Below are 56,203 nucleotides of genomic sequence, written 5' to 3'. Positions count from 1 at the left end.
GGGTTTTACTAAGTTTTTAACACTTAATAAAAAAGTTTAGTCTCTGCAATTTCTTTATTAGAAAACCCTTTTACAATGAACGTTAACACTTCTAGTTCTCTCTCTGTTAATTTTTTAAGCGTATTTGTTTGAAGCTGTCGATCATTCTCCATCACTTGATCCATTAACCTTTGCGTTGCTGATGGATACAAATATGTCTCTCCTTGTGCTACCGTTTCAATAGCTGTTATTAACTCTTCGTGCAAGGCACTTTTTAAAATACAGCCTGAAGCTCCAAATTGAATCGCTCGGAATAAATATTCATCGTCATCATGCATCGTTAGTATTAAGATGTGTGTCTTAGGTAAAACTTTCTTTAATTCAAGTGTAGCCGTTAATCCATCTTTTCCTAATGGCATGCTCACATCCATAATGACTAAATGAGGATTAACGTTTAAAGCAATTGAGATTGCCTCATCCCCTTCACAAGCTTCTCCAACAACAGTCATATTCGCTCTAGAATTCAGCAATAATTTTAATCCAGAACGAACAACTGGATGGTCATCAACAAGTAGTATCTTGATCATAGTTTTAAGCCTCACTTATGAATAAGGATTAGCCCTTTTAAAAAGTGGTTGTTCACTCACATTCTTTGGACCGTGTGTTCTTTCAAGAAATGATCCACTTCTAAGCATGACATCGGTTTCGCAAAATAGTATCCTTGTCCATACGTACAGCCAAGTTGTTTAATAATAGATAGCTCCTCTTTTGTTTCAACCCCTTCTGCAATCACTTCTAATTTTAGTCCTTTCGCCATGCTAATAATAGCTTGAACAATGGCTGCATTTTCTTTTTCTCTCCAAATATCCTTTACAAATGACCGATCAATCTTTAAGGCATTCACTGGAAAACGTTTCAAATAACTTAAAGAAGAATGGCCTGTTCCAAAATCATCAACAGAGACGCTAAACCCTAGCAATCGAATAGCCTCTAACGTTTTGATCGCATAATCAATGCTATGCATACTAATGCTCTCCGTTATTTCTAATGAAATGTAGGTTGGATCTACTTTTGTTTCATGTATAACATCCGTTAGAAACGTGATTAGTGAAGCGTCGACAAACTGTCGTGCAGATAAGTTTATTGAAACCTTCGTGAACGGAAGACCTTTCTCTTTCCAATTCATAACTTGATTGCATACACGTTTGATCACCCATTCACCAATCGGAACAATTAAACCAGTTTCTTCTGCAATAGACATAAATGTAGCTGGTGACGTGATTCCTACCCCTTTTTGATTCCATCTTAAAAGAGCCTCCAACCCCACAACTTCATTTGTTTTCAAATTAAATTGTGGTTGGTAAAATAGGACTAGCTCATCCCTTTCAATCGCTTTTCGAAGACCATTTACCACGGTAAGCTTGCTTTCCCCACTTATGTCAAACCCTCCTTGATGGAACTCAACATATTTTCCTTGTTTTTTAGCGACGTACATGGCTAAATCGGCTTTTCTAATTAAATCATCAACATCTTGCCCATCATCCGGATAGAGACTAACCCCAATGCTTAACCGAATAAAAAATTCCTGATTAATAATATGAAAAGGAGCAGAAAATGCTTTATCAAGTTCGTTAACAATTTGCTTAATTTCGTTTACATTATGAACTTTTGTCAGACAAATCGTAAACTCATCTCCACCAAGCCTAGCTACAAACCCCTTTTTTTCAATACTTATTTCAAGCCGTTTTGATACAGCTTTTAATAACTCATCACCAATTGAGTGACCAAATGCATCATTAATCATCTTGAATCCATTTAAGTCTAAAAATAAAACGGCAGTAAGGTAATCTTGTTTTTGACGCTTATCCAGTTCCTCTTTCAATTTTTCCTGAAAGTAGAATCGATTCGGTAGGCCTGTTAAACTATCATAATGAGCTAAATGCTTTAATTGTTCTTCCGACTTTTTTTTCTTTGTAATATCTGTAAAAATTCCAACATAATGCTTAATCGTCCCATCTGACTCTTGAACAGCATTTATGCTTAATGACTCTAAGTAAATTTCTCCATTTTTCTTTTTATTCCAAATTTCACCTTGCCAACTGCCTTTTTCATGAATTTCCTCCCACATCGAAATATAAAAGTCAACATCATGCAGACCAGAACTTAGAATTCTCGGTGTTTTCCCTAACACATCAGTTTTGGTATACCCTGTTGTCTCAGTAAAAGAAGGGTTTACAGAGATTATTTTGCCCTCTTTATTTGTGAACATGACACCTTCTCTAGCATTCTCAAAAACTTGAGAATACAATTGGAGATTTTGTTCATTGTTTTTCATCTTAGTTATGTCGGTAAAAGTCCCTATGTAATTTGTGATCAATCCCCTTTCGTCTTGAACAACATCAATACTTAATAACTCATGAAAAAGTTCGCCATTTTTCTTCTTATTGATGATTTCTCCATTCCAACTACCAGTATCATGAATACAAGCCCACATATTAATGTAAAATTCATGATTATGATAACCCGAGGCTAGTATTTTAGGAGTTTTACCAATCACTTCGCTTCGGTTGTATCCTGTAACATCACTGAATGATTGATTTACAAAGATAATGACTCCATCTTTATTTGTAATCATAACAGACTCTGCTAGGTGATTGAACAACTCAAACTCGTCAGTTGATCTAGTCTTTTGAGGGAATGATCCATCAAAATAATAAACATTATCACGATGATGGTTCGTTTTTTCAATCTTCATGACTTTAGTAATAATTTTGTTCTCCCGACTTAGAAACTCTACATCCCCTTCCCAAGAAACACTTTTGACTAAAGAGGACAATGGGACAGGAATGTTAATGATTTTTGTTTGTTCGATATGCTCCCCAATAACTTCATTTTCTTTATATCCTAACCGATTTCTGAAATTGGGTTCTAAATAAACAATTTGACCATTCTTATTTAAGGTAATGATCTGTTGCCGCTCTCTCATTTTTACGGGCAGTTGCATTGTTTATCCTCCAATCACGTTAATGAACTATATAACATCCTTTAGTTTTGTTCGCTGAAGCAATTCTATTATATGAGAATTCACTTTATCCATTTTTATTTTTACTCCAAACAAATTGGCTCTTTTTTGTATAACTAACAAGACTCCAATTCCTGAGCTATTTATAATTTCAACATTACTAAAATCAAATGTTATTCTTGATACTTCCCTTTCGATATGAGGGAACAATGATTCTTTAAGTAAAGTTGAAGTATCGATCAAAATTTTTTCAGGTAGTTTTACATAAATCGCACCGTCGGAGTCTTTCGTTATTTTACATTTATCCATTAAACCCTCCCCTTTCCTATTGTAAAATACTCAGCTATACTAATATTGGACTACTATAGAAGGCAGTTACAAATATTTTACAAAAAAACTACTTCTATTGTTATAGGGGAATTCCCTTATTCGGTAACAACTAGAAAAAAAGCCGGGACAATAGACCCAGCTTCTACTCCATCTTATAATGACACAGATTGTCGTTGTCTTTGAACAAAGTAATGCATTTCCTTAAAGCCTATTTCTTTTAACCGTTTTTGAACCTCGCCGAATTCATCAGCAACCCGGTCTGGATCATGGGCATCCGAACCGAATGTAACACCCACATTGTAAAATAACGCTCTTTCTAAAATGTCGTCAGCCGGATACCACCCTCCAGAATCCTTCGTTTTTCCTGATGTATTAATTTCAATTACTTTGTCATTGTCTCCAATAATTTTCAACGTATGTTCCAATTGGTCTGTTTCAATCGAAGAAAATTCAGGATAGAATCCTTTCATCGCATCGATGTGACCTAATATGTCAAATTGATCACTACGTGCAGACTGTTCAATTAATTGATAATAAGCTTCTTTTGTCTTGACTCTCTCACTAGCTGACAAGCCTTCCCACCGATTTTTTTTAAAGATGTCTAATATCGTCAACAAAGTGAACGGAGCCAATGATGTAGTCAAATGGCTGTTTCTCTAAAAATTTCTTGTAAGTGGCATGATGTAAAGGAAAAAAGTCACTTTCAATCCCAAGTAGAACGTTAATTTGAGAAGCATACTTTTCCTTTAAACGGAGCACTTCATCCACATATCTTGGAAGTTCCGACCTTGCCATCGTTATTCGCGGATATGGTTGGTCGTCCTCACTATGAAAGTAAGGGGTATGGTCAGAAATTCCAATAATACTTAGTTCTTTTTCAATTGCTGCCTTAACATAATCTTCAATTGTACCAATTGCATGTCCGCACATTTCATTATGCGTATGTAAGTCAAATTTTACCGGTATCTTTCTTGACATAGAAACCCCTCTCATTGCATGTATTCATTTATAGAATATATTGGCTATTGTATGTAACATTTCCTGCATCCATACAGAAGCACTATATCATTTCCGTTACATATAGAATTCGCAAAAAAGATGTCTCTTTTATTAATAGTGAGACATCTTTCTCGTAAGATATTATTTGGAAATGGTTGTCGTTGATTGTTCTCGTTCGACCCTTTTATCGCGATACTTCTTAAATAGTGGAACAACAATAGATAGTACAATTAGAATAATAAAAAACAATGAGATTGGTCGTTGGAAGAATATTAGCAAGCTCTCGTTTGAGAGTACTAGAGAACGTCTTAGTGACGTTTCAGCAAGTGGTCCGAGAATAATTCCAATTAACATCGGAATAACCGAATAACCAAATTTCGGTAATACATATCCAACAATACCAAAGAATAAAGCGAACCAAACAGAACGCATTGAATTATCATACGCATATGCACCTACTAAACAGCACATAAGGACAATCGGAAATAAAACAGTAGCCGGTACTTGAGAGATTTTGGCAAATTGTTTTATAGCTAGTTTTGCAACAAAGAACATAATAATATTAACAAGGATAAACCCGATCATAATGGTATAAACCAATCCACCATGATTCTGGAATAACTGTGGCCCCGGCTGTAGCCCTTGAATCAATAAAGCGCCCAATAAAACAGCAGTTACAACATCTCCTGGAATTCCTAACGTCATCATTGGAATAAGTGTCGCACCCGTCGTTCCATTGTTACCTGCCTCAGAGGCTGCGACTCCGTCTAGGTTTCCCTTCCCATAACTATCTGGATCTTTAGAAACACGTCTCGCTTCATTTACAGCTAAAAATGAGGAGATTGATCCACCAGTACCTGGAATGGCTCCAATTATAACCCCAATTAAACTAGATTTTAATATTGTTTTTCGAAATGGTATCACGTTTCTCCAAGTAAACCCTTGATCATCAACTTTCCCAGTCACAGAGAGTTTGCCCGTTCCTTGCTGAGTTTGCTTCAATATTTCCGATATAGCAAATAGTCCTAATAATGCCGGGATTAAACTTACACCTGCCATTAGAAACATCGTATCAAACGTCAATCTCGTATTTCCATTAATAGGTCCATTCCAATAGTAGAAACAAGAATTCCAAGGCATGCCATAACTAATCCTTTTGCCAATGATTTACCACTCACTGCAGCAATAATCGTTAAGCCAAATACAGCTAGCGTAAAATACTCCGGAGGGCCAAAACCTAGAGCAAACTTCGCAATTTGTGGGGCAACAAAAAGTAACACAATACCACTTAATAAACCTGCTATAACAGATGCATACAAAGACATCCCGAGTGCCTGACCTGTTTTTCCTTTTTGAGTCAACGCAAATCCATCAGCAGCAGTGGCTGCAGATGCTGCGGTTCCTGGCGTATTCAATAATATGGCCCCAATTGAACCACCGTAGATACCAGAACAATAAACAGCTAGTAGCATTAAAATAGCTAGGGCTGGGTCCATCCCAAACGTAAAAGGTAGAATTAGTGCTACTGCAATCGTTACACTTAGGCCTGGTAAACCACCTACTACGATCCCAACGACGACACCAATTATCATAAATAATATAATTTTTAGATCGAACACATGAGTAAGCGCATATATAATGTTGTCTAGCATGGTGTCCCTCCTTATAAAAAGATTCCTGATGGTAAATTCACTTTCATAAATACTTTAATTCCAAAATATACAACTAACGTAACCGCAATAGGTACTATGATTAACTGTCCTTTTTTTCTATTTCCTAAAAGCAACATCATACTGAGTACAAAAACATAGGACGTAATGACAAGACCTAAATAAGAGATGAGGAGAGCCCACAATATCAGTCCCGTAAAAACTCCAATAACTTTTCCAAAATTTCTCTGATCAACCGTTTTTAATGATTGTTCTTTCTCCTCTTCTGTAACCATTTCTTTTCTCTTGAAAAATTCAGCCAAAATGGAAATCACGCTTAAAAAAATAATGAACCAGCCCATTAAGTAAGGAATAAATTGTGGATTAACGTATGACCTACTTCCACCACTACTAATTTGAGATGGAATGATCAACAAAAGTGCAACCCCGAATAGGAGCATAAACATCGGTGGTATTACAGCTTTTACTTTGGTCGTCATGTCTTAACCTCCTATAGAGGAAACCGCCAAACAGTTTGTTGGCGGTTTCTATTTTTTTGAAATTACTCTTCAGCTAATCCAGACGCTTCGACTACTTCTTTATTTACGTCAAATTTGCTCTGTAGCAACTCGCCTAAACCATCTGCATCACGATAATCTGGAGTAGCCATGATTTTTTCGAATGTCTCTTCTGCAGCTGGATCTTCCATTGCAGCTTTGAAGATATCATGAATGACGTCACGAATATCCGTTGGTAAATCTTTCGGTCCTGTTACAAAGAAACTATTAGTAAAAGCTGGAAAGCCTAAATCTGTTACGCTTGGTACGTCTGGGAAATTTGGATGCTTCTCAAATCCAAAATATAAAATTGGCTTAAGCTCTCCACTTTCTAGATATGGTAATAAATCACTTTCTACACTATGAACCGCATCGACGTGATCACCCATTAATGCAGCTCGAGCAGGTGCATTCCCTTCAAATGGAACTTCGATAAAATCTACACCTAATTCCATTGCGATTGACTGCATTGCTACAGTAGACACTCCTCGCGCTCCTGCTGTACCAAAATCTAATTGGTTTTCTTTTGCAAATTCTACTAAATCATCAAAAGAATCAATATCAGATGATCCATTAACTGCAAGAAAATAACTATCCGTTGTTAAGTTAATAATTGGTGTGAATCCTTCTAAATCTTTATATGGAGTGTCCCCAAAGTGAGGTGTAAGTGTCATCGGACCACTCGGTGAAATAACAATGTTATACCCATCAGGCGTTTGATTCATAATTTCTCCTAATGCCAATACCCCACCTGCACCTGGCTGGTTAACGACTACGATGTTTTGATTATTTGGAATATATGGTTGAGCCAATTCAACCATTGCCCTAGCTAATACATCCGTTCCACCACCAGCAGCAAAACCAACATTTAAATTAATTGGACTTTTAGGAAAATCTACACTCACCTCTTCTTCTTCATCAGCTGTCTCTTCACTAGACGGTGTTTCTTCTGTAGGCTCTTCATTGGAACTTGATGATTCTGATGTTTCTCCACAAGCAGTAACTAGAAATAAGAACATTGCAAATAAAGCTACCAATACAAATTTACCGCTTAATCTACTCATTCTTTTCCCCCCTAAAAATTTTATTGTTTATAATTGACCTTCCTGATCCCACTTCGACACAACTTTTTGTAAGCCTTTTCATTTTTTGTTAAAATGAAGATCTAAAGGAAGGTTAATTACCTAAATAAATAGTACAATAATTCAGACTTTTGTTTCTACCATTATGATGTAGGATTTCTTTTGACGTTTCCCATTCAATTGTAGGAAAAACTATTTTACTTTTCCTTTTTTTGTTATCTTCACAGTATTTAAGATTTTTTCCTTCAGTTTTCCTTTTTGAATTTTCCCACTTGCTGTTACAGGAAACTCCTCAACGAAAATCACTTCGGAAGGGACTTTATACGTTGCAATTAACCCTTTAACATATTCCTTTATTTCATCTGGTGTACAGCTCTCATCTTTTTTTAGTTTAATAACAGCGCAAACCAACTCACCTAACACTTCATTCGGATAGCCAATAACCGCACATTCGAGTATTTTTGGGTGTTTTGATAATACCCCTTCAATTTCCTGTGGGTAAATATTGTATCCACCACGAATAATCATTTCTTTTTGACGTCCTGCGAAACGAAGATAGCCTTTTTCATCTAAAGAGCCTAAGTCACCTGTATAGTACCATCCATCTTCATCAAATACTTTCTTCGTTTGTTCTTCCATTTCATAATAGCCTTTCATCGTCCCGAAGCTTTTACATGCAATCTCTCCGATTGCCCCTATAGGCAGTTCTTCATGATGTTCATTAACAATTTTTAATTCAACACCGTCAATAGCCTTTCCGACTGTTTCCAAATAATTAATCTCATTCTCATCGTAATCTGTAATCGTAACCGTTCCCGTCTCAGAAATTCCAAATGAAATTAATAGATTCAGACCCATTTTCTCCCGTATCGCTTTTATTGTATCAGGCGGACAAGGAGCTGCCCCTACCATACCCGTACGGAGTGACGACAGATTATACTGATCAAAATTAGGTACGTTTAATTCCATCACAAACATGGTCGGAACACCTTGATGAATCGTTACCTTCTCCTCTTCAATTAATTGCAATGTTTGTTGTGGCTGGAACTTTTCTTGTAGGATGAGTTTTGCTTGTGAAGAAACAGCAGCCATCACGTTGCATGCAATCCCAAATATATGGAACAATGGAGCAGGAACGATGAATACATCTTCTGACGTGCAGCGTAGACTAGCAGCTATTGTATTTCCAGACTGAACAATACTCCTATGTGGTAGCATAACGCCTTTTGGCACACCTGTTGTACCAGATGTATAGAGAATACAAAAAATATCATGATCAACATCGATCTCTGGCAAGGATATGTTAGAATCGTTCTCGTTTTGCAAAAGCAAGGAATCAAATGATAGTGTGAGTTTATGCTCAAAACGAACCGATATTATTTTATCTACGTTTGCTATTAACTTCTCCACCCCAACATTTTTTCTATATTTTCGCAAACAAACAGTAGTTTCGGTTTTGAATTCTCGAGGATATACTTGATTTCGTTTTGACGATAGTTTGGATTAAAAGGAACGACAATCCCACCAACTTTGGCAACCGCAAAAAAGATAATGGGCGTTTCATTCCAATTTGGTAAAGATACACCCACTCTATCTCCCTTTCTCACTCCAAGCTCGATCAAATTGACAACAAGTCTCTCAACCTTTCATGTAACTGTTGGTAAGTGATTCTTTCTCGCAAGTCATAGAGAGCTTCTCGATCAGGCTTTAATTCAACGGCTCGAGTTAACAGTTCCGATACGGACCATTTATTTTCTTTTACGATCATTTAGCTATCCTCCCTTTTCACTTTCGTTTAGTCGTTTATTAGCTGTGCCTTTACTTCCAGCTTATTGATTTTCCCACTGGCTGTTTTTGGAAGCTCTTCACTAAACACAAACACATCTGGGATTTTGTACGTTGCTATTTTACCCACCATGTAACTTCTTAGAGAATATTCGTCTTCTATTCGATCGGGCTTTAACTTAATGACGGCACAAACCTTTTCTCCTAAAACGCCATCTTCAATACCGATAACAGCTACCTCTAAGACACTTGGATGTTTGTAGAAAACATCTTCCACTTCCTCCGGGGAAATGCTATATTCCCTACGTAAAATCATCTCTTCTTGTCTACCAACAATGGTAATATAGTTGTGTTCATCCATCTTTGCTAAATCACCGGTATATAACCAACCTTGTTCATCCACTTTTCTGCTATATTCAGGTAATTGATAGTATCCTTTCATAACCCCCAAACTCCTTACAATCAACTCCCCTGTCTCACCCCTTTTCACTTCATTCTCATGACTATCAACTATTTTCACTTCGACACCTGGTAATGGTTTTCCAACTGTAATAGAAGGCACATGGATATCATCATGTAAACTCGTAGCCGTAACACCTGCAGAGGCTTCTGTTAAACCATAAGAAACGAGAATGTTACAACCCATCAAGGTTCGTATTTTTCTAACAATCTCTTCGGGACAAGGAGCTGCAGCTACTATTCCGGTTCGTAACGTAGATAAATCAAATGATTCAAGCATTGGATCATTTAATTCGAGAATGAACATCGTTGGTACACCATGATGTACAGTCGCTCTCTCTTGTTCAACGAGTTTAAGTGCTTCTCTTGCTTGAAACTTTTCTTGCAAAACCATCCTTGCTGAGCACATCATGGCCGTTATCATGCTTGGAATGAAACCGAACACATGAAAAAGTGGAACAGACACAAGGAACACATCTTCACTTGTGCATTCCATTGCCTCTGCTGACACTTTGGCTGTAAAAATGGCATTTTGATGAGTCAACATAACTCCTTTTGGTTTACCAGTCGATCCAGACGTATATAAGATGGCTAACACATCTTTTTCTGGAATTATTTTCACATTAAGAGATTCTTTGAATCCTTTCTCTACTAACTTTTCATACAAATAACCATCACCATTTAGCCCCCGAACGTTAATAATATGTTCTAGAGTGACGTAATTGTATTGTCCCTTAACATATTGTTTTAAAAAATCTGTGTGGCTAAAGCGATCAGAATGAAAAACCATACAAGCTTGACTATTCTCTAGGATATATAGTAGTTCTTCTCGACTTGAACGTGGGTTACATGGAACTAAAATAGCTCCAAGCATTGCTATACTATAATAAATGACAACCGTCTCATTCCAATTTGGTAAGCAGACCATTATTCGGTCGCCTTTTGTCACACCTAATTTTGATAACTTTAAAGCAAGAGTCAGACTTTCCTCATAGAGAGTCTGATAGGACTTTCTAGTAACTCCGTCAAAAAGAACTTCCTTATTTGGATTCTGATTCTTGGCTTGCTCCAATACTTGAGATATAGAAAGACTTTCGTTCATGAATGCCCTCCTTGCCTATACTCTCTCCCAAATGGCTGCAATTCCTTGACCACCACCTATACAAAGAGAAGAAACTCCGTATTTTTTCCCGCGACGCTTTAACTCTCTTAACAAGGCTAATGTAATTCTTGTTCCTGATGCGGCTAAAGGATGACCTAAGGCAACAGCACCGCCATTAACATTTCCTATTTCTGGATCAAACCCTAACTCTTTTTGACAAGCAATGTATTGAGCAGAGAAAGCTTCATTAATCTCGATTAAATCAAGATCTTCAATTTTCATCCCTGCATTTTTCAATGCTTGTTGAATAGCTGGAACCGGCCCAATCCCCATAACTTGAGGCTCCACTCCTACTACTGCATACGAAACGAGACGAGCTAAAGGTTTTAATCCTCTTTTCTCAGCGTACTGACTAGACGTAAGGATCGCGGCCGCCGCCCCGTCGTTAATACCACTTGCATTCCCAGCCGTCACGACACCGTTTTCAACAAATCGTGCTTTTAGCTTTCCTAACTCTTCTAATGTGGTCTCTCTTGGATGTTCATCTGTATCAATCGTTACATTGCCTTTTCTTTTCTTAACAGAAACAGGTACAATTTCCTCTTTAAAATAACCTTTTTCCATTGCGGCTAGTGCACGCTTGTGACTTAATAAGGCATGTTGATCAACTTCTTCACGTGATAACTCATATTGTTTGGCTAAATTCTCAGCAGTGACGGCCATTGTACAATCTCCATACGAATCATAAAATGAATCCCATAACCAATCTTCAGCCCCCGTTTGCCCTAACCCTAAACCCCATCTCGCACCGCGAATAACATGTGTACTTGACTTAAGTTTTCGGCTCCTCCGGCTAACGCAACTTGTGACTCCCCCGTTTGAATTAACCTTGCTGCTTGCACTAAAGACTCCAAACCTGATCCACACAAACGATTGATTGTTAAACATGGAGTGGGAATGGACACCCCAGCCTTTAACCCTACATGACGAGCTAATACATGTGCATCTGTACTAGACTGCATCACATTGCCAAAAAAGACTTGATCGACTTCATCTGCATTAATTTTTGAACGCTTTATCGCTTCTTCTGCTGTTAACGCTCCTAAATCGGTTGCTGTTATATCTCTAAACGAACCACAAAATCTTGTAAAGGCTGTTCTTGCCCCTTCAACTAGTACAACATCGTTTTGGCTCATATCCTCATCTCCTGTTTAAAATTCAATATATGATGCTAAATCCGTCCCAACTTGTACATAAGTAACTCTTCATTACCTTAAAAACACCAATAAACTTTTTCCAATTCCACTAAAAATTGACAGCGTTTACATTCTGTTGAACTAGAACTAGGATTCTTTAAATTAGAAGCTCATGAAAATCTTGTTTACATGAGTTCTTCTAGGATCGGACTCTTTGTTTCTTGTCATTCCGATATACTCATTATAAATTGTCAATTTTCAGAAAAGTACCTTCACGTTGTAGGAATCGACATATCTTTTTCCGACATCTTGTAGGAACAAAAAAACAGGAGAAGTTCTCCTGCTTTTTTCACTCTTGCTTTCATTTTTTTTCTAAATTCGAATAGTACAAATCATATAATTTATAAGCCATCATTAAATCGAATCGATGTTCAGCGAAGGTTAACGTTACATCTAATAAGTTCTCAATTTTCTCTAGTCTGTACAATAAAGAACTTCGGTGTATAAATAATTCCTCAGACGTATCTTTAATGCTTCCATTGTTATTCAAAAAAACGCGTAAAGTATGAAACAAATCCATGCTTTTCCCTTCTGAATATTTAAGTAAAGGTTCTAAATGTTTATTAATAAATAGCGTAGCTACAGATGAATCTTTTAATTGATGAAGAAGAGTGTACGAGCCTAAATCCTCAAACATAGCAAAACCAACATTTGAAAAACGATGATAAACAACATTCAATGCCTGAACAGCTTGTTGATACATCGCGTAGTAATCTTGAATAACTTCTGTTTTGCCTCCTATTCCAATCAAGATCGTGCTCTTTTCTCCCTGTAGCAACAACCACTTTTTAAGTTCCTCATACAACTTTGACCAGAATAGTTTTGGATTTTCCTGCTCTTTTTCAATTGGCACAATTAAGATTAACTCACCATCTTTATTAGCTAACAATATATCTTGATCATGAAAAAGAATTTTTGTTTTTAACTGTTCCCAGAGTAGAGATTTTTTAGCTTGCTGTTCAAGGATATTATCGTTTGAAACTTCATCTCCTAAATTTAGTGACAATACGGCTACTCTATGCTTGTTAAACAGATTCCATTGAAACAAATTTGCGTATTGGATGATACTCTCCTCATCTTCCACCTTCTCTACAAGCAACTTATGAATAAAGCTATCCTTTACTTGTTCTTTTGCGTCCAAAACGATCTTTTGTTTTATAAATTGAATGGATGCAATATTTCTAGCTAGATCAATGCTTAATTTATAGAAATCATCCATATCTTCATCCGTTATGTCAATGGCTAAATATCCTAACAAATCTCCGCCACCATCAACAGGCCAAACGCCCATTTTTCGCTCATCATCTATCGAGAACCAAAGATCACGATTTTTCTTTTGGTACACTTCAAGCGTAGCTAGTTCAGTAAGGGTATGTAAGTGGTCAGTTGTCAAATTAAATAATTCACTAGCGATCGGCCTCATAAATCGGTCAAAAATCATTACCGATTTTGAAAAGAGTTTACTGAGCGTTACCACAATTCCATCAAAATTATCTTTTTCAACCGTTTCCTTTACGAGCGCTTGTTGATAGTCCAATAAATAATGGAGCCTTTGTTTATGATCCTTTTCATTATGGTATAAACGTGCATTTTCTAGCATGGCTGCCACATGATTGGAAAGCAGCTCAAGAATTTCTAAATCTTCTTTCGTAAAAACATTGCTTGCTGTGTGTTCAACATGTAAGACTCCAATGGTTTTTAGGTCAATGACTAGAGGAACAGTAAGTTGGTTACCACCGAGGGTTTCTAAATACGGAAAATATTCTTTCAAAACATAATTCTTTTCGATTTGAATGATATTCGCTCTCGTATGACTACCATACGAAGGAGATTGCAAAACAAACGAATTTTCTTTTTCATTGAATAAATACATGCACGCAAATTTAGCATTTGTAGCTTTTCCTGCTCGCTCAACTAATCTTTCCACCACTTGATCAATTTCGGCATCTAGCGTAAGGTTTTGACTCATCCATTCGATATCACTCATTTTGTTTTTTTGAATTTCTTTCCTCCGAGACAGCGAAATGGCAACAGCCACATCTTTGCCAAATTCAACAAATACTTTATCCATTTCATTTAAGAGTGGAACGTACTTGTTGAATCCAAAAACACAAAAACCATAATTATTTGGTTCATCCTTTAAAGGAACGGTAAACCAAGTAGCTACTTTCTCTTGTAACAGTAGTCTTGTAAAATTACATTCAGTCTCACGATCTACCTTTTCAAAAGTTATACTCTTACTTAACAATGTTGGCAAACAGTGGTTTACTCGTAATGGAAACGCCTCTGAAATGGACATGGAACATCCACTCCATACTTTAGAAGTAAACCACTCCCCTTCCTTAAGTACGATTCCTACAAAATCACATTTTATTTCAGAACGAGAGGAGTCAATTAAATACTGCAACGTTTCTTCTTCTGTATCGAATTTTACTAGCTGACGAGCTGTCATACGCAAATGATTTTCTAGCCGATTTAGTAGTTTTTCACGTTTTGTCAGTATCACTTATTTAGCTCCTTCCTAAACATTTTTAAAGCGCTTACAACATTAAGGAGTTGTCGTTTATATTTATTTAAGATACTATTCTTGATTCATTCCAAATTGTCCTTCTAAAAAAATGTTTAAGAACAAAAATTGTTACTAAACACACAGAAATCCCTAACAAAAGCGTCAGGGACAAAAACTAAAAAAAAAAATATTTTAAAAATATTGTTTACTTTTTTTTACATAATTATTTCAACTGCTGAATCAATTTCGACTTCATCTCAAAACGAGGAAGTGTTCCTTTTGAAACTAGCTGAACATCTGCCGTAAATGTTAGCTTCGAACGCAGCATCGATTCAATTTCTTTCTTAAGTTCTGCTAACTCTGCCACTGTTAAACCATCCTCATATTCTACTTGGATGGGTAGCGGTGGATGAACAAGTGGTGGCTTCTCTTTAAGGAGAATACTCATTTCTCCATTTGTTCTCGGTCTAAAGCTATTTACAACGTCTTTAATCGCCGAAGGAAATACATTCACTCCCCGAATAATGAGCATATCATCAGTTCGCCCTACACACTTTATGCGAAAACTCTTCCTGCCACATGTACAAGGGGTTGTATCTACTTGAACAAGATCTCGAGTTCGAAAACGGAGTAGTGGAGAACACTCGCGATCAATCGCTGTGTATACTAACTCCCCTTCCATTCGATCAGCGTGTGGAACAACTTCTCCTGTTTCTGGATCAATGATTTCACAAATGACATAATCAGAAGCAACAAAATGCATCCCCGCTCGTTCTTGACACTCACTAAACAATACGGGAGCCATATCAGCATTTCCCATCGCCTCTAATACCTTGGCTCCCCAGTCTTGTTGGATTTTATTTCGTACCTCAGGTAACCCTCCACCTGGCTCTCCTCCAACAGAGATAATTTTGAGTCCAAGATCACTAGGTTCAAAATCATAGTTTTGACGAACATATTCAGCTAAATAGCTTGCATAGGAAGGTGTGCAAAATAGCACATCTGCTTTGAAATCTTGAATGCTTTGTATGACTCGATCGGACGCACCTGTTCCAATCGGAATAAACGTTGCACCTAACCGCTCAATTCCATCTTTCATGGAACTGCCAACAAAAAAAGACAATCCCATTGCAAAAACAACTCTACTTTCCTTACGAATACCGTGGGCATGTAATACCCTTGCTAAAATTTCTGTCCACACATCATAATCATGTCTAGTTATCCCGACATATGTTGGACGCCCTGTTGTTCCCGAAGATGAATGGACCCGAACAACTTCTTCTAACGGCACAGCTGCATGTAAACCTAACGGACTTGCAACTTTCTGACTTTCACGAATTTCATTTTTGTACGTAAAAGGGAGCTTCTGTAAATCGTTCAAACAAGTAATATCTGTTGGTTTAATAGTTTGCTCCTTCATCTTTTTCTGGTAAAAAGGAGAATGTTCGTATACATACCTAATTTGTTTTCGTAGCTTTCTTTCTTGTAAATCAATTAAACTCTCATACGGTTCATAAAAGCGATCTGTCATGTAAACTCCTCCTCTCCTAACTTTTATAAAATCAAACTTTTAACAATTCCTTAGCGATCACAACGCGCTGAATTTGATTCGTTCCTTCATAGATTTGCATGATCTTAGCATCTCGGAAATACTTTTCTACAGGGTATTCCCGGATGTAACCATATCCTCCAAAGATCTGGACTGCATCTGTGACGACTTTCATTGCTGTATCAGAGGCAAAGCATTTGGCAAAAGACGCAGCTGTAATTGAAGGGGTATCCTTTTGTAATAGATAGACGGCTTTATGAACAAGTAGCCTTGAAGCCTCAATCGACATAGCCATATCTGCTAACATAAACTGAATCCCTTGAAAATCAGCAATTGCTTTCCCAAATTGCTTTCTCTCTTTTGAATAAGCAAGCGCAGCTTCATAAGCCCCTTGTGCAACACCTAATGCTTGTGCACCAGCCATTGGCCTAGCCTGTGAGAGCGCCTTCATGAAAATTTTGAAGCCATCGCCGATTTGTCCGATAATATTCTGAGAGGGAACTCTGACTTCCTCAAACGTTACGGATGCAGTATCAGACGAACGAAGACCAAGCTTCTTCTCTTTTGGTCCTACGTTCACACCTTCTGAATCGCGCTCTACAATAATAGCGTTAAATGTCTTTGACACTTGCTCCCCTTTTAATTTCGCTAGCACGACAAAAAAGTTAGCATGAGTGGCATTCGTAATAAAACATTTCTCCCCATTTAGTACGAACTCATCTCCCACCCTTTCAATTGTTGTTGTCATCCCCATTACATCACTACCAGCTTGCGGTTCGGTTAAAGCAAAGGCAGCATACTTCCCCTCATGAGTTAAACGTCCTAAGTACTTCTTTTTTAGCTCTTCACTGCCGCCAACAAGAATCGGATACGCAGACAATGAGTTCGCGTCTGCTGATGTCGCAATTCCAGCACACCCTCTGGCCATTTCCTCTATGATCAAAGCATGAGAAAGCTTATCAATTCCAGGTCCACCGTATTCCTCAGGAATTCCTAAGTTGAAGAGTCCATATTCACGTAATGAACTCATAACTTCTTCTGGAAAAGCTTCTTCCTCATCATATTTCCTTGCAACTGGCATGATTTCATTGTTGACAAAGTCTCTTGCCATTGCTTTTATCGCCTGCTGTTCTTCGTTTAATGTAAAGTCCATCTTTATCCCCCTACATTTTACTTTCTTATATAAATCCAATGACCATTAACAAACTCCTTTTGACATTCCTCCTGATTCACCAAGTATTCAAGATGCGAAAGAACTTCTCCAAGTGCAAACCTCAATTGATTCGTTGCAAAGTACTTAGGAAAGATTTGCTGGCAAACCGTAGCAGCCGACATAGAGTGTTTGATCACTTCATGAATTTCATCTAGTCTTTTCATATGATGAAGCTCTAATTCTTCTATTCTTTTTTTTACGTTCGTAAAAGGTGCCCCGTGAGAAGGAATCGCCCATTCAACCTCTAATTTCTTAATTTTAGAAAGAGACTCTAAAAAACTACCTAACGGATTTTGATCTCCTGACTGTCTAAAAGAAATATTAGGGCTAATACCTTGTAAAATATGATCCGTTGAGAAAAGAACGCCTCTTTCTTCATTGAACAAACATATCAACCCATCCGAATGCCCTGGTGTCTCAATTACCCGATACATGTACTTTCCAAATTGAATCCGGTCTCCTTCTCGTAAAAAATGATCGGCTTGTGGGCCATTTGCAATAGGTGGCTTAACGCTACATAAATTTTCAACAGCTTCTTCGTCTAAGCCACTTTCCCTATAAAAAGGTTGCAAAGGAATTTTACTGTCTCCCCATAGCTTTTGACATGCATCATTCTCTTTCTTCGTCATCCAGATTTTGGCCCCTGTTTTTTCTTGCACAGAAACGGCACCACCTATGTGATCTGGATGACTATGTGTAAGAATAATCCGGTTTATTGGCTTGTTTGCAGTATGTTTTATTATTTCTGTGGAGTGTAGCCCTGTATCTATTAAGGTCAACCCTTCCTCATTCTCTGCAAGAAAACAATGAACATGATCCAATAGAAAAGGTAAGTCAAATGTAATCTTTTCTACTTCCAACAGTTTCATCATTGATTATCATCCTCTTTCGTTTTGAAAAAAAGAGTACGTACTTCCCAGGTGGAGGTGAAATCGGTTTGACTCTTCTAGGAAGTCCGTTATCCCAATGCTTTCTCACGAAGTTTCTCGGGTACTGGAATCGCTTTTGGTGTTCCTTCAAAACTCGTCCAAGCACGTACTTCCTTTCCTGTAGCTACAACCGTCTCTTCTCTTTTAAACACATGTTCCATCATAATAACTTTATTACGCACTTCAGAAATCGTTGAATACACGGTAACAATATCCTCAAATAACAGAGGAGTTTTAAATTGACAAGTCGCCTCTAATAAGGGCATTCCGACTTTTTCTTCTTCAAAAAGCTTAGACGGTTTATATCCTATTTCAGCAAAATAATGATGCGAAGCTTCATTCATCCATTTATAAAAATTAGGATAAAACACGATAGCTGCTGCGTCTGTATCTCCCCACTTCACTTCAAACGTATACTCAATTGTTCTCATAACATTCCCTCCCATTATTACAACCAGCATAAGAAAGCGCATTCATTTTTAATTAATTTATTAAAATTTCTGTATTTTCATTATAAAATCTCGCTCTTTCTATTTGCACCATCATATTGTAGGAAACCTTCATTACTTTTTAGTCGTAAAAGAGTATAAAAAGACGAGAACCTAACCATTATGTTAGGTCCTCGCCTTATTAAAAATATAACATTAATCCTGGACTGAAAGCTGCTTGGTGTTCACTTTTCTAATTATGGAGATAATAAAACGGCACATTAGAAATTTGACTAAAAGACTTATGAAAGAATGAGTTCCACTCCAGCCGTTTTTCCAAGAAATTAAATTTGTTTTTTTCTCAGCAATTGTTTCAATGATAACTTGAGGAATAACTAAAATGAAAAGCTTTCCCAAAAGCCCCGCTGGCTTACTATGAAGAGTCCATTGATTAAAATAAAGGAGCAACAATGGGTATATCAAGAAATCAAATGGCAAGTGAATGGGAACCTTTTTGGAGAATGGCTTTACTTTATATTCTAAATATCCTTTAGACACAAGAAATCGGTCTGCATAGGAATTGCCAATGCAACTAACAAGATATACGATAATCCAATCTTTTAATGGTTTTTTTATAATCGCAAAAGGTAACAAAACTGCTGCTACAACCGAAGTGACATACAAAAACAAACGCTCTTCTACACGATTCACGAATTCACCTCCTGTAACATTTCATTTCTTTTACTTTCTCTCCGTTTCTAAAAAACATTCATTTAACCTTTTGAAATATGTATGCCCATCAATCAAAAAGATCACGTAAAGAAATCAGCAAAAAGAGCTGACTCAAAAAAACCTAACTGAGTCAGCTCCCTTTCTAACTTCCTTTTTCATTTAACAAATACCGTAATTTTCTCATGCTAATTTGTAGCCGTTCTGCCGCTATTTTTCGGTCCCCAACTGTTTCTTTTAGCGTTTTCTGTACAAACTCCTTTCCGATCATCGTTTCTAGCTCTTTTACTCTCTTTAACACCGTTTCTAATTCTATATCCTCATCTGCTTTCCACAACTTTAATAGTTGTGAAGTCCATTGGGTAACATAACTCTCAAAATCCTCTTGATTTTCACTTTTCTTTGATTCCGGATGTTCATGTACGTTAACTGCTAACAATTTATCAGGAAGATATGATCTAGTTATTATAGCTACTTCCCCTTCTGCAAGTGCAACTGCACGTTTGGTAATATTGTTAAGTTCACGAATATTTCCAGGCCAGCTGTACTCTTTAAAAAGTTCGATGACATCCGCTGAAAAATTCAAATTTGAATTTTGTTTTATTAATAAGTGTGAGACTAGTAGAGGTAAATCTCCAATTCTCTCCCGCAACGGTGGAATGGTTAATTTGACGACATCCAATCGATACAATAAATCTTCTCGAAACTTTTTCTCTTCAACAGCCTTTACAAGGTTAACATGAGATGCTGCTATAATTCTTGTATTTGTTTTTCTAATCGTTTCATCTCCCACTCTCATAAATTCACCCGTCTCTAACACACGTAAAAGCTTCACTTGTGTAGAAGGGGAAGCTTCTCCAATTTCATCGAGAAACAACGTCCCATTGCTGGCAATCTCAAAAATTCCCTTTTTCTCCTTTACTGCACCCGAAAACGCTCCCTTTTCATGTCCAAACAGTTCACTTTCTAAAAGCGCTTCTGAAATGGCACCGCAATTAATTGCAATAAACGGTTGATTTCTTCGTTTGCTCGCCTGGTGTATGTATTTTGCAAGAACTTCCTTCCCTGTCCCTGTTTCTCCATCGATTAAAACATTTACGTTTTTGGTTGAAATTTTATACGCCGTTGTAAGGAGTTGATGCATGCTACCGCTTTGTCCAAACACAAATCCTACCTGCTCCGCTAGCTCTAACATGTGTGTCTGTTCTGAAGTAGCCGTATTATGAAGCAATTGGTCTATCAATTCCTCGAGCTGATCAATATCATCAAAAGGTTTTTCAATATAATCATTAGCTCCTAACTTAATCGCATCAACTGCAGTTTTTACCGTGCTATATCCTGTCATGATAACGGTCTTACAACGCGAATGATGTGCTTTCATGTTTGCGAGTAACGACAGCCCACTCGTGTCAGGAAGTTTGACATCAAGTAACGCCAAATCGTATGCCTTTTTTGCTACTAATTCATGGTACTCTGCTCCACTATGCCCTACATCAACTTCATAACCTTTTAAAGTTAATAAATGTTTCAAAAAATTTCCGACTTCAATTTCATCATCAATAATAATGATTTTTCGTAAGTTGCTTTTCATTTTTAACCCCTTTCCTCTTTTTTAGGGAGAATCAATGTAAACCTACTCCCTTTTCCATAGAGGCTTTCTACTTCAATCGAACCCCCATGAGATTTGGCAATCCCGAGGCTGACCGAAAGTCCAAGACCGGAGCCTTTTACTGCTTTTTTTGTCGTAAAAAATGGATTAAATATATTTTGAATCATGTCTGCTTCGATTCCTGTTCCATTATCCGTTATCATCAAGCAAACAGATTCATTATTCTCATACGTTTCAATCTGAATGAGCTTCTTCTCACAATCCATTTCTTCTAACGCTTGCTTTGCATTAATCAATAGATTAATAGCAATTTGTTCTAATTGTTGTAAGCTGCCGTTAATCTTCGGTAATGAATCACTTAAGGCAAGTTTGATTTCGATGTTTTGGTGTTCAATTTGATATCGAATCAAATGCAATACTTGTTCAACAACTTTATTCATCGAACACTCTTGAAACTCATATTCATCCTGCCTTGAAAACGTCAGTAAACTTCGGATAATATGTTTGCATCGAATCCCACATTGATGGATATCTTCTAATAGTTTAAATTCACTTGTTTCCTTTTTCGTTGTTCGTAATAATAATTGAGCATTCCCCAATACAGCTGTAAGAGGATTATTTAACTCATGCGCAACACCAGCTGCCATCTCTCCTATTGCTGCAAGCTTTCCTGAGTGAAGCAATTGTCCTTCAATTTGGCGCTTTTCCGTTACATCGTTCATGTAAATAATCACTTCTGTTACTTCGTTACTGTTATTTAGTGATGGATAACATTCCACTTCACATATTCGATTTTGAACGGTGATTTGTTTTGAAACATTTTGTTTCATTTGTAACGTTTCAGCTAATGGGGTTTCAGATGCATTCATTTGCAACAATTCATAAAATGTCCGTTGAGAAATAGCGGTGTCATCTAATTGGAAAAATTGCTTAACAGCATAATTGCATAACGTAATTTTTTCATTCCTGTCAACGACAAAAATCATACTTGGAACAGATTTGAACGTTTCTTCCCATTCTTTTTTACTTTTTAAGACCGTTCTATATAGGCGAACATTCTCCAGACAGGCGGCGATTTGATCAGATAATTGTTGCAAAAAGACAAAATCTGCTTCCTCATATGGAATTTCAGATTTGCTTTCAAAACTGAATACTCCTACCACGTTTCCCTTGCTTTCTAAAGGATAAAGAAACATCGACTGTGTTCCTAATTTATCAAGCGAATCTTTTTCAAAAAATGGTGGTTCTTGGTCTTGAAACTCATTCTTTATAATAGGCTGCTTTGTTTCAAGAACGGATTGAAATAAAGAATTCTTTAGAGGGAAACAGGTATTAGGCTGAATGGTTAATGAACAACTAGGATAGACATTTTTCAAAATTAATTCATTCCCTTCAATGACAGAAAGATATAGCCGGTGAATAGGGAAAATTTGATTTAGTCTCTCTAGTATATTAGCGAGCATTTCATCCATCGGTTTATCAACGTTAAAGCTTTTTGTTACCTCATTGATAATCTCTAATTGCATATTTTTCTTTTGGAGCTCAATAACCGTCTTTTTTAATTCTGTGTAATAACTCCTTTTCGAAGATTTCACTCCTGTTAAAAGATCAATCATTTCCATTCTACTATTCATGGATCCTCCTACAGTGCCTGATGAAATAATCGTTCAACATCAACAATAGATATTTCTCGAGGATTTGTTATCATACAAGCATCCTCAAGTGCTGTTATACTCATTTCTTTTATATGATCAGAATGTAACCCCATGTCTTTGAGACTCTTTGGAGCTCCTATATCTTTTGACAATCTTCTAACATTCTCAATTCCACTCAAGGCAAGTTGAATTGTTGATTTCCCAAAACGATCTTCCCCTAACATTTCTGCAATTGTTGCAAATTTATCTGGACAAGCAAGTAAGTTAAACTCCATCACATGCGGAAGTAAAATTGCGTTAACATCTCCATGTTGAAAGGGAAAACGTCCACCCACAGCGTGTGACATGGCATGAACAGCACCAAGAATTGCATTAGAGAAAGCCAACCCTGCCTGCAAACTTGCCATCGCCATCTTCGTTTTTGCTTCTTTATTGGATCTTGATGCCACGGAAGGTCGTAAATATTGACCAACGAGCTTAATGGCATTTGTAGCTTGTACATCTGTTAAAGGTGTTGCAGCCACACTAACGTATGCTTCAATAGCATGTGTTAACACGTCTAAACCTGTCGCAGCCGTTAATTGCGGGCTTTTTGACGAAAGGGTTTGAGGATCAATGATGGCGATGTCTGGAATCAATGATTTTGAGACGATCGTCATCTTTTTCTTTCTCTTTGAATCAATAATAATGGAAAACTGTGAAACTTCTGAACCTGACCCGGCCGTTGTTGGTATCATAATTTGAGGGGGCAATGGCGCATGAATACGATCAATCCCTTCATAATCATGAATCGTTCCTTTATTGGTTGACAGGAGAGCAATGGCTTTTGCTACATCAATGGCACTTCCCCCACCCAAACCTATCACTGAATCACATCCATGTTCCAGATACAGTGCTTTCCCCTTCTCGACTTCAAAGTCTTTTGGGTTAACCGTTAAATCATCAAATATGACATAATCCATGCCAGCCTCTTTGCAGCTCATAAGGATGATTTCCAAGCATTCTTCATGAATAATCCCTGGATCACAGACGATCAACACCTTTTTTGCTCCTAAACGTAAGCTACATTCTCCAACCTGACTAATGGAACCGCTTCCAAAAATCACTTCAGGCATGACGAATTTAGTAATCATGCTACCACCCTTTGTCCTAGTTTCTTTTTGATATCATTCGACAAATTTAAAACAATTCCTTCAACACCATACAAAAAAACCCAAGAGGTTTCCCCCCTGGGTGTACGAGTCATTAGTAATACAGAACTTCAATTTTCTCGCAATGCAAACACTTCCTATATAACGTTTCCCCTTCAAACGTATGTTGACAATTTTGTTGAAGGTCTTTTAAGTAATTCTCCCAAAAAAGGAGGTCCTGCTTGAGTTCGTCAATTTTTCTTTGAATCTCAGGTACATGCATCTTGAAACCTCCTATAGGTTTTTACTGATAAAGCTTCCCACCAGATTGTTTGAATTGTTCAGCTTTTTCTTGTAACCCTTTTTCAATTGCTTCTGTCGTTTCTAATTTATGTTCCTTTGCATATTGTCTGATATCATGAGAAATTCTCATGCTACAAAACTTTGGTCCACACATTGAGCAAAAATGAGCGGTTTTCGCCCCTTCGGCTGGCAGCGTTTCATCATGGTATTCAATCGCTCGTTCTGGATCGAGTGCCAAATGAAACTGATCTCTCCAACGAAATTCAAAACGAGCCTTAGACAATGCATCATCTCGAACTCTTGCTCCAGGATGACCTTTTGCTAAATCAGCTGCATGAGCAGCTATTTTGTACGTAATAACTCCTTCTCGAACATCGTCACGATTAGGAAGGCCTAGATGCTCTTTCGGAGTCACATAGCACAACATTGCTGTACCAAACCACCCAATCATAGCTGCTCCAATTGCTGATGTAATATGGTCATAACCAGGTGCAATGTCCGTCGTTAAAGGGCCTAACGTATAAAATGGAGCTTCATGACACATTTCAAGCTGCTTATCCATATTTTCTTTAATTAAGTGCATCGGAACATGCCCCGGTCCTTCGACCATGACTTGAACATCATGCTCCCATGCTAATTTCGTTAATTCTCCTAACGTTTCTAATTCAGCGAACTGTGCTTCATCATTCGCATCGGCAATGGATCCTGGACGTAAGCCATCTCCTAACGAAAAGGCAATGTCATATGTTTTCATAATTTCACAGATTTCTTCAAAATGTGTATAAAGGAAATTTTCTTGATGGTGATACAAACACCACTGTGCCATAATGGATCCTCCGCGAGAAACAATCCCTGTCAAACGTTTTGCCGTTAACGGGACATACCGAAGCAAAACACCGGCATGAATAGTGAAATAGTCAACTCCTTGTTCAGCTTGCTCGATAAGCGTATCTCGATACACGTCCCATGTTAAATTCTCAGCAATTCCATTTACTTTTTCGAGCGCTTGATATAAAGGAACGGTACCTACAGGAACAGCCGAATTACGGATAATCCATTCACGTGTCGTATGAATATTCTTTCCCGTTGATAAATCCATCATCGTATCCGCACCCCAGCGCGTTGCCCATGTCATTTTCTCAACCTCTTCTTCAATCGAAGAAGTTACCGCGGAATTCCCAATATTCGCATTAATTTTGACATGAAAATTCCTTCCGATAATCATAGGCTCTGTTTCTGGATGGTTTATATTTGCAGGGATAATGGCTCTACCTTTTGCCACTTCCTCTCTAACAAACTCAGGATCAAGATTCTCTCTTATTGCAATAAACTCCATTTCAGGCGTAATGATTCCTTTTTTGGCGTAATGGAGTTGAGTCACATTCTTTCCTTGTTTCGCTCGTAATGGCTTCCGTTCGAGCCCAGGAAAAATATGTGCATTTGCACGTGGATCATCCGCTTTTATATAGCCGTTATCTTCTGGTTTCACTTGTCGCCCTGCATACTCTTCCACATCGTTTCGTTCAAAAATCCACTGACTTCGTAAAGCGGGCAAGCCTTTTGTAATGTCGATCTCGTAGTGTTGGTCAGTGTAAGGACCACTTGTGTCATATACACGGACTGGTGGGTTTTCTTCTTCTCCAACCGTTCCTGTAGTCGGACTTAATTCAATTTCTCTCATCGGTACCTGGATGTCAGCTCTTGAACCTTGAACATATACTTTTTTGCTCCCTGAAAAACTAGACATAATTGAAATGTTCTTGTCGTTTAAAGAGGGTGTTGTGGACATTTGAATCTCTCCTTTTTTTGAAATAGAAAAGGACAAGATCTTACAGAGCTAGGGAAGGGAAGAAAAACAAAATAAGCCGGAACCAAACAAATGGTTTGGACCCGGCTAATTGATAGAAGTAAATAAACATAACTCACTCTTAAACTTCCCCACGCTGGTATGAGCCAGATCAGGTCCAAAGGGTCAACAATCTTCTAAGTTCTTGTTTCTCAGCCCAACTCATTGGACTCCCCTAGTTAATCTATTAAATTTGCTTACATTGCCATTATATAGCAATTAGATAATTAGTCAACCCTCCTCCTTTAAACTTTCTCCCATTTAATCTTGGTCATTTTTGTGGTAAAGTTTTTTTAACTATGCGGTAGAGAGGAGATTGTATGAAGAAGAACATTATCGTTTACATGAGAGTCGATCATCGAATCATTGAAGAACTATAAAAAAGGATTATCATGTAACAAGCTTTCAAAACCATGAATACATAGGTGATCCAGCATTTGACCGGGCACTAGAAGACGCAGATGGCATTATCGGATTAGCATTAAACGTTTCAAAAGAGTTGATAGACCGATCCCCTAACCTTAAAATAGTTTCAAACGTTTCGGTTGGCTATGATAATTTGGATGTTGCCGAATTAACAAAACGAAACATTATGGCGACAAATACACCTGGAATCCTAGATGATACAACGGCTGATGCCATTTTTGGGTTAATGTTATCAACAGCAAGAAGAATTCCCGAATTAAACCAATTTGTGAAAGACGGAAAATGGAATATTTCCCTCCAACCCGATCAATACGGGGTAGACGTTCATCACAAGACACTTGGTATCATTGGCATGGGGAATATTGGCAGTGCGATTGCTAAAAGAGCTAACCTTGGCTTTGGAATGAACATTCTCTATCATAATCGTTCAAGGAACAAACAGGCTGAAGAGGCATACCAAGCTATTTATTGTGACCTAGATGAACTTCTTGAACAGTCAGATTTCGTTTGTTTAATGGTACCTGCAACAAAAGAAACAGAGAAGTTGATGGGAGAACGTCAATTTAAAAAAATGAAAAATACAGCTATTTTTATTAATGGTTCACGAGGAAAAAATGTAGATGAGGATGCTCTTTATGATGCATTACAAAATAAGGACATTTTAGCTGCAGGCATCGATGTTTTCACTGAGGAACCAACAAACCCTAAGAACCCATTACTTTCACTAAAAAATATAGTTACATTACCACATATCGGTTCATCAACGACCGAATGTGAGTATAACATGTCAAAACTCGCTGCCGATAATCTTAAAAGTGGATTAAAGGGGGAAAAGCCTCCTTCTATAATCAACCCTGAAATATTCGGAAACTAAAAGTATAGAGACAAAATAACGGTTTGTCTTAAAAGATGTAATTTCAAGACAAACCGTTGTTCTTACCTATTATTTAAATACGTTTCAAGAATTTGTTTCACATGTTCAGACTCTTCAGAACTGATACTATAATGATCACCGCTTAATTTGCCTGATATATTTTGTACTCCTTGCTTTTTAAGAAAATCAACAACATCGTCAACATGTTCGTTTTGCGTCAACAAAACTTTTTTCCCTATAAATTCTTCATTAACGTAAATATCATAAGAATCATGTGCTTCTTTAATGTTTGTTGTGTCATCATTAGTATCAAAAAAGCCTAATAAAGGAAACTGTTGAGCGCCTGAACTACCGCCCGTATTGGCTGAATTTATAAACATACTCTTCACCCCTTTACTACTATGTTTCCACATAGGGTGAGTTGTATGTATTGTAAAACCAACCATGAACCTTTTACGTTTTAGAAGCACAAAAAAGAACGAACATCAAACTCATGTCGTTCTTTCTTATTGAACCAGATTATTGCTTTTTAAGTTCAACGACTAAATCAGCAAATGAACGTTCTAATCGCTCTTTAGCTTCTTGTTCAATCGTTGTACTCCCATCATCATTACGCACGACACATGTATCGAGGGTGTATACACCTTTAATCATATTTTGCGCTCCTAATGAGGCAAGAACTGGTTTTAAACTGTAGTCAATTGCCAATAAATGAGCAATTGTTCCGCCTAGCATTAAGGGAAGAACAATTTTGTTTTCTAAGCCTTTTTGCGGAAGAAGATCCAAATACGTTTTTAAGATCCCTGTAAAAGATGCCTTATATACCTGACTTGCGACAATTACAGCGTCTGCTTCTTCTACTTTTTTATTCGCAGCAACTACCGCATCACTGTTAAATTTCGCTAAAATTAAATCTTCAGCTGGAATATCAATGACATGCAACTCTTCAACATCTATTCCTTTTGCGCTTAAATAGTTGCTTGCATAATCAACAATTCCTTTTAATCTTGTCGTTTTCGAAGGACCACCTGAGATAATAACGATTTTAGACATTGTATGACACTCCTCTTTTTTCATGCTCTTCTACCCAAAATAATTATCCCTTTCAACTTTATGTCATTCCCATTTCAAATGTCAAATCATATGGCTTCTAGCAATTTCTAATTATTTCTGTTTAACCTCACGTTTCCTTTTGTTATTAGCATTTCGATCAATGAGCTAAATATTCAACATCGTTAGCGCGAATTAAGAATAGGTAATATACAAATAAGAACCCCCAGAAATACAGTAAAGGGTTTACTTGTGAAGTGCAAAACGGCAAAACACAGACAAATTCACACGTTAAATCACACGAATTTTCACAACCTAATTCACAATATAATTTGCCTATTAAAAAGGCACGAAGACTGATTCTTCGTGCCTTTGTTTTCATATTATCTTATCGAACGCATGCGTTTGTTCAATGAACCACTCCTTATTCATGTATAAGACCCCATCCCTCCATATAAGAGTGGACCAATGTGAGAATCTGCAACATGGGTTGATATAATAAGGGGAGAAACTTCCCTTAATTAAGAAATGGCACCGAAAATAGTGGAATTAGACGGAATAATTCCCGCTAATTCCTTTATAAACATGATAATTTGATTTCTGTGTATGCTTAAAGGGAAAACTTCCCCTTATTTATCCCTAATCAAGCTATATTTTGCAGTTTAAAGGGAAGACTTCCCCTTATTTTGACTATCTTTGGAGAAAACTTCGTATACTACAAAATCAATTTTTACAATTCTCCTCTTTTACATTAGAATTCACATAGCAAATCACATCAAATTCATAAGAAGGAAATATTTCTTTCCACCTAAGTGAATAGGTGTGCGAACTTCTGTGTGGTTTTACATCTATACAGTAATAAACATTGATATAACAACAAAAAAACACATGTGATTTCTTGTGAAATCGCATGTGTTTTCTGTGAATGGCTTGTTTGCACCTCTAAAGTAAACCCCCCAGAAATACAGGAGTTCACTTTTATACAATTAACTTAATTTTAATAAGTTAACGTCCAATCCTCTTTAACACCTCATCAAGTGGCTCCGGCTTTAAAAATTCTACTGGCGAAACCCCCTTCTCAAACGTAAATGCATCCCCTTCAATGACAATCACATATTTCCCGTTTACTTTCGCAATATGAAGGGATTCACCAAAGTCAGATAACATCGCCTTCACATCGATATGATCAAGCTTAAGCTTTAGTGGAATTTCTGGTTGATGTTCAATAATGGGTGCAGAAGCTTCTACCACTTGTTCTGGTGTCCACTTCTCCTGTATTTCCCTTACCGGAGTATTCGACCATGCTTCCATATATTCTTCTTCTTGTATCCGTTCTGGACTTTCTTCTTGATACGTTTCAGCAATATGCTGGTGAGCAATTTGCATCACTTGTGTTTTGACGATTTCTGGCATCGATTGGTGATACTCAACAAATTTTAAGAAGTCTTCAAAATAGCGAGCATGTGAAGATTGGTGAATTTTCAACTCCCACTCTTCTACCATTCCCTCTTCAGGCATAAAAGGATATTGAATGGACTTCATATTTTTCGTTGTAATCGCTCGTTCTACTTGTTGGATCATCGTTTTTTCGTCTGTTATCGTTGCCACCTTTTGTTCAAAATCACATTTTAAAACAAATACAAAAGGGGCATCAAAATATTTCGTTAGTTTCGCACGAAGGACAAGCAAAGCCCCTCCTCTTATCGCGCTAGTATCCATGTACATTTGCACCAACTCTTCAGCGCTATCTTTGAAATCTTCAGTTGCTTGAGCTGTTCGAATTCGCTGAAATAAATTATAATTCGGATTTGAATCTAAATCATAGCCTGGTTCAACTATAAAACGCCCAATCTTTGTTGGAACTGAATCAGACTTAGGATTTCTCTCTACTTTTCTCTTTGCGACCTTCATTAATTCCCCATCAAGAAACTCTTTTAAAGCACTTTCTCCATACATCGATTCATTTAATGTTTGATAATGTTTATAGCGTTTGTCTGCTTGTTCTCCTTGTCCCTCCACTTGGACAACAAAAAAGGATAAATAAGTAATCGTAAAATCCATGTAACCACCCTTGTTCTCTAATTCCATTTCCAAATTGACGTTCGTATTATATCATTGTTTTTCCATTTTGTATCTTTGTTCTATTTTTGTGTAACCTTTTTCACATATTATTGGGCTCCTGCATAAGATGGCATCGTTTCTTCTAACATCCGAAAAAAGGAGATTAGAGCTATGGAACTTACAATTGCACATTGGTTATATTTAATAGGAACATGTTTGATTATCGTAACGATGCTGTTTCGACAAAATGTTGTCGTGCCAGCTATCTTGTTTAGTTTCTTAATTGGTTGGATCTATAATGGATCTTTCTTAATGGGGCTTCAAGCGATTTTTAATGCCAGTTTAACAGCTGCTGGTGAGTTGTTTCATATCTTTTTAATTATTGCGATCATGACCGCATTGCTTCAATCATTAAAATCGATTGGTGCAGATGAACAAATGGTCATTCCGTTTCAAAAAGTGATGAAAAATGGTCACCTTTCCTTTTGGATTTTGGTCATTGTGACGTATTCACTCTCACTCTTTTTCTGGCCAGCACCTGCTGTGCCGCTTATTGGTGCTTTGCTAATTCCTGTTGCCATTAAAGCAGGACTTCCACCAATTGGCGCGGCTGTTGCCATTTCATTAGCAGGACACGGAATGGCCTTATCATCAGACTTTGTTCTTCAAGTTGCTCCAGCATTAACGGCTTCCACTTCTGGAATAGAGGCTGCTGCTGTGGCTGACCGAGCGTTTATTTTATCGCTTATTTCTGGCTTGATTGCTTTATCGATCGCCTATTTCATGATCCGTAAATCAATCAAACGTCCTTCTAAACAAAATGTCGTTGAGTGGGAAAACACAAGCGACAATGACATCAACTTAAATACAGATGATACAAAGATCATTACTGGAAAACATAGCAAGCTCTTTGCCATTCTTGTTCCAACTAGTTTTTTAGTTATTGTTTTCTGTGTTGTCTTTGCAACATTTTCGGACCTTCTCCCTGCGATTGAAGACGGAGCCGGTGCCGCTTTAATCGGTGGTGTTGCAGTTCTTTTACTCATTGCGATTTCATTATTCCGGGATTATCGGAACACGTTAAAAGAGGTTAGTAATCATATCGTCAAAGGATTCGTCTTTGCCTTTAAAGTGATGGGTCTTGTCATCCCGATTGCTGGGTTCTTCTTTATGGGTAGTGGGGATTTCTCTGGTAGCATTTTAGGGATAAACGATCCAGACAAAGCCCCTGCCTTTTTATTTGACTTAGTTGAGGCAAGTCAACATGCGATTCCGGATAACGTGTTTATTACTGGATTTGGTATTCTTCTCCTAGGAATGATTTCTGGTCTTGATGGCTCAGGTTTCTCTGCCCTTCCACTAATCGGATCTTTATCTGACTCGTTTGCAGTTGCCGCTGGAATTGACCCAGCAACGTTAGCCGCTATTGGTCAGATGGGTGCGATTTGGGTAGGTGGCGGTACACTTGTCGCATGGTCTCCAATTATTGCAATTGCAGGCTTTGCGAAAATCAACGTACTAGACCTTGTTCGAAAGAGTTTTATTCCAGTTATAATCGCGCTAACCGTTACGACAATCATTGGGTTGCTTTTGTTGTAAGATGATATTTATAGTCAGATCTACTTTGAAATATGCTTTAACTCAAATATGCGAAATACACTCTAAGAAGAGAAAGCGCTTGGATTCTTTTACTGACCCAAGCGCTTTTTGAAACTTTAAGGTGTTGATATTTTTTCATAAGCTTCTTTGCTACAAATGACATACAATTCTGCATCAACTGGAATGGGTGCTTCTAATTTCTTTAACAACGTAAAATCATTTCGATCAGAAATTAAAGTAGCTCCAATGGACTTTAAGTCCTCAAATGCGTCATTATACGTTGTCCAAAAAGGTTGTTTTTTGATTTTCCTAATATCAACACCACTTTTCCGACTAAGAAGCTTCATAATTAACTTACTTGAACCTTTGTCAACAGCTGACTTTGCCATTAAATCCGATAAAGCTTCATCTGCAATAACAAATTCATCTACATTAGCATGCTTGAAATTCGCAATATGCTTTTCTTTTAAAATCTCTACAATCGTATAAATATCTTTTTCCATTTCAACTGCATAGCCCTCAATGGCAGAAACGGTTAATAAGGACTGACCATCTGCAGCTGTTGGATTGAATTCATTGTCTCGAGTAAAAATCAAGACTGCTTTTGCATGAAGTATATTGGCTTTTTCTAGGGTTTCCTTATCTGTCGGGTCTCCTTGAATATAAGATAATTTTTCATGTTCAAAAGGGGTTTTTTCCTTTGAGTCTATGACCAGTATTCTTGCATGTTCATCTATTTCGAGTATTTCATTCATCGTATGCTTGGCTTTACCTGACCACCCAACGATGACATAATGGCCTTTCCCTTTATAACGCAATCTCCCTTCCTCCTTAAACTTTCGGTATACTCCAAATCCCTCAACTATCTTTCCGATCACAATCCCGATTAAACCTATACCAACAAAATATAAAAACAAACCAAAAACACGACCTAATGTCGTCTCTGGAACAAAATCTCCATATCCCGTTGTGGTTACAGTTGTCATCACATACCAAAATCCGATAAAAGGATCAGGGAACATAGCGGGTTCCAACCAATGAATAAAAAATGCACTACTAATTAAAAACACTACTGTAAATAAAAGCAAAGTAAGCTTTTTTATCCGTACTGTCATCTTCATAATTTCAAATATAAATAACATCTAAAGCAATCTCCCTTTTTTGAGGAACTGACTTTATTCTTCCATATATTTTTTGAAAATATGAAGAGAGGTGCCAAAAAAATCTTAGGCAGCACCCCCCATTCTCTTTCATCTATGTTTTACATTCCTTCATCTTCAAAGCGTTTCAAATCATTTTTATGTCCTATTACCACTAACATATCGTTCTCATAAATGACCTCATTCGGGAGAGGCGATACATTAATCTCTTCTCCTCGTTTAATCGCTAACACCGTACAACCATATTTTGCTCGGATGTTGATCTCAACTAGTGATTTATGATGAATTTTCTTTGTGGCTAACAATTCCACTATACTGTACTCATCTGATAATTCGATATAATCAACAATCTTCTCTGAATGTAAATGCTGAGCGATACGGATGCCCATATCGTGCTCTGGATGTATGATTCGGTCAGCACCTATTTTCTCAAGAACTTTGTGGTGATAAGCATTTTGTGCTTTTACCCATACATTCGGAATTTCCATTTCCTTTAACAACAAAGTCGTTAGGATACTTGTTTGAATGTTATCACCAATAGCAACGATCACGTATTCAAAGTTTCTAATTCCTAATGCTTTTAACGCCTTTTCATCTGTTGAATTAGCAATAACGGCATGTGTGGCGAATGTAGCAAATTCATTTACTTTGTGGTCACGATTATCAATTGCTAATACTTGATGACCCATTTTATAAAGTTCTTTACAAATACTTCCACCAAACCGTCCTAATCCAATAACAGCAAACTGCTTTTTATTACTCGCCATTTTCCCACTCCCTTGCTTTCCGCCACATACTATAATGAAAATAACTTCTCCCCTTCATAAATAACGAATCTTGGCTTGTCATGATAAGATATTCAACCTTACGCGTTTCTGACTCACTTTCAGCTAATTTACCGAGGAGAGTTATTCATTTAGACTTCTTCCTCTTGAACACACGCTCGAATGTATTGTAGCACCTCACTTGACGAACCATTTGAATCTCCTCCACCTTGGACAAATCTTTCAGTCCCTCCGCCTTTTCCGTTCATAAACGTTAGTGCTTTTAATATTGGTTTTTTGCAAGGAGTTCTTGAGTTCTCACCTTTTGCCCCTATCACTTGAAGTCTTGATTCGTTTCTCGATACAAAAAAGACTGTACAATTTGGATTTTGTTCAACAATGATTTGAGCAAGCTGCTGTAATTCTTTAAAGGAACGTTCCTCAAACATACGCTCAATGATGAGTTCACCATCAGCAATCATTTCTTTGGCTTCAAAATAAAGAAGTTTCTCTTTCAAGTGCGTAATCTCGATTTGAGCTTCTTTTTCTTTCAATAAACGTTTTTCCACAACATGAAGAAGTTCATGTTCAGGTGAATGTAACGCTTTTGTTAAATTAAGTAACGTATTGTGTTTGCGATCAAACTGCTCAAGTACTCGTTCTCCACAAATAAAGGAGACTCTCGTCTGTTTCTTATGGCGTTCCCATTGTAGTACTTTGAGTGCTCCCACTTCTCCAGTTGACTTCGGATGCGTGCCTCCACAAGCATTTTGATCGAAATCTGGAATGATAACGAGACGAATATTCCCCTTAACACTTGGTTTTTTTCTCAGATGATATTGACTTATCTCTTCTTCACGTACCCATTTCGTTTCAATGGCTCTATTTTCCAGAATTAGCTTATTGACTATTTTAACAGCCTCTTTCACTTCTTCTTCACCTAATTTTTCTGTAGCAAGATCAATCGTACAAACTTCTTTTCCTAAATGAAAGCTAACGGTTTCAAATTGGAATACGTTAGCAAAGGCTGCTGATAACATATGTTGACCGCAATGTTGTTGCATATGATCAAACCTTCTTTCCCAATCAATCACTCCGTGCACATGGTCATGATTAGGAAGAATACTTTTTAATTTATGCCTAATTTCTCCATCTATTTCCTCGACACCAATAACAGGTATTCCTTGAATGTGACCTGTGTCACATGGTTGTCCACCACCTGTTGGATAAAAAGCCGTTTCGGATAAAGTAACATACCAATTTCCCTCAACACCTTGTTCTTGTTTCAACACTCTAGCGCTAAATTGTTTTTGCTCGGAATCAGTATAATACAATTTTTTTGTCATCTTATGCTCTCCTAAATTGGTTTTTCATATGCTCATCATACCATTTGACTCTATACGTATAAAACTTCTTTCTTAAGAGATACTCTTCATGAAAGGAGTGTTCAATATGGCACAAAACATTAATGAAATTATGTCTAAAGATGTTATTACGATTGAAGCTAATCAATCGATTCAAGAAGCAGCATCCATGATGAAATCTCATGATATTGGTTCAATACCGGTTACAAAAAACGGTGAATTAGTGGGGATTATCACAGATCGTGATATTACTATTCGTGCTACAGCAAGTGGCGATGGTACGAATGTTTCTTGTGAGGAGTGTATGTCAACAAACTTAACGGTAGCCTCTCCATCAACAGACCCTCATGAAGCAGCGAACATGATGGCCGCGCATCAAATTCGTCGTTTACCTGTTGTGGAAAATGGCAAAGTTGTAGGTATGGTTGCCATTGGTGACTTAGCAACCGTTAACATTTACGAAAATGAAGCTGGCGAAGCCCTTTCAGAAATTTCAGAGGAACATCATGACTTAACCTAATGATCAAGGAGGCCATTTTTAGATGGTCTCCTTTTTTTGCACGAAAAAGCAGCTTAAACATTTTGTTTAAGCTGCAAGCCATTTTTTATTATTTTTGAATTCCACCAAACTGTTGTTCAGCTTGTTGTACAAGTCGCTTAGTGATTTCGCCACCAACAGACCCGTTTGAACGAGACGTTTCATCAGAACCGAGTTTCACACCAAACTCTTGTGCAATCTCGTATTTCATTTGGTCTAAAGCTTGTTCTACTCCTGGAACTAAAAGCTTATTGCTGCTACTGTTGTTTGCCATCTCTATCACCTCGCTTTCTTCTTACTACCTATCGTGTGTAATAACATGTAACTTATGTACAACTTGAACTGGTAATCATTTCATTACGAAGAAAAAGACCCTAAAAGGGTCTTTCTAAAGCTATGTGTAAAAACATTCTTGATATGTTATTTGTTGTTTTTACGATTCTTACGGTTATTGCGGTTATTTAAATCTTGGGCATCATTCTCTTCTGCAAACTCAACATTAGTGTTTTCTACTTCTGCATTGTTATTGTTGTTGTTATTATTGTTGTTGTTTTTGTTACGTTTAGCCATTTCTATCACCTCCTTAGCAAATATATTATTACCGAACAAATGTAAAACCATTCCATCGTTCTCAAAAAAATCATTCAATTCCTAGAGTCTTGCAATTCTGCAGTCAAAAAAGAAATACGTTATAATATAAATTAAGTAAGGAAGTAAGGAGGGTTTATTGTGGGAATTCCGAAACCACTTGTACAAACAAATCAGCTATTTATCGTAATGACTGTTCTTTTAAGTATGTTCTTATCATTTTGGATCTTGCTTATTCCATTTTTCATTGGTGTCATCACTCTTTTAACGAAAAAAAATCCAATTATGCTTATAGGAAAAAAATTCTTAAAAAAACCAAGCAAGAAATATATTCTTGAAGATCCTGCACAACAATTGTTCAATCAATGGATTGCTACTATCTGTTTAGGATTATCATTTCTTTTTTTCTTTCTAGAATCTGTCGTTTTAGGTTATGTGTTTAGCATAATGGTATTGCTTGCTGCAGGAATAGCTTTATTAGGCTTTTGTATAGGTTGTACCATTCGATATCGTTATCTAATGTGGAAACACAAAAGATTTAATGTGTGAGCACTACGGTTACACTATCACTTTTTAGTATACTTATTTTGTTTTGTGCCTTTTGATCGTGGATGTCACTAATTAACTCATAAAAAAATAACAGCTTGAACTCATCAAAGATGGTTCAAGCTGTTTACATCCATTACTTATTAAAATTGTCCGCCGAATTGTTGTTCAGCTTGTTGAACTAAACGCTTAGTGATTTCTCCGCCAACAGAACCGTTAGCACGAGCAGTTGCGTCTGCACCTAATTGAACACCAAACTCTTGTGCAATTTCGTACTTCATTTGATCCAATGCTTGTTCTACTCCTGGTACTAGAAGTTGATTATTGCTGTTTGCCATTCTTACTCACCTCGCTTTGTTCATTTTCATTAGTTAGATTGCATCAATTACATGAAAATATGTAAAATAAAACGAGGAATTTTTTTCATATGTTTGAAGAAGCTTCAAATCTAATGTTTCAGTAGTTGCTCTAAGTTTTTTAACTCTAACTCTGCAAATTTCTTTTTCATTTTTTCTTGATTAATATGGAATGTAGCCTCATCTAATGAACATTCAATCTCCATTTCGCAGTGGATCGTAGCTAGCTTTCTACATAGGTGAAGCATCTCAAGCTCCTCCTCAATCTTTTTTCTTTGTCCTTTTGTTAAAGATTCCATGTTTTCTAAAATACCTTCAATTGAGCCATGTGATTGAAGCAACTTTAGCGCAGTCTTTTCCCATCCTTTTACTCCTGGATAATTATCACTGCTATCCCCCATCAAAGCTTTTAAATCAATCATTTGGGCTGCATGAATTCCTTTTTCCTCATGAAATCGTTCTTTCGTGAAAACATCATAGTTTCCATACCCTTTTTTAAATAAAATGACTGTTATATTGCTATCTAATAATTGAAGAATATCCTGGTCTCCGGTTAAAATAGCAACATCCATTTGTTGACTAAGCTGTTTCGCTAGTGTTCCAATGCAATCATCGGCTTCAAAACCTTCTAACCCAATGTTCGGAATATCTAGTTCTTCCACTACTTCTTTCACTAAGTCAAATTGCGGAATTAATTCTACTAGTGGTTCTCCTCGGTTAGCTTTGTACGCAGGGTATAGTTCTGTTCGATATGTCTTACTGCCCATATCCCAGCAGCAAATAACGTGTGTTGGTTTATGTTCATTAACCGCTGTAAATAAATGTTTTACAAATCCATGAATGGCATTAGTTGGAATCCCTTTGCTATTCACCATAAAATACCCACTCATAGCTGTTGCGTAAAACGCACGGAACAATAACGCCATTCCATCAACTAATAACACTTTTTCCTTATTCATCCTTTTTCTCCTCTTCTATTAAATAAAAGAGGGTATCCCAGTTTGGGACACCCCCGAATCAATGAGCAAGGCTACAACTTTTCACAGAAAATAGTACCTTATTAGAACATAAGCAATGCCCTTGCTTCATTTTTAACCCTTAGAATTTAAATTTACCCTCTAGATGTAATGGGCCACCAATGAAATCCATCATCTGCAAGTAATTTATCAGCTTGCTTTGGTCCCATCGAACCAGCTTCGTACGTTGCAACCTCTACTTCCCTGCTCTCCCAAGCTTTCGAGATTGTATCTATAAAGGTCCATGATAAGTCAACCTCATCCCAATGGGCAAAGTTCGTCGCATCACCCAAAATACAATCATGAATAAGACGTTCATAAGCTTCTGGCGTATTAGCTGTATCAACACAATCGTGGCAATAATCAAGTTTTACAGGTGTTGTCTCTCCAGACGTCCCTACTTTTTTACCGTTAAGGTGTAGAGTAATCCCTTCATCCGGTTGGATTGAGATTTCCAATAAATTAGAATACATATTTGCGTTTTCGCTGTAATACAAGTTCATTGGACGATCTTTAAACTGAATGACAATCTTTGTAGACTTTTGTGTCATACGTTTTCCTGTACGAATGTAAAACGGCACACCTGCCCAACGATGGTTATCGATTAGAATTTTACCAGCCACATACGTCTCCGTAATGGATTCCGGGTCAACATTCTTTTCTTCGCGATAGCCCTTTACTTCTTCCCCGTCTATCATACCCGTTTCATACTGACCTCTAACAAAATAGTTCGGTGTTTCTTCTACTGTGAAATTTCTAAATGCACGTAGAACCTTAATCTTTTCACTTCTTATTTCATCTGTCGTTAAACGGATTGGAGGGTCCATGGCAAGGAGCGACACCATTTGCAACATATGATTTTGGACCATATCTCGAAGAGCTCCGGATTTCTCGTAATATCCACCTCGGTCTTCTACACCTAACGTTTCGCTAGATGTAATCTGAATGTTAGATATGTACTGATTATTCCAAAGTGGCTCAAAGATGGCATTTGCAAATCGAATGACTTCAATATTTTGGACCATATCTTTTCCTAGATAATGATCAATTCGATAGATTTCTTCCTCTGAGAACGCTTGACGAATTTCATTGTTCAACTTCTCTGCTGATGGAAGATCTCGTCCGAAAGGTTTCTCAATAATCAGTCTTGTCCATCCAGATGTTTCTGTTACATTTTCAGATTTTAAATTGGAAGCAATCGTTCCAAAGTATTCTGGTGACATCGCCATGTAAAACACTCGATTTCCTGGAATTTCATATTTTTCATCCAAGTTTTCAAGCATCGTATCCAATTCCCGATAGGATTCTTTGTTCGTTACGTCAAAAGGTAGATAGTAAAAATGTTCACAAAACTCTTCTACTAGACTAGGGTCTTCTCCTTCAGGCAAAGACTTTGTAATATTCTCCCGTAACGTTTCGTTTGTCCAGTCTCGTCTTGCCACCCCGACAACGGCGAAGTTTTTAGATAATTTCTCCGCTTTATAAAGTTTATAAATTGATGGAAATAATTTTCTTTTTGCTAAGTCTCCTGTTACTCCAAAAATAACAAAAGCTGTTTTTGGTTTCTCTCTTTTTTCCATTCCTTCCAGCCTCTCTTTACGTTAGTTACTCTCTTCTCCTACTAAAAAAGTAACGCAAACTTGCTTATTTAGTCAACATATCTGCCTAACTATCTTCATTTTTGCCATTCATACCATAAAATAACCGAATCTTTTCGGGAAAAAGAATTCATATGTTTATTTTACAAAAGCAGGGATTGTAATGAAAAATGTAGTCCCTATCCCAACTTCACTTTTCACTTCTACTATCCCTTTATGATTTTTAATAATATTATACGAAACCATCAATCCAAGTCCAGTTCCTTTTTCTTTCGTCGTAAAAAAAGAAGTTCCCATTTTTTCTATTTCTTCTTTTTGAATACCATATCCTTGATCTTTGATCTTAATAAGTACATTCCCATTATGAGTGTCCACGGAAATAAAAATTTTCTTATTTTCTTGAGAAGCATCTAGAGCATTTTTTAAAAGGTTAAGTAAAACTTGCTTTAATTGTGATTCACTTCCATTTACAAACACAGAAGGAAGCTCATGAGTAAACTCAACTTGTACTTGCTTTTTAAATAACTCAGTCTCCAATAAGAAAATAACATCATCAATGACGGAGACTAGATTTACTTCACTATAGATCTCGTCTTGAGGTTTTGAATATTTTAATAGATCATTTGCAATAGTCTGAACTCGTTCAAGTTCATCTTCCATAATCTTTATATATTTTGGATTCCTATTGTCATCAAGTTTCATTAACTGAATAAAACCTTTCAATGATGTGAGAGGATTGCGAATTTCATGAACAATACCTGCTGAGATTTCTCCAAGCATTGAGAGCTTCTCTGATTGAATTAATAGCTTCTCTGCTTCTTTTCTTTCTTTAATATCATGAATATGAATTAGTGCATAAATGTTGTCGTTTAAAAAGTACGGAGAAGCCATTATTTCAACATCAAATACCTCTCCATCTGCTCGAATCATCTTTTGCTCCATCATTTCAGCAACCTTACCATGATGTATCACCTGATACAGTCTATTTTTACATATAGCATGGTAATCTTCATGCAAAAACTTATGAAAACTTTCTTGCAGAAAATCCTCTTTATTAACTTTCAACATCCTCAAGGCAGCTTTGTTGGCATAATGGTTTTGTTTGTCATCTACGATCATAATAGCCCCTAAGGAATTTTCCACCATTTGTTTGAAGTCAAAGATATCTTCAGTCACATGATTATTCAAGTTCGCCACCAATTTCCCTTACTCATTTAAGTTCCTTCTCCCGAAAACTATATCACTAAAATGAATTGTAGCATAATGCCAGCCTTTTATGCAGATCAACTACATATTTCTACAATTATATCGTTTTATAAACAAAGATTAAACAAAAATTTTGAATAATCGAACCTTTTCTCTTTATTTTTTACACTTTAAAACGATGCTCTCTATATTTTTTCCTAATTCTTTTTGGATTTTTACATGTGTATCTAATACATGTAATAATTCAGGATCTATATTTGGAGTAAGTTGAATATCGATTGGTTGAGCTGGTAATGGCGATGAGTTATGAAATGGCTTTATCGTTTTAAACCCTGCTCTTTCTATTTTTTTTACTAACTGAGTTTCATCATGTAGTTCCTTAACGCCATAAAACTCTTTAAACGTCTCCCTATCACCTATCGTCATATCCTTTACGATCATTTCATTTATGATTAAAGTTCCATTGTCTTTTAATACACGATAGCATTCATTTAATGCTTGATTTATGTCAACAAAAGCTAACAACGACTCACATAGTACAAAGTCAAACATTTTGGAATCAAATGGCAAGTTCTCAACAGTTCCTTCGATGATTTGTATAGATGTCTGTTCCTTTTTTTTTCGTTGCTCTAATGTTCTGATCATGACTGGATGATGCTCCAATCCAACTACATGGCAATTAAATGTTTTTGCAATATAGAATGCAGAGTCGCCAGTTCCGCAACCGACGTCCAATACTTTCATTTCTTTTTCGAAGGATTCTTTTTGCAGGACAGCTTTCGTTCTATCAAATCCCCCTGGATGAGCACTGCCAATTTGGAACTCACCAAGTAAATCTACGTAACTATATGGCATCATAATTCCCCCACTCTTGTCGTCTTTTTTGTATTGTATGATGACTTTTTTTACTCGTTCCTCGAGACAGGAGCTTAATTTCGTTCTTCATAGGCCGATTCACAATCAGAATGAGATGAAATCAATAGTATAAAAGTGAACACCTTGTAACTAACAGAAAGGAGAAGATTTTCATGAACTATTATGATTTGTGCTGCCGATACAAAGGGCAAGTTGTCACAATCTCTTGTCATGATGGGAAGAAATATTGTGGAACGATTACACATGTAACAGATACACATGTATACCTTCAGCCTAGCGGGTCTCACTTTGGTGGATTTGGATACGGCTGGGGCGCCGGCTGGGGCTGGGGGCTTCCAATCGCCCTTGGAGCTATCGGTGGTTTAGCATTAGGTACGGCTCTTTGGTGGATCTAAGATAGGCCTATATTAGAAAAGGGGGCATCCCCCCTTTTCTATATACAATATAATAAAAAACTCCCCGAAAGATCCTCACAGCAAGCATATCCACTCTGACAATATTTCTTTTATAGGTGTAGACACACGCAAGATTCTAAGAACATGAATACGATAAAAGAGTGTTGGTGTGAGGAGGGGCATCATGAGTGACGTAGAACAAAAAATAAAAGAACTTGACTTAAAAATTAAAGAGGTTGAAGGGAAATTAGAAGCCTTACAAGTCGTAAATGAGCAACAACTTAAACAAAACGATGTTCCGGATATTGTCAACAATATTCTGTCTGAAAAAGAATTTGCATTAGAGCAAGAAATAGAGAAAAAAATGAATGAACAACAGCTCCAACTAATTAAATGGTCAGCTGGTACCGGAATAAGCGTAATAGTTGTTGTCATCAGTATCTTTAGAATCTTTTTCATGTAGCAATAGCGGGGCAAAAACTTAGCTCACCATCGAAGAAAGGTTACACTCATATTTGAATCCATGCCCCAAGTTTATTTTCATTCCTTCCCACTTCATTTCACCTTGATTCTAACTCAACTCCCACTACATGTTCCATTTTCTTAATTGCATAATAAATATCAGTCGTATAAATGCGATCATCTACAAGTAAAAGTACCTCCATTTGTTGAAGATTAGTATCGCGTAAATCTTTCACTCGTACTTTTCTAGCTTTCATTTGTTGTTTTTTCATCTCTTTTAGAAGGATGGTTAAGTGTTCTTCTTCATTCATTGTAATCTTCACTTTTACTTCCTTTTGTCTCAACGCTTTTGGACCAATAAATTTCATTAAAAATGGCAAAAACTCAACACTTATTAACAACAGAGCAGTCGCGACTACTGCCTCTAACCAAAACCCAGCCCCACAAGCAATGCCAATTCCCCCAGCACCCCAAATCATTGCAGCTGTCGTTAAACCTGAAATCATATCGTTATTTCTTCTTAAAATGACACCAGCCCCTAAGAAACCAATACCTGATACAATTTGTGCAGCTAGACGCAATGGGTCCATGGGTTTGCTATGGGCTACCGAATATGCCTCTGCACCGGCAACGGAAACAAATGTTAATAAACAACTCATAATTCCGATAACCAGGCACGTCTTTAACCCTAAAGGCTTTCTTTTTAATTCTCTTTCTATACCGATAACGGTACATAAGATTGTAGCAATTGCTAAATTAAACAAAAAGCTATTTGGTTCTAAACTTATATACATGTGATTCCTCCATTACGGCCCTTTCTTAATACTATTTCGCTAAAAATTAATATAATCCCTCTATTCCTTTTTTTCGTAAACTTGTTATTATATATTTTTATAACAATGAATAACCCACAACCAAACGAAAAAAGCCTATACGTAAAAGAAGATGCCTCTTTTTAGAGACATCTTCTTCTCAGTTTTCCGATTACTTACCTTGATTGAATAAACATTTGAACCCAAGCTCCATGATAAAAACCAACACCAATTGAATTGTATTCTGGTTTTAGAATGTTTTCTCTATGTCCAGGTGAATTCATCCAATCTCTCATTACTTGTTCAGGCGTTGTTTGCCCTTTGGCAATGTTTTCACCAGCCGTTCGATAGCTAATGCCAAATGTGCGTAGCATATCAAAAGGCGACCCATAGTTCGGGCTATTATGTGAGAAATAATTTGAATTGATCATATCTTCTGCTTTTCGATGAGCAACATTTTTTAAATCTGCTCGATGCTGCAATGGATTTAAACCACGTTGTCTTCTTTCTTGATTCACCAGTGCGACAACCTGATCTTCAAATGCGCTATGGTGAGACGCTTCTGGTTTTAGGCGGATAACTTCTCCAACCTGCATGTTAGTTGGAACAACATCCGGATTTAACCTCATTAATTCACGGTAATCAAGTCCATACCTTTTTGCAATGAACCAGAAAGAATCGCCACGAGAAACTTTATAGTGGGAAAATGGTGGCTCATTAAACATCTTGATTTCTGCATTTGCAGATGGTTGGACATAGAAAAGTGACATTAGAACTACAACGGCCATTAATACATGTAATCGTTTCATTTTTACCTCCAAGAAAATGTTATTTCAACTTTATTTTCTCTAGGTTTATCAAAACGATACATGAAATGGCTGATTTGGGAAGATTTTTTATTTAATACACACCACGAATATGCGAATGGACCTCTGTTTCATAAAAATCTTTTAGCTTTTGTAATTCCAGCTCGCTAAAAGAGGGGACTGATACAGCTCCCAAATTGTCTTCTACTTGTTTCACTGTCTTAAAACCAGGAATGGCACAAGTCACCGCTTCTTGGTCAAGGATGTAGCGAAGAGCCGCCCTTGTCATATTGCCTCGACCTTCTTCAATCCATTTTAATTTTTGACTCAGTTCCACTCCTTTTTGAAACTCGAGTCCTCCAAATGTTTCTCCAACGTTAAACGCATCGCCGTTACGATTAAAGTTACGATGATCATCACTTGCAAATGAATCTTCTTTTGTGAATTTACCGGTAAGCAAACCACTCGCTAATGGAACACGAGCTAAAATTCCAACACCTTTTTCTTGTGCTAATGGAAATAATGCATCCAACGGTTTTTGTCTTAACATGTTAAAGATAACTTGTAACGCTTTCACATTAGGGTTATTTAAGCAATATAGACCTTCTTCAACCGTCTCAACACTCACTCCATAATAACGAATCTTTCCTTCTTGTTGAAGTTGATCAAGGACTTCAAACACTCCCCCGTCCTTTAAAATTTCAAATGGAGGACAATGAATTTGAAATAAATCAATTCGTTCGCGTTGCAAACGCTTTAAACTCGCTTCGCAATAAGCTCGTACACTTTCTGCTGAATATGTTTTTAAATCATGAATATCGCCTGCACGGCAAAATTTTGTTGCTATATGGATGTCGTCCTCTTTTCCTTTTGTTGCTTCGCCAAGCAATTTCTCTGCATGTCCGTCCCCATACACATCAGCGGTATCAAAAAAGTTCACTCCAGCTGCCATTGCTTTTTCCAATCCTAGTATAGCCTCTTTATCGTCTGAAGTTCCCCATGATCCACCAATTGCCCACGTTCCAAAGCTTAATTCACTTACTTTTAACTCGGTATCACCTAATTGACGATAATTCATTTACATCTCTCCCTTATGAATAATGGTGAGTACCTGATTATCTTAATCAGGTACTCATCTAACATGGTAATTAAAAATTAAAATTATCAGGATCTGGTCCTACTCGTTCGTTTTTATTTAACGAATTGATTGCGTGCATATCTTCCTCAGATAAGACAAAATCATAGATATTCGCATTATCGACAATTCTTTGTTCTTTTACTGACTTCGGAATGGTTACCACTTCATTTTGTATATCCCAGCGTAAAATAACTTGGCAGGTGATTTTCCATATTTCTCTGCAATACCCTTTATCGTTTCATCCTGCAATAGCTCTCCCTGTTTAAGTGGAGACCAAGCTTCTAATTGAATTCCTTGCTCTCTGCAAAAAGCTTTTAGTTCAACTTGAGCTAAATGCGGATGATATTCTACTTGATTGACCATTGGTTTAATCTCAGCATCTTTTAATAAATCCTCTAAATGACGAATATGGAAATTGCTTACCCCAATCGCTTTAATACGACCAGCTTTATATAGAGTTTCAAGAGCTTTCCACGTATCTTTGTATTTACCGGCAGTAGGCCAATGAATTAAATACAAATCTAAATAATCAAGTCCTAGCTTCTGGAGGCTTGTTTCAAATGCTTGGAGTGTCGTATCATACCCTTGGTCTGCATTCCAAACCTTTGACGTAATGAACAATTCACCTCGGTCAACTCCAGATTCTTTAATAGCCTGCCCTACGCCTTCTTCATTTTGGTAAATGGCAGCTGTATCAATACTTTTGTAGCCAGCTTTAATAGCTGCACGTACCGCATTTACAACTTCTTGTCCATTTTCTGCCTTATATACCCCTAAACCAAACCATGGCATTTTCACTCCGTTATGTAATGTGACCGTTGATTGTAAATTGAGAGTCATCTAAAAACCTCCTAATATGTGATCATTAACATTATTGATGATTCGGCTCAAAAAAGAAAGTGAAAAGCTTTACATTCTTTCTTGAAACGTTTCTTTAGATACATTGGATAATAAAGGACTTTTCTCCTCCACATAGAAAACATCCAATGAATGCATAGCTCGTGTACAAATGGTATAAAGTAGTTTTCGTTCACTTTCCTTATTATAGGTTGATCGTGAAGCATCATATACTACGACAGCGTCAAATTCGACTCCTTTTGCTAAGTAGGACGGGATGATTAAAATGGATGATTCATATCCAGTTGAATGTTTCGTCATAAGACGAACGTCTAGATGATGATAAATCGCCTCATACAATGATTTGCTTTCCGCTGCAGTTTTGCAAATAATGGCAACCGTACCAAACGATCTTCTCAAATGTTTAACGCGCTCAATGACGTTTTCATTCATTTGCTTTTTTGTTTGTGCCTTCCAAAGTAATGGCTTTTCTCCTTCTCGGTTAAATGGCTCAATATCAGCTAGAATAATTTTTTTCGCAAAATTAATAATTTGTCTCGTTGAGCGGTAGCTTTGTGTTAATTCATATTTTTCGACCTCCCCATCATCATACAACGATTGAAGAGCTGAGAAACTACTTTCTTTCGAATGTGCATAAATTGACTGATTTTTATCGCCCAATACCGTCATTTTTGCTCTCGGAAACATATTTTTAATAAAAGCAAACTGAAAAGGGGAATAATCTTGAGCTTCGTCTATGAACACATGCCGTATCTTAGCATTCACTTGAAATCCTTCGAGTTTGCCTTTCACATACAAATAAGGAGTTGCATCTTCATATGGAAACAAACCTTCATTTATTTTTTTTATGGATTGTTCATAAAGGTTAGCTGGCAAGATCTCTTGCATTAATTGTTTATAGACCGTTAACATATCTAAAAAATAAAGATTTGAAACAGCACTTTTTATTTTCTTACATTTTCTTTTCACAACAAGAGCTCGCAATAATTGCTGTTCTCGATCATATTCATAAAAATGGTCTGAGTCTTTCTTCATCTCATTTTGAACTTTTTGATGAACTTTTAAAAGGATTTCGTTATCAAGTAGTTCTACTTCCTTATCAACCCATTCTTTTTCTCTCTCTTCGATTTCCAACTTCCTTATTTTTTTTAGGAGCATCTCACTGACCATTTGCAAACGATTTGGAATCGATATCGAATCATCAATTTCATAGAAATATTCGTAAATGGTTTCCTTCTCTACGAACGTTTCCCCTTGAAAAATTAAATCTCGAAACACCAATCCCTCATTTTCTAGCTTGCTTAGATAATGATCCATTTGTTCCATGTAATATAAGGACGACTTCATCTTAATTGTTTCTACTTGCTGTTCGTACAATTCGTCATTTGAAGAGGATAAAATGTACTCCATTTGATGAAATGGATCTTCTAACGTCCACTCATCACCTAATCGGTATTCTAAGTAAGATTGAAACGTTGTTTGCTGCATATTGTCTTCACCAAGTTCCGGGAGAACGGTAGAGACATAACTATTAAATAAAGGGTTTGGTGAGAACAATACAATTTGATCGGCACTCAAAGTATTTCGGAATCGATACAACAAATAAGCAACTCGTTGCAAAGCTGCTGACGTTTTCCCACTTCCGGCAACACCTTGGACAATGAGCAAGCGCCCCCGATCGTTTCGGATGATTTGATTCTGCTCTTTCTGAATCGTCCCAACAATGTTTTTCATTTGAGTATCCGATTGACCGCCTAACACCTCTTGAAGCATTTCATCTCCAATTGTGATCCCTGTGTTAAACATATGCTCAATGGTTCCTTGACGAATAATGTACTGTTTCTTAACCTCTATTTCACCTGAAATAGCTCCAGACGGCGTCTCATACGTTCCTGGTCCCGGTCCATAATCATAATACAAATTTGAGATTGGTGCTCGCCAATCGTATACGTAAAAATCCACACCATCGTTGTCAACAAATGATGATGTTCCGATATACACCTTTTCTATTTCTGATTCCCCATTTTCTAAAAAATCAATTCGACCAAAGTAAGGAGAATCTTTTAGCTTATGTAAATGTTTCAGTTGCTTAAGATCATGTTGATGGCTTCTTTCCCGTTCTGACATAAGCTCAGCTTGCTGCTTAATACTAGCATGTGTTTCGGCAGCTTCATCGGCATTTTCAAAATTAACGGTAACATCCTCCCAAAAGTTCTTCCGTATATCTACAACCTCTTCCTTGGTTGTACCTAATTTCTCCTGTAAGGTGAGTTCTCTCTTTTTCACTTCCTCTATTATAAAATTCACTCTTTGTTGCTCTTCTTGCCATTCTGAATTACGAGACATCGGTTCACTCCTCACACTTTAATAAGCCTATTAGCTGGTATATACCTATTTCCATATTGATATGCATAGATCCTTCTTTTCACTTCGTATGAAAAGCTTGTTTTTGACGTACATTATGACTAGTCATCCGGATAGTAAAGGAGAAGATTATGGAGTCAGAAGAGTATATTGAGGATTGTATTTATCGTGCACAACATGTGATTGACCGAGCTTTAACAGAACTCATGGAAGTAAAAATGATTCGAGAAAATGATCCTACAGAGTATGCGTTCGTTCAAAAAGAGTTAGGAGAGATCCAAGATGAGGTTGACAAACTTGTTGACGAAGGTCGTCATCATGAACGATTAAAAGACACTCAGAAGAGACTTAATGAGGTACGTGAAATTATGATAAGAGGAATTTGAGCGAATGACTTAATTCGGTTGTTCTTTTGTCAAATAGACTAAAGAACAACCCGAATTTATTATCCACGGTACGTTTGATCAAACCACTCTTTTGCTTTTTCAACTTCTTCCCTAACAAGTTGATGCCCACCATCAACCCAAAATTCGCTCACTTTCGCATTGGCTTTTTCTAGGTCTTTGACTAATTCTTTTGTTTCTTCTAAAGGAATAAGTGGATCACGTTTCCCTGCCCCAATAAACACAGATGTGTCTGATAAGTTTGGAAGGTCGACACCACGTCGAGGTACCATTGCATGAAATAAGATTCCACCTTTTAACGATCTTTGATGATGGTACATCATGCTAGCAGCAATATTAGCACCATTTGAATACCCAATCGCCACAACATTGCTTCTGTCAAAACCATACGTGTCTGCACTTTCCGTAACAAATTCATTTAATTCATTTGTACGAAAAACCAAATCTTCTTCATCGAAAACCCCTTCAGCTAAACGACGAAAAAACCGTGGCATCCCGTTTTCTAAAATATTTCCTCTCACACTCAAGATGCTAGCATCTTGAGCAATCATATTAGCAAGAGGAATTAAATCTTGCTCATTTCCACCCGTTCCATGCAACAACAATAACGTTGGTAAATTCTTATTTGAACCTTCTTTGTAAATATGTTTCATTGTATTTATTCTCCTTTTGTCTGTAGAGGTTTTATTTTCGCTTCAATTTCAGCACGTTGATCCTCGAAATAGGGTGGCAAAGCAAGCCTTTCACCTAATTGTTCGAAGGGTTCATCACCCTCAAATCCAGGACCATCTGTTGCAAGCTCGAATAATATGCCATTAGGCTCACGAAAATAAAGAGAACGAAAATAATACCTCTCAACAAACCCCGAATTAGGAACTCGAATTTCTTTAAGATAAGTTACCCATTTCCTCATCTCTTCTTCCGTTTCTACTCTAAATGCAACATGATGGACACTTCCACGACCAGGGCGCTCCCTCGGTAGATCCGTACGTTCCTCTAAGTGGACTTCAGCACCTGTTCCTCCTTCTCCTGTCTCAAATACACGTATAGACGGCTGGCCTTCGACAACCGATGGATACGAATCTTTTTCACGATACTTCATGACATCGGTTAAGATTTTTGCCGTGAGTTCGGATTTCGGAACCGTTAAATGAATAGGACCTAAACCAATAATCCCAAATTCAACAGGAACGGGGCTCTGATCCCACGGTTTTCCACCTGAAACTCCATCATTGTTTTTATCTGAAACAAACTCTAGTCGTTGACCTTCAAAGTCTTGAAAAGAAAGCACATTTCGTCCGTATTTTGACTTAATTCCTTCATGCTCTACTTCAAACTGTTCCAACCGTTCTTTCCAGTAAGTTAAAGCCTTATCATTTCGGACTCTTAAAGAAGTAAGGGAAATGCTATTATTCCCTTTATAAGTCGTTCCTGCATGAGGGATTTCAAAAAAAGTTAAATCGGTTCCAGGGTTTCCTCTCTCATCTGCATAAAATAAATGATACATAGAGGTATCATCTTGATTAACCGTTTTTTTGACAAGTCGAAGACCAAGCACTTTCGTATAAAAACGATAATTTTCCGACGCATTAGCTGTAATGGCTGACACATGATGTTGCCCTAATAAAGGTTTCACGCCCATTCTCTCACTCCTTTTGTTATTCGCTAACTTGATCTAATTTTTTTAATAAAGAAAGTAGCTGTTTTTGTTCATGATAATCTAGCTTTGCAAATTGAGCAGCTTGAAATCGTTCTTGTTTAGGCACGACATCTTGAAACAACTGTTCTCCTTTAGGCGTTAAGGTGATTCTCTTTACGCGCCACTCTTGTTTCCGCTCAACTAGCTCTAGCTTCTCCAATTTCACAAGCATTTGTGTAATATTGCCTTTGCTTACGAACAACTTTTCTGCAAGCTCCTGCTGTGAAATGGGTTGATGGACTCCAATTTGTGCAAGTAAATCAAATTGAGCAATTGTTAATCCCCAGCTTTTTACATGTTGATTTGATTTTCGGTTGCTTTCATTATAAAACCTTGCTAGACGAAACCAAAGCAATAATCCTAGGCGAACTTCTTGTTTTCCAAGCGTCTCGTTTTCAGCCAAACGCATGCACTCCTTTATGTTACCCTATCAGTTTATAACTAAACCGATAACTTGTAAACGGTTTTTAACTAACTTTTTTAAAGTGATGTTTTGTAACTGTTCTTTTTGATGGATGATGACACCTCACATCATCTAATGTAACCAAGAAACTCCATTTATTTCGATTAGAAACAAAATAAGAAAAGAGGGCGACACAATGCGCCCTCTTTCTTATTTATTTAATTCAGTTAAAATATCGTACAATTCCTCTAAGTTTGTAATCTCATAAGTAGGAACCACTTCATTACGTTCCTTGTGATGACGATTAATCCAAACCGATTTCATCCCAACACGGGAAGAACCTAGAATATCCGTCATTAAGTTGTCTCCAACCATAATAGCCTCGTCTTTTGTTAATTCCATTTTTTCTAAAGCATGCTCGAAGATTGTTGGATCAGGCTTTCCACGACCAAATGCGCCAGAAATGATAATCTGATCAAAATACGGGACAAGTTCTGGTGTTATGTCCAGCTTTGTATTTTGTAAATCAGGCGAGCCATTTGTTAGGAGCAATAGTCGATACTTTTCCTTTAACTGATCCAATACGCGAAAGGATTCATCATAAACGAAAGGATGGTTACGACGTTCTACTGGAAACCGCTCTGCTAATTCATGGCCAAAATCAGGATCATCAATACCGAGAGCTAGTAGCCCTTTAGTCCAAGCGTCCTTCCGATATGTTGGGACGATTTCTTTCATTTTTCTAAAATGGTCATCCTCATCTAAGAAATTGCCCCATAACCCTTCAAAAGGATTAATCCCAATCATTTTTGTAAACTCATACGTCTCATAGCCAGCGTACAACTCACTTGCTTCTTTACGAACAGCTTCCTCTAGTTCATCTGAATTTAAGTTGTACTTCTCAGCTGCTAGCTTACAAGTTGCTTCAAATGCCTTTTTTACACTGCGTTGGTCCCAAAGCAGCGTGTCATCGAGATCAAAAAAGATTGCTTTAATCATGTATGAATCCTCTCCCGCCAATAATGTATGTATTCACTTACTAGATTACCGAACTCGTCCATATAAGTAAATACCATCTATTATTAGCGCTTTGCTTTTAGTTCCACACCAGCTGGGAGCACTTCTTTAACACGGCTCAGCAAATCACTGTTATCATATAATTGTTGATCGAAAATCGTAACAATCCCCTTGTCTTCATGTGTGCGGATTAATCGTCCAATTCCTTGACGTAACCGTAGCAGCATGTGGGGAATATCAACCGAATCAAACGAATGATCACTCGCTTTTCGTTTTGCTTCAAAAACAGGATCGTTTGGAGGAAAAGGAAGTGACCAAATAATCACATTTGCTAGAGATTCTCCTGGAATATCAAGACCTTCCCATAAGCTAACTGCACATAAAACCGTCTCTATTTGTTCCTGGAAAATGGAAATAAGCTGACTAATTTCCTGATCTCCTTCAAATAGAATGTTCCACTTTGAAAAATCTGAATCATTATGGACAAGATCTTTAAATTGCAAAAGCTCTTCTTCGCTCGTAAATAATAGCAAAGCTCGTCCATTTGTCTCTTCAAGAAGCCATTTAGTATGCTCAATCTTCTCTTCTATTTTATGAACAACTGGGGCAAACAACTCCATTTGCTCACGATAATCAAAAGGAGACTCCACAGAGAACGATGCATATTCTTCAATTCCTAAACTATTAGCTAGATAATCAAAAGACTCATTTGTCGATAAGGTAGCAGAGGTAAAAAGGAACGGGAGCTTTTTAGAAAACACTTTTTCTTTTAATACCTCTTCAACAAGACGTGGCATAATAACAAGCGTTATACCAAATTCACTTTCTTCCACCCACGAAATAGCATTGTCAACACCAACAAAAATCTTTAACGCATGATGAATCATATCCAGATGCTCTTCAACAATTTTTAATTGATATTGATCAATCGTATACATTTCACTTTCAAATACGATCTCATCTTCAAGCTTGGCAATCAATTGCGTCATTCGAGTTGCTTCTTCTAAAACCTCTGAAGTAAACACTAGTTCTTTACGGTTTGACCCTTCTACCTTTTTTGAATGATCACGGAGAACATAAGAAAAATGAAGACTTTGAGAAATCAGTTCATCCACAAGAACAGCAAACTCTTCTCTTACGTCATTTTCCAAAAGACGCGTGAGCAGTTCTTCCATCACGTCATGACGCATTTTATACGTTAATGCTTTTTGAGCTGCTACTTCGAGCAAGTGACCTTCATCAAAAATCACGGTACTCGCTTCAGGTAAAAGAGGCAATTGTCCTTCTCGAATTCTAGAATCATATGTCCACACATGTTCCATATAGAAATCATGTGAGCAGATTAACAAATCGGTTGATTTCCGGTAATGCTCACGCGATAATGTTTGTCCACAGCGATGACGCTTGTCACAGACAAAACAATCTTGAAAGGAGTCCCAACCGACTTTATTCCATTCCTCATTCGTTAAATGCGGATATTCTTTTCGATCTCCATAATGATGAAACGATTGTAAGGTCTCATTTGCATGAACAAAGGAAGGAAGTTCGACGTGAATTTCATCATAAAGTTCATCATAATCATCTTTGGCTCGTTCTTGATCAAGCTTTTGCAAACATAGGTATTGTTCCTTTGATTTCGCTAATCTCGCATCAATATTAAGCCCCAAGATTTTTGATAATTTATCAATATCTCCTCCTTTTTTAACTAATTGTTCAATAAGAGACTCATCCGCACATGCGATTATAGCAGGTTTTCTCATATATCTTGCATAGCATAATGCATACAAAAGATAGACAATCGTCTTTCCCGTCCCGACTCCAGCTTCTGCAAACATAATTTTCTTATCGATGAAAGCTTTTTCTACTTGAAACGCCATATAAACTTGTTCATCACGAAGCTCTAATCCAGCTTCAGGCAATATATCGTAAAAAACATCACCAACCCATTCATTTAAACGCTCAAAAAATGGTTGGCTTCTGTCATAGGCAAATGGCAACTGATTATTCGTTTTCAAAAAAAGGCCTCCGATTCATAAAAAAGTTCAATAGATTATTATCTACGAGAATAAATCATTTGTCAAAATTTCAAAAAAAGAAAAGGCAACCAGGCTATCTGGTTACCTTACGCTTTTTACGATTGAACCATACCCCATTCATGCAATTGTAAAGTTCTAACACCTTGAATCACATATGGGTCAGCTTCAGCTAATTTTTTCGCTTCCTCAAAAGAATCTGCTTTGTAAATTACTAGTCCGCCGGCACCATCAACAAAAGGTCCTTTCGCAAAAATGTTTCCATTAGCTTCAAGTTGCTCTAAATAGGCTAAGTGCTCAGCACGATATGTAGCATTTAATTCAGGATTTTTCATTAATAAAATAGCTGCAAAGTATGACATTCTAATAGGTCCCCTTTTCAATTCACAAGATTATCTTCTTGATCATTTTCTTTTTCAACTAAGTTGGCATAATATTCAATAATTTCTCGTCTTCTAATGATCCCAATAAAAATTCCATGGTCATCGACTACAGGAATAAAGTTCTGTGAGATCGCTAATGTGAGAAGGTCCGTCATCTTCGAATTAATTCGAACGGGCTTATTTTTCATTTTTCTTTGAATTTCCTTTAACTGTATTTGCTCAGCAAGTTCGAGTGTAAAGGAATCAGTGTATTTGATTTGCCATAATAAGTCACCTTCTGTTAAGGTGCCAACATATTTCCCGTGTCGATCAATGATAGGACCGCAGAGTACTTGTGAAATTCCATTTTTTCTAACGCTTGTCTCATGGTTGAATCCAAATCTAAAAAAGCCACTTCTGCTTTTGGTACTAAGAAAAATGAGATATTCATAGACGTCTTCCCTTTCAAGAACAGTAATCAAATCTATTATACTAGATTTCTGTTCAATTTACCAAAACGGCTTTTTAAGACAATGCCCTATATAGTCGCACTTAAAGAAAAAGCAACGCAAAATTGCGCTGCTTACACTAGTAGACGTTCATAAACTCCATTTAATTGTTGCAGTCGTTCTTCATCTTGCTCATTTTTAGCATAATCCAATTCGTATTGCAAAATTAAATTCAAGATAGTGGCTTCATTGTCCTCCAGGTCGTTTACAAACTCATCTTCGTCTTTATACTGTTTCGTTTCGAGCTTATGATAAATTCGTTGGCAAATTGGATGGTCCTCTAGATGATTTGATAAAGATTCACGGAGATACGCTAAATTTGAGTCCATTTTTTTTCATCCTCTCTTTTTCACTAACTCATAAGTATTAGGATGTCAAATCACTGCTAAAACCATGCACTCTTTTGATTAAACGACATAAGTAAAAAACCTCTTCCTCATATCCTTTATTCTATTCCAACTGTTTCGAACATAAAGATGATTATGATCCTAACTAGGAGGGCACCCATTTGGCAAAATCAAAAGTGCTAGTAGCAGATGACGACCCGAATGTATGCGAGATCATTCGCCTTTATTTTCAAGAAAATAATTTTGACGTAATTGAAGCCAATAATGGCAGACAAGCATTAACATTGTTTGCTTCTGATAAACCCGACATTATCTTATTAGATATTATGATGCCTGATATAGATGGATATGAGGTTTGTAGAGAAATCAGAAAAAAAGCCGATATCCCCATTATTATGCTGTCTGCAAAAGCAGAAGAAGTTGACCGTGTTCTTGGCCTTGAAATCGGAGCA

The 56,203-nt window shown here is 37.1% G+C and carries 51 protein-coding genes, 6 pseudogenes and 1 riboswitch (1 of these 58 running past the window's edge); of the genes and pseudogenes, 8 read left to right on the top strand and 49 right to left on the bottom strand.

Annotated elements, in window-relative coordinates; translation table 11 throughout:
- Positions 1–41: 41 nt before the first annotated feature.
- The 23 genes and pseudogenes from JCM9140_RS02250 to thiC form a co-directional block, all read right to left on the bottom strand.
- Positions 42–566 (bottom strand): annotated as a pseudogene (locus tag JCM9140_RS02250) (response regulator); the annotation flags it as partial.
- A gap of 56 nt (positions 567–622) precedes the next feature.
- Entirely contained in the window at positions 623–2,983 is a 2,361-nt protein-coding gene (locus JCM9140_RS02245; protein ID WP_052002008.1) for a bifunctional diguanylate cyclase/phosphodiesterase, read from the bottom strand.
- 27 nt (positions 2,984–3,010) lie between these two features.
- Entirely contained in the window at positions 3,011–3,310 is a 300-nt protein-coding gene (locus JCM9140_RS02240; protein WP_034741706.1) for an STAS domain-containing protein, read from the bottom strand.
- Between the two features lie 173 nt (positions 3,311–3,483).
- A pseudogene (locus JCM9140_RS02235) lies at positions 3,484–4,309 on the bottom strand (histidinol-phosphatase).
- 162 nt (positions 4,310–4,471) lie between these two features.
- Positions 4,472–5,922, bottom strand: a pseudogene (locus JCM9140_RS02230) (tripartite tricarboxylate transporter permease).
- A 71-nt stretch (positions 5,923–5,993) separates the two neighbouring features.
- The gene (locus JCM9140_RS02225; RefSeq protein WP_034741704.1) at positions 5,994–6,479 is read right to left on the bottom strand and encodes a tripartite tricarboxylate transporter TctB family protein; all 486 of its coding nucleotides are present in this window, start codon (positions 6,477–6,479) and stop codon (positions 5,994–5,996) included.
- A 62-nt stretch (positions 6,480–6,541) separates the two neighbouring features.
- Entirely contained in the window at positions 6,542–7,600 is a 1,059-nt protein-coding gene (locus JCM9140_RS02220) for a Bug family tripartite tricarboxylate transporter substrate binding protein (protein ID WP_034741701.1), read from the bottom strand.
- Between the two features lie 210 nt (positions 7,601–7,810).
- Positions 7,811–9,028, bottom strand: a complete 1,218-nt coding sequence (locus tag JCM9140_RS24815) for a class I adenylate-forming enzyme family protein (RefSeq protein WP_268870548.1) — start codon at positions 9,026–9,028, stop codon at positions 7,811–7,813.
- Positions 9,016–9,207 carry an AMP-binding protein gene (locus JCM9140_RS24810; RefSeq protein WP_268870547.1) on the bottom strand — a complete coding sequence of 64 codons (192 nt, stop codon included), beginning with the start codon at positions 9,205–9,207 and terminating at the stop codon, positions 9,016–9,018. Before JCM9140_RS24810 ends, JCM9140_RS24815 begins: the two co-directional genes overlap by 13 nt.
- Positions 9,208–9,236: 29 nt before the next feature.
- Positions 9,237–9,386 carry a hypothetical protein gene (locus JCM9140_RS24285; protein ID WP_235715252.1) on the bottom strand — a complete coding sequence of 50 codons (150 nt, stop codon included), beginning with the start codon at positions 9,384–9,386 and terminating at the stop codon, positions 9,237–9,239.
- A gap of 27 nt (positions 9,387–9,413) precedes the next feature.
- Positions 9,414–10,964 (bottom strand): class I adenylate-forming enzyme family protein, encoded by a 1,551-nt coding sequence (locus JCM9140_RS02210; protein ID WP_034741698.1) that lies wholly within the window; start codon positions 10,962–10,964, stop codon positions 9,414–9,416.
- 15 nt (positions 10,965–10,979) lie between these two features.
- Positions 10,980–12,160 (bottom strand): annotated as a pseudogene (locus JCM9140_RS02205) (acetyl-CoA C-acetyltransferase).
- 361 nt (positions 12,161–12,521) lie between these two features.
- Positions 12,522–14,726, bottom strand: coding sequence for a helix-turn-helix domain-containing protein (locus JCM9140_RS02200; protein WP_034741695.1), 2,205 nt, complete (start codon positions 14,724–14,726; stop codon positions 12,522–12,524).
- 226 nt (positions 14,727–14,952) lie between these two features.
- Entirely contained in the window at positions 14,953–16,260 is a 1,308-nt protein-coding gene (locus JCM9140_RS02195; RefSeq protein ID WP_052002007.1) for a phenylacetate--CoA ligase family protein, read from the bottom strand.
- A gap of 31 nt (positions 16,261–16,291) precedes the next feature.
- Positions 16,292–17,431, bottom strand: coding sequence for an acyl-CoA dehydrogenase family protein (locus JCM9140_RS02190; protein ID WP_034741692.1), 1,140 nt, complete (start codon positions 17,429–17,431; stop codon positions 16,292–16,294).
- A 17-nt stretch (positions 17,432–17,448) separates the two neighbouring features.
- On the bottom strand, positions 17,449–18,363 hold the full coding sequence (locus JCM9140_RS02185) for an MBL fold metallo-hydrolase (protein WP_034741689.1): 915 nt from the start codon (positions 18,361–18,363) through the stop codon (positions 17,449–17,451).
- Positions 18,364–18,449: 86 nt separating this feature from the next.
- On the bottom strand, positions 18,450–18,851 hold the full coding sequence (locus tag JCM9140_RS02180) for an acyl-CoA thioesterase (RefSeq protein ID WP_173585929.1): 402 nt from the start codon (positions 18,849–18,851) through the stop codon (positions 18,450–18,452).
- 213 nt (positions 18,852–19,064) lie between these two features.
- Positions 19,065–19,559, bottom strand: a complete 495-nt coding sequence (locus tag JCM9140_RS02175) for a CBO0543 family protein (RefSeq protein WP_034741685.1) — start codon at positions 19,557–19,559, stop codon at positions 19,065–19,067.
- 163 nt (positions 19,560–19,722) lie between these two features.
- Positions 19,723–21,168, bottom strand: coding sequence for a sigma-54-dependent transcriptional regulator (locus JCM9140_RS02170; protein WP_034741682.1), 1,446 nt, complete (start codon positions 21,166–21,168; stop codon positions 19,723–19,725).
- Positions 21,169–21,170: 2 nt separating this feature from the next.
- Positions 21,171–22,820: a sensor histidine kinase gene (locus JCM9140_RS02165; protein WP_034741679.1), complete on the bottom strand. Its 1,650-nt coding sequence runs from the start codon at positions 22,818–22,820 to the stop codon at positions 21,171–21,173.
- Between the two features lie 8 nt (positions 22,821–22,828).
- Positions 22,829–23,974, bottom strand: coding sequence for an iron-containing alcohol dehydrogenase (locus JCM9140_RS02160; RefSeq protein WP_034741677.1), 1,146 nt, complete (start codon positions 23,972–23,974; stop codon positions 22,829–22,831).
- A 112-nt stretch (positions 23,975–24,086) separates the two neighbouring features.
- A complete protein-coding gene (locus tag JCM9140_RS23495; RefSeq protein WP_156314723.1) occupies positions 24,087–24,254 on the bottom strand; it encodes a serine protease in 168 nt (55 codons plus the stop codon).
- A 21-nt stretch (positions 24,255–24,275) separates the two neighbouring features.
- On the bottom strand, positions 24,276–26,063 hold the full coding sequence (gene thiC / locus JCM9140_RS02155) for a phosphomethylpyrimidine synthase ThiC (protein ID WP_034741674.1): 1,788 nt from the start codon (positions 26,061–26,063) through the stop codon (positions 24,276–24,278).
- A gap of 129 nt (positions 26,064–26,192) precedes the next feature.
- Positions 26,193–26,307: riboswitch (TPP riboswitch) on the bottom strand.
- A gap of 312 nt (positions 26,308–26,619) precedes the next feature.
- On the opposite strand from thiC, the gene JCM9140_RS02150 reads away from it, so the two are divergent.
- Complete coding sequence (locus JCM9140_RS02150) at positions 26,620–27,420, top strand: 2-hydroxyacid dehydrogenase (protein ID WP_439644256.1); 801 nt, start codon at positions 26,620–26,622, stop codon at positions 27,418–27,420.
- 62 nt (positions 27,421–27,482) lie between these two features.
- Here JCM9140_RS02150 and JCM9140_RS02145 read toward each other — a convergent pair whose 3' ends face one another.
- From JCM9140_RS02145 to JCM9140_RS02135, 3 genes are all read right to left on the bottom strand, one after another.
- The gene (locus JCM9140_RS02145; RefSeq protein ID WP_052002006.1) at positions 27,483–27,800 is read right to left on the bottom strand and encodes a hypothetical protein; all 318 of its coding nucleotides are present in this window, start codon (positions 27,798–27,800) and stop codon (positions 27,483–27,485) included.
- Positions 27,801–27,939: 139 nt separating this feature from the next.
- The gene (ssuE, locus tag JCM9140_RS02140) at positions 27,940–28,473 is read right to left on the bottom strand and encodes an NADPH-dependent FMN reductase (RefSeq protein WP_034741671.1); all 534 of its coding nucleotides are present in this window, start codon (positions 28,471–28,473) and stop codon (positions 27,940–27,942) included.
- Positions 28,474–29,475: 1,002 nt separating this feature from the next.
- Entirely contained in the window at positions 29,476–30,531 is a 1,056-nt protein-coding gene (locus JCM9140_RS02135; RefSeq protein WP_034741668.1) for a DUF3900 domain-containing protein, read from the bottom strand.
- A gap of 171 nt (positions 30,532–30,702) precedes the next feature.
- On the opposite strand from JCM9140_RS02135, the gene JCM9140_RS02130 reads away from it, so the two are divergent.
- Positions 30,703–32,130, top strand: coding sequence for a hypothetical protein (locus tag JCM9140_RS02130; protein WP_034741665.1), 1,428 nt, complete (start codon positions 30,703–30,705; stop codon positions 32,128–32,130).
- 116 nt (positions 32,131–32,246) lie between these two features.
- On the opposite strand, the gene JCM9140_RS02125 is transcribed toward JCM9140_RS02130, so the two are convergent.
- The 3 genes from JCM9140_RS02125 to JCM9140_RS02115 form a co-directional block, all read right to left on the bottom strand.
- Positions 32,247–33,272 (bottom strand): ion channel, encoded by a 1,026-nt coding sequence (locus JCM9140_RS02125; protein WP_034741662.1) that lies wholly within the window; start codon positions 33,270–33,272, stop codon positions 32,247–32,249.
- Between the two features lie 119 nt (positions 33,273–33,391).
- Complete coding sequence (locus JCM9140_RS02120; protein ID WP_034741659.1) at positions 33,392–34,057, bottom strand: potassium channel family protein; 666 nt, start codon at positions 34,055–34,057, stop codon at positions 33,392–33,394.
- Between the two features lie 149 nt (positions 34,058–34,206).
- Entirely contained in the window at positions 34,207–35,400 is a 1,194-nt protein-coding gene (locus JCM9140_RS02115; protein WP_034741656.1) for an alanyl-tRNA editing protein, read from the bottom strand.
- 106 nt (positions 35,401–35,506) lie between these two features.
- Here JCM9140_RS02115 and JCM9140_RS02110 point away from each other — a divergent pair, with 106 nt between their 5' ends.
- A complete protein-coding gene (locus JCM9140_RS02110; RefSeq protein ID WP_034741653.1) occupies positions 35,507–35,938 on the top strand; it encodes a CBS domain-containing protein in 432 nt (143 codons plus the stop codon).
- 88 nt (positions 35,939–36,026) lie between these two features.
- Here the strand turns inward: JCM9140_RS02110 and JCM9140_RS02105 are convergent, their stop codons facing one another.
- Together JCM9140_RS02105 and JCM9140_RS23490 are read right to left on the bottom strand one after the other, a co-directional pair.
- Complete coding sequence (locus tag JCM9140_RS02105; RefSeq protein WP_034741651.1) at positions 36,027–36,230, bottom strand: alpha/beta-type small acid-soluble spore protein; 204 nt, start codon at positions 36,228–36,230, stop codon at positions 36,027–36,029.
- Between the two features lie 146 nt (positions 36,231–36,376).
- Positions 36,377–36,526 carry a hypothetical protein gene (locus JCM9140_RS23490; RefSeq protein WP_166485444.1) on the bottom strand — a complete coding sequence of 50 codons (150 nt, stop codon included), beginning with the start codon at positions 36,524–36,526 and terminating at the stop codon, positions 36,377–36,379.
- 159 nt (positions 36,527–36,685) lie between these two features.
- Between JCM9140_RS23490 and JCM9140_RS02100 the strand changes: the two genes are divergently transcribed.
- Positions 36,686–37,093 carry a DUF4395 family protein gene (locus tag JCM9140_RS02100; RefSeq protein ID WP_034741649.1) on the top strand — a complete coding sequence of 136 codons (408 nt, stop codon included), beginning with the start codon at positions 36,686–36,688 and terminating at the stop codon, positions 37,091–37,093.
- A gap of 140 nt (positions 37,094–37,233) precedes the next feature.
- Here JCM9140_RS02100 and JCM9140_RS02095 read toward each other — a convergent pair whose 3' ends face one another.
- The 5 genes from JCM9140_RS02095 to JCM9140_RS02075 all read right to left on the bottom strand — a co-directional run bounded on the left by JCM9140_RS02095 (position 37,234) and on the right by JCM9140_RS02075 (position 42,121).
- Positions 37,234–37,428: an alpha/beta-type small acid-soluble spore protein gene (locus JCM9140_RS02095; RefSeq protein WP_034741646.1), complete on the bottom strand. Its 195-nt coding sequence runs from the start codon at positions 37,426–37,428 to the stop codon at positions 37,234–37,236.
- Between the two features lie 110 nt (positions 37,429–37,538).
- Complete coding sequence (locus JCM9140_RS02090) at positions 37,539–38,405, bottom strand: 5'-3' exonuclease (protein ID WP_034741643.1); 867 nt, start codon at positions 38,403–38,405, stop codon at positions 37,539–37,541.
- A gap of 152 nt (positions 38,406–38,557) precedes the next feature.
- The gene (zwf, locus tag JCM9140_RS02085) at positions 38,558–40,042 is read right to left on the bottom strand and encodes a glucose-6-phosphate dehydrogenase (protein ID WP_034741640.1); all 1,485 of its coding nucleotides are present in this window, start codon (positions 40,040–40,042) and stop codon (positions 38,558–38,560) included.
- Positions 40,043–40,198: 156 nt separating this feature from the next.
- Positions 40,199–41,248, bottom strand: a complete 1,050-nt coding sequence (locus JCM9140_RS02080; protein WP_034741768.1) for a two-component system sensor histidine kinase NtrB — start codon at positions 41,246–41,248, stop codon at positions 40,199–40,201.
- A 174-nt stretch (positions 41,249–41,422) separates the two neighbouring features.
- Positions 41,423–42,121, bottom strand: coding sequence for a class I SAM-dependent methyltransferase (locus JCM9140_RS02075; protein WP_052002004.1), 699 nt, complete (start codon positions 42,119–42,121; stop codon positions 41,423–41,425).
- Between the two features lie 173 nt (positions 42,122–42,294).
- Between JCM9140_RS02075 and JCM9140_RS02070 the strand changes: the two genes are divergently transcribed.
- Together JCM9140_RS02070 and JCM9140_RS02065 are read left to right on the top strand one after the other, a co-directional pair.
- Complete coding sequence (locus JCM9140_RS02070; protein WP_052002003.1) at positions 42,295–42,537, top strand: hypothetical protein; 243 nt, start codon at positions 42,295–42,297, stop codon at positions 42,535–42,537.
- 184 nt (positions 42,538–42,721) lie between these two features.
- Positions 42,722–43,000 (top strand): hypothetical protein, encoded by a 279-nt coding sequence (locus tag JCM9140_RS02065; RefSeq protein ID WP_034741634.1) that lies wholly within the window; start codon positions 42,722–42,724, stop codon positions 42,998–43,000.
- Between the two features lie 97 nt (positions 43,001–43,097).
- Here JCM9140_RS02065 and JCM9140_RS02060 read toward each other — a convergent pair whose 3' ends face one another.
- The 5 genes and pseudogenes from JCM9140_RS02060 to helD form a co-directional block, all read right to left on the bottom strand.
- A complete protein-coding gene (locus JCM9140_RS02060) occupies positions 43,098–43,793 on the bottom strand; it encodes an MgtC/SapB family protein (RefSeq protein WP_034741632.1) in 696 nt (231 codons plus the stop codon).
- A 194-nt stretch (positions 43,794–43,987) separates the two neighbouring features.
- A complete protein-coding gene (locus tag JCM9140_RS02055) occupies positions 43,988–44,620 on the bottom strand; it encodes a CAP domain-containing protein (RefSeq protein WP_034741630.1) in 633 nt (210 codons plus the stop codon).
- A 91-nt stretch (positions 44,621–44,711) separates the two neighbouring features.
- Positions 44,712–45,695 (bottom strand): aldo/keto reductase, encoded by a 984-nt coding sequence (locus JCM9140_RS02050; protein WP_034741627.1) that lies wholly within the window; start codon positions 45,693–45,695, stop codon positions 44,712–44,714.
- A 70-nt stretch (positions 45,696–45,765) separates the two neighbouring features.
- Positions 45,766–46,595: pseudogene (locus JCM9140_RS02045) on the bottom strand (aldo/keto reductase).
- A gap of 69 nt (positions 46,596–46,664) precedes the next feature.
- A complete protein-coding gene (helD, locus tag JCM9140_RS02040) occupies positions 46,665–48,959 on the bottom strand; it encodes an RNA polymerase recycling motor HelD (RefSeq protein WP_034741624.1) in 2,295 nt (764 codons plus the stop codon).
- Positions 48,960–49,108: 149 nt separating this feature from the next.
- Between helD and JCM9140_RS02035 the strand changes: the two genes are divergently transcribed.
- On the top strand, positions 49,109–49,363 hold the full coding sequence (locus JCM9140_RS02035) for a hypothetical protein (protein ID WP_034741621.1): 255 nt from the start codon (positions 49,109–49,111) through the stop codon (positions 49,361–49,363).
- A gap of 59 nt (positions 49,364–49,422) precedes the next feature.
- On the opposite strand, the gene JCM9140_RS02030 is transcribed toward JCM9140_RS02035, so the two are convergent.
- The 8 genes and pseudogenes from JCM9140_RS02030 to JCM9140_RS01995 all read right to left on the bottom strand — a co-directional run bounded on the left by JCM9140_RS02030 (position 49,423) and on the right by JCM9140_RS01995 (position 55,733).
- The gene (locus tag JCM9140_RS02030; RefSeq protein ID WP_034741618.1) at positions 49,423–50,034 is read right to left on the bottom strand and encodes an alpha/beta hydrolase; all 612 of its coding nucleotides are present in this window, start codon (positions 50,032–50,034) and stop codon (positions 49,423–49,425) included.
- A gap of 5 nt (positions 50,035–50,039) precedes the next feature.
- Positions 50,040–51,023: a ring-cleaving dioxygenase gene (locus tag JCM9140_RS02025; protein ID WP_034741615.1), complete on the bottom strand. Its 984-nt coding sequence runs from the start codon at positions 51,021–51,023 to the stop codon at positions 50,040–50,042.
- A 16-nt stretch (positions 51,024–51,039) separates the two neighbouring features.
- Positions 51,040–51,483 carry a MarR family winged helix-turn-helix transcriptional regulator gene (locus JCM9140_RS02020; protein WP_235715251.1) on the bottom strand — a complete coding sequence of 148 codons (444 nt, stop codon included), beginning with the start codon at positions 51,481–51,483 and terminating at the stop codon, positions 51,040–51,042.
- Between the two features lie 210 nt (positions 51,484–51,693).
- Entirely contained in the window at positions 51,694–52,482 is a 789-nt protein-coding gene (locus tag JCM9140_RS02015) for an HAD family hydrolase (RefSeq protein WP_034741610.1), read from the bottom strand.
- A gap of 83 nt (positions 52,483–52,565) precedes the next feature.
- The gene (locus tag JCM9140_RS02010) at positions 52,566–54,515 is read right to left on the bottom strand and encodes an ATP-dependent DNA helicase (RefSeq protein ID WP_034741607.1); all 1,950 of its coding nucleotides are present in this window, start codon (positions 54,513–54,515) and stop codon (positions 52,566–52,568) included.
- 116 nt (positions 54,516–54,631) lie between these two features.
- Complete coding sequence (locus tag JCM9140_RS02005) at positions 54,632–54,895, bottom strand: YciI family protein (protein WP_034741605.1); 264 nt, start codon at positions 54,893–54,895, stop codon at positions 54,632–54,634.
- A gap of 17 nt (positions 54,896–54,912) precedes the next feature.
- Positions 54,913–55,346 (bottom strand): annotated as a pseudogene (locus tag JCM9140_RS02000) (CBS domain-containing protein).
- 132 nt (positions 55,347–55,478) lie between these two features.
- Positions 55,479–55,733: a hypothetical protein gene (locus tag JCM9140_RS01995; RefSeq protein ID WP_034741602.1), complete on the bottom strand. Its 255-nt coding sequence runs from the start codon at positions 55,731–55,733 to the stop codon at positions 55,479–55,481.
- Between the two features lie 179 nt (positions 55,734–55,912).
- Between JCM9140_RS01995 and JCM9140_RS01990 the strand changes: the two genes are divergently transcribed.
- On the top strand, positions 55,913–56,203 hold the start of the coding sequence (locus JCM9140_RS01990; RefSeq protein WP_034741600.1) for a response regulator transcription factor. Its footprint extends 402 nt past the window's final position; 291 of the gene's 693 nt are visible here — the first part of the coding sequence; its start codon is at positions 55,913–55,915; the stop codon falls past the right edge of the window.

Source organism: Halalkalibacter wakoensis JCM 9140 (genome assembly GCF_000513095.1).
GTDB lineage: Bacteria > Bacillota > Bacilli > Bacillales > Bacillaceae_D > Halalkalibacter > Halalkalibacter wakoensis.
Note: the sequence above shows the minus strand (reverse complement) of the source record. Positions and strands in the feature narration are given on the sequence as shown.

Coding starts and splice junctions, on each gene's coding strand:
- JCM9140_RS02220 (WP_034741701.1), bottom strand. CDS start 7,600: ATGAGTAGATTAAGCGGTAAATTTGTATTGGTAGCTTTATTTGCAATG.
- JCM9140_RS02075 (WP_052002004.1), bottom strand. CDS start 42,121: ATGCCATATAGTTACGTAGATTTACTTGGTGAGTTCCAAATTGGCAGT.
- JCM9140_RS02135 (WP_034741668.1), bottom strand. CDS start 30,531: ATGGATTTTACGATTACTTATTTATCCTTTTTTGTTGTCCAAGTGGAG.
- JCM9140_RS02105 (WP_034741651.1), bottom strand. CDS start 36,230: ATGGCAAACAACAGTAGCAGCAATAAGCTTTTAGTTCCAGGAGTAGAA.
- JCM9140_RS02030 (WP_034741618.1), bottom strand. CDS start 50,034: ATGAAACATATTTACAAAGAAGGTTCAAATAAGAATTTACCAACGTTA.
- JCM9140_RS02130 (WP_034741665.1), top strand. CDS start 30,703: ATGGAACTTACAATTGCACATTGGTTATATTTAATAGGAACATGTTTG.
- thiC (WP_034741674.1), bottom strand. CDS start 26,063: ATGTCCACAACACCCTCTTTAAACGACAAGAACATTTCAATTATGTCT.
- JCM9140_RS02180 (WP_173585929.1), bottom strand. CDS start 18,851: ATGAGAACAATTGAGTATACGTTTGAAGTGAAGTGGGGAGATACAGAC.
- JCM9140_RS02055 (WP_034741630.1), bottom strand. CDS start 44,620: ATGAAACGATTACATGTATTAATGGCCGTTGTAGTTCTAATGTCACTT.
- JCM9140_RS02190 (WP_034741692.1), bottom strand. CDS start 17,431: ATGGACTTTACATTAAACGAAGAACAGCAGGCGATAAAAGCAATGGCA.
- JCM9140_RS02210 (WP_034741698.1), bottom strand. CDS start 10,964: ATGAACGAAAGTCTTTCTATATCTCAAGTATTGGAGCAAGCCAAGAAT.
- JCM9140_RS02110 (WP_034741653.1), top strand. CDS start 35,507: ATGGCACAAAACATTAATGAAATTATGTCTAAAGATGTTATTACGATT.
- JCM9140_RS02120 (WP_034741659.1), bottom strand. CDS start 34,057: ATGGCGAGTAATAAAAAGCAGTTTGCTGTTATTGGATTAGGACGGTTT.
- JCM9140_RS24285 (WP_235715252.1), bottom strand. CDS start 9,386: ATGATCGTAAAAGAAAATAAATGGTCCGTATCGGAACTGTTAACTCGA.
- JCM9140_RS02095 (WP_034741646.1), bottom strand. CDS start 37,428: ATGGCAAACAGCAATAATCAACTTCTAGTACCAGGAGTAGAACAAGCA.
- JCM9140_RS02245 (WP_052002008.1), bottom strand. CDS start 2,983: ATGCAACTGCCCGTAAAAATGAGAGAGCGGCAACAGATCATTACCTTA.
- JCM9140_RS02165 (WP_034741679.1), bottom strand. CDS start 22,820: ATGAATAGTAGAATGGAAATGATTGATCTTTTAACAGGAGTGAAATCT.
- JCM9140_RS01995 (WP_034741602.1), bottom strand. CDS start 55,733: ATGGACTCAAATTTAGCGTATCTCCGTGAATCTTTATCAAATCATCTA.
- JCM9140_RS02185 (WP_034741689.1), bottom strand. CDS start 18,363: ATGATGAAACTGTTGGAAGTAGAAAAGATTACATTTGACTTACCTTTT.
- JCM9140_RS02115 (WP_034741656.1), bottom strand. CDS start 35,400: ATGACAAAAAAATTGTATTATACTGATTCCGAGCAAAAACAATTTAGC.
- ssuE (WP_034741671.1), bottom strand. CDS start 28,473: ATGTCTAAAATCGTTATTATCTCAGGTGGTCCTTCGAAAACGACAAGA.
- JCM9140_RS02160 (WP_034741677.1), bottom strand. CDS start 23,974: ATGATTACTAAATTCGTCATGCCTGAAGTGATTTTTGGAAGCGGTTCC.
- JCM9140_RS23490 (WP_166485444.1), bottom strand. CDS start 36,526: ATGGCTAAACGTAACAAAAACAACAACAATAATAACAACAACAATAAC.
- helD (WP_034741624.1), bottom strand. CDS start 48,959: ATGTCTCGTAATTCAGAATGGCAAGAAGAGCAACAAAGAGTGAATTTT.
- JCM9140_RS02065 (WP_034741634.1), top strand. CDS start 42,722: ATGAGTGACGTAGAACAAAAAATAAAAGAACTTGACTTAAAAATTAAA.
- JCM9140_RS02070 (WP_052002003.1), top strand. CDS start 42,295: ATGAACTATTATGATTTGTGCTGCCGATACAAAGGGCAAGTTGTCACA.
- zwf (WP_034741640.1), bottom strand. CDS start 40,042: ATGGAAAAAAGAGAGAAACCAAAAACAGCTTTTGTTATTTTTGGAGTA.
- JCM9140_RS02145 (WP_052002006.1), bottom strand. CDS start 27,800: ATGTTTATAAATTCAGCCAATACGGGCGGTAGTTCAGGCGCTCAACAG.
- JCM9140_RS02025 (WP_034741615.1), bottom strand. CDS start 51,023: ATGGGCGTGAAACCTTTATTAGGGCAACATCATGTGTCAGCCATTACA.
- JCM9140_RS02125 (WP_034741662.1), bottom strand. CDS start 33,272: ATGTTATTTATATTTGAAATTATGAAGATGACAGTACGGATAAAAAAG.
- JCM9140_RS23495 (WP_156314723.1), bottom strand. CDS start 24,254: ATGCATGTACCTGAGATTCAAAGAAAAATTGACGAACTCAAGCAGGAC.
- JCM9140_RS02035 (WP_034741621.1), top strand. CDS start 49,109: ATGGAGTCAGAAGAGTATATTGAGGATTGTATTTATCGTGCACAACAT.
- JCM9140_RS02015 (WP_034741610.1), bottom strand. CDS start 52,482: ATGATTAAAGCAATCTTTTTTGATCTCGATGACACGCTGCTTTGGGAC.
- JCM9140_RS02170 (WP_034741682.1), bottom strand. CDS start 21,168: ATGAAAAGCAACTTACGAAAAATCATTATTATTGATGATGAAATTGAA.
- JCM9140_RS02225 (WP_034741704.1), bottom strand. CDS start 6,479: ATGACGACCAAAGTAAAAGCTGTAATACCACCGATGTTTATGCTCCTA.
- JCM9140_RS02240 (WP_034741706.1), bottom strand. CDS start 3,310: ATGGATAAATGTAAAATAACGAAAGACTCCGACGGTGCGATTTATGTA.
- JCM9140_RS02195 (WP_052002007.1), bottom strand. CDS start 16,260: ATGACAGATCGCTTTTATGAACCGTATGAGAGTTTAATTGATTTACAA.
- JCM9140_RS02090 (WP_034741643.1), bottom strand. CDS start 38,405: ATGAATAAGGAAAAAGTGTTATTAGTTGATGGAATGGCGTTATTGTTC.
- JCM9140_RS02060 (WP_034741632.1), bottom strand. CDS start 43,793: ATGTATATAAGTTTAGAACCAAATAGCTTTTTGTTTAATTTAGCAATT.
- JCM9140_RS02050 (WP_034741627.1), bottom strand. CDS start 45,695: ATGAATTATCGTCAATTAGGTGATACCGAGTTAAAAGTAAGTGAATTA.
- JCM9140_RS02005 (WP_034741605.1), bottom strand. CDS start 54,895: ATGTCATACTTTGCAGCTATTTTATTAATGAAAAATCCTGAATTAAAT.